At 67.0% G+C, this 56,448-nt stretch carries 55 protein-coding genes, 1 pseudogene and 1 riboswitch (2 of these 57 running past the window's edge); of the genes and pseudogenes, 33 read left to right on the top strand and 23 right to left on the bottom strand.

The window, feature by feature from the left end; genetic code table 11:
- Positions 1-2,522: the 3' portion of a bifunctional lysylphosphatidylglycerol flippase/synthetase MprF gene (mprF, locus tag AP428_RS19750; protein ID WP_041489388.1), read on the top strand. Its footprint begins 73 nt before the window's first position; the window shows 2,522 of its 2,595 coding nt (coding positions 74-2,595); the start codon falls outside the window, past its left edge; the stop codon is at positions 2,520-2,522.
- The gene (locus AP428_RS19755) at positions 2,519-3,802 is read left to right on the top strand and encodes a virulence factor family protein (protein ID WP_011547612.1); all 1,284 of its coding nucleotides are present in this window, start codon (positions 2,519-2,521) and stop codon (positions 3,800-3,802) included. Before mprF ends, AP428_RS19755 begins: the two co-directional genes overlap by 4 nt.
- Before the next feature lie 82 nt (positions 3,803-3,884).
- On the opposite strand, the pseudogene AP428_RS37800 reads toward AP428_RS19755, so the two are convergent.
- The 5 genes and pseudogenes from AP428_RS37800 to uxuA form a co-directional block, all read right to left on the bottom strand.
- Positions 3,885-4,043: pseudogene (locus AP428_RS37800) on the bottom strand (DUF934 domain-containing protein); the annotation flags it as partial.
- The gene (locus tag AP428_RS19760) at positions 4,040-4,429 is read right to left on the bottom strand and encodes a hypothetical protein (RefSeq protein ID WP_011547613.1); all 390 of its coding nucleotides are present in this window, start codon (positions 4,427-4,429) and stop codon (positions 4,040-4,042) included. The pseudogene AP428_RS37800 and the gene AP428_RS19760, both read right to left, overlap by 4 nt.
- Positions 4,430-4,535: 106 nt before the next feature.
- Positions 4,536-5,969 carry a PLP-dependent aminotransferase family protein gene (locus AP428_RS19765; protein WP_011547614.1) on the bottom strand — a complete coding sequence of 478 codons (1,434 nt, stop codon included), beginning with the start codon at positions 5,967-5,969 and terminating at the stop codon, positions 4,536-4,538.
- Positions 5,970-6,099: 130 nt separating this feature from the next.
- Entirely contained in the window at positions 6,100-7,410 is a 1,311-nt protein-coding gene (locus AP428_RS19770; RefSeq protein WP_011547615.1) for an MFS transporter, read from the bottom strand.
- Between the two features lie 72 nt (positions 7,411-7,482).
- Positions 7,483-8,544 carry a mannonate dehydratase gene (gene uxuA, locus AP428_RS19775; RefSeq protein ID WP_171984320.1) on the bottom strand — a complete coding sequence of 354 codons (1,062 nt, stop codon included), beginning with the start codon at positions 8,542-8,544 and terminating at the stop codon, positions 7,483-7,485.
- 269 nt (positions 8,545-8,813) lie between these two features.
- Between uxuA and AP428_RS19780 the strand changes: the two genes are divergently transcribed.
- From AP428_RS19780 to AP428_RS19790, 3 genes are all read left to right on the top strand, one after another.
- Positions 8,814-9,536 (top strand): FadR/GntR family transcriptional regulator, encoded by a 723-nt coding sequence (locus tag AP428_RS19780; RefSeq protein WP_011694757.1) that lies wholly within the window; start codon positions 8,814-8,816, stop codon positions 9,534-9,536.
- A gap of 190 nt (positions 9,537-9,726) precedes the next feature.
- On the top strand, positions 9,727-10,857 hold the full coding sequence (locus AP428_RS19785; protein ID WP_006478945.1) for a PotD/PotF family extracellular solute-binding protein: 1,131 nt from the start codon (positions 9,727-9,729) through the stop codon (positions 10,855-10,857).
- On the top strand, positions 10,854-12,626 hold the full coding sequence (locus AP428_RS19790) for a diguanylate cyclase domain-containing protein (protein WP_006478946.1): 1,773 nt from the start codon (positions 10,854-10,856) through the stop codon (positions 12,624-12,626). Before AP428_RS19785 ends, AP428_RS19790 begins: the two co-directional genes overlap by 4 nt.
- An 84-nt stretch (positions 12,627-12,710) precedes the next feature.
- Here the strand turns inward: AP428_RS19790 and AP428_RS19795 are convergent, their stop codons facing one another.
- From AP428_RS19795 to AP428_RS19805, 3 genes are all read right to left on the bottom strand, one after another.
- On the bottom strand, positions 12,711-13,010 hold the full coding sequence (locus AP428_RS19795; RefSeq protein ID WP_006478947.1) for a DUF4148 domain-containing protein: 300 nt from the start codon (positions 13,008-13,010) through the stop codon (positions 12,711-12,713).
- A gap of 286 nt (positions 13,011-13,296) precedes the next feature.
- Positions 13,297-13,554 carry a hypothetical protein gene (locus AP428_RS19800; RefSeq protein ID WP_006478949.1) on the bottom strand — a complete coding sequence of 86 codons (258 nt, stop codon included), beginning with the start codon at positions 13,552-13,554 and terminating at the stop codon, positions 13,297-13,299.
- 434 nt (positions 13,555-13,988) lie between these two features.
- The gene (locus AP428_RS19805) at positions 13,989-14,177 is read right to left on the bottom strand and encodes a hypothetical protein (protein ID WP_264168814.1); all 189 of its coding nucleotides are present in this window, start codon (positions 14,175-14,177) and stop codon (positions 13,989-13,991) included.
- 85 nt (positions 14,178-14,262) lie between these two features.
- Here AP428_RS19805 and AP428_RS19810 point away from each other — a divergent pair, with 85 nt between their 5' ends.
- Both AP428_RS19810 and AP428_RS19815 read left to right on the top strand, forming a co-directional pair.
- On the top strand, positions 14,263-15,159 hold the full coding sequence (locus AP428_RS19810; RefSeq protein ID WP_011547619.1) for a LysR family transcriptional regulator: 897 nt from the start codon (positions 14,263-14,265) through the stop codon (positions 15,157-15,159).
- Positions 15,160-15,277: 118 nt separating this feature from the next.
- On the top strand, positions 15,278-15,910 hold the full coding sequence (locus AP428_RS19815; RefSeq protein ID WP_171984321.1) for a LysE family translocator: 633 nt from the start codon (positions 15,278-15,280) through the stop codon (positions 15,908-15,910).
- A gap of 70 nt (positions 15,911-15,980) precedes the next feature.
- Here AP428_RS19815 and yddG read toward each other — a convergent pair whose 3' ends face one another.
- The 3 genes from yddG to AP428_RS19830 form a co-directional block, all read right to left on the bottom strand.
- Positions 15,981-16,925: an aromatic amino acid DMT transporter YddG gene (gene yddG, locus AP428_RS19820; RefSeq protein WP_041489389.1), complete on the bottom strand. Its 945-nt coding sequence runs from the start codon at positions 16,923-16,925 to the stop codon at positions 15,981-15,983.
- 184 nt (positions 16,926-17,109) lie between these two features.
- The gene (locus tag AP428_RS19825) at positions 17,110-17,391 is read right to left on the bottom strand and encodes a hypothetical protein (RefSeq protein WP_226292051.1); all 282 of its coding nucleotides are present in this window, start codon (positions 17,389-17,391) and stop codon (positions 17,110-17,112) included.
- A 106-nt stretch (positions 17,392-17,497) separates the two neighbouring features.
- Positions 17,498-19,183 carry a metallophosphoesterase family protein gene (locus tag AP428_RS19830; RefSeq protein ID WP_011694756.1) on the bottom strand — a complete coding sequence of 562 codons (1,686 nt, stop codon included), beginning with the start codon at positions 19,181-19,183 and terminating at the stop codon, positions 17,498-17,500.
- Between the two features lie 319 nt (positions 19,184-19,502).
- On the opposite strand from AP428_RS19830, the gene AP428_RS19835 reads away from it, so the two are divergent.
- The 7 genes from AP428_RS19835 to AP428_RS19865 all read left to right on the top strand — a co-directional run bounded on the left by AP428_RS19835 (position 19,503) and on the right by AP428_RS19865 (position 24,799).
- Positions 19,503-19,802, top strand: coding sequence for a YXWGXW repeat-containing protein (locus AP428_RS19835; RefSeq protein WP_011547624.1), 300 nt, complete (start codon positions 19,503-19,505; stop codon positions 19,800-19,802).
- Positions 19,803-20,028: 226 nt separating this feature from the next.
- A complete protein-coding gene (locus tag AP428_RS19840; protein WP_011694754.1) occupies positions 20,029-20,823 on the top strand; it encodes an RNA polymerase sigma factor in 795 nt (264 codons plus the stop codon).
- The gene (locus AP428_RS19845; RefSeq protein WP_011547626.1) at positions 20,820-21,239 is read left to right on the top strand and encodes a hypothetical protein; all 420 of its coding nucleotides are present in this window, start codon (positions 20,820-20,822) and stop codon (positions 21,237-21,239) included. Before AP428_RS19840 ends, AP428_RS19845 begins: the two co-directional genes overlap by 4 nt.
- The gene (locus tag AP428_RS19850) at positions 21,236-21,739 is read left to right on the top strand and encodes a periplasmic heavy metal sensor (RefSeq protein WP_054928350.1); all 504 of its coding nucleotides are present in this window, start codon (positions 21,236-21,238) and stop codon (positions 21,737-21,739) included. The genes AP428_RS19845 and AP428_RS19850 overlap by 4 nt, the downstream gene beginning before the upstream one ends.
- 228 nt (positions 21,740-21,967) lie before the next feature.
- Positions 21,968-23,362: a DUF1800 family protein gene (locus AP428_RS19855; RefSeq protein ID WP_011547628.1), complete on the top strand. Its 1,395-nt coding sequence runs from the start codon at positions 21,968-21,970 to the stop codon at positions 23,360-23,362.
- A 2-nt stretch (positions 23,363-23,364) separates the two neighbouring features.
- On the top strand, positions 23,365-24,522 hold the full coding sequence (locus AP428_RS19860; RefSeq protein WP_011547629.1) for a DUF1501 domain-containing protein: 1,158 nt from the start codon (positions 23,365-23,367) through the stop codon (positions 24,520-24,522).
- 58 nt (positions 24,523-24,580) lie between these two features.
- Positions 24,581-24,799, top strand: a complete 219-nt coding sequence (locus AP428_RS19865; RefSeq protein ID WP_011547630.1) for a YXWGXW repeat-containing protein — start codon at positions 24,581-24,583, stop codon at positions 24,797-24,799.
- 120 nt (positions 24,800-24,919) lie between these two features.
- Here the strand turns inward: AP428_RS19865 and AP428_RS19870 are convergent, their stop codons facing one another.
- Positions 24,920-26,116: a tyrosine-type recombinase/integrase gene (locus AP428_RS19870; protein ID WP_011547631.1), complete on the bottom strand. Its 1,197-nt coding sequence runs from the start codon at positions 26,114-26,116 to the stop codon at positions 24,920-24,922.
- 295 nt (positions 26,117-26,411) lie between these two features.
- Between AP428_RS19870 and AP428_RS19875 the strand changes: the two genes are divergently transcribed.
- Positions 26,412-26,792 (top strand): DUF4377 domain-containing protein, encoded by a 381-nt coding sequence (locus AP428_RS19875; RefSeq protein ID WP_011547632.1) that lies wholly within the window; start codon positions 26,412-26,414, stop codon positions 26,790-26,792.
- A gap of 9 nt (positions 26,793-26,801) precedes the next feature.
- On the opposite strand, the gene AP428_RS19880 is transcribed toward AP428_RS19875, so the two are convergent.
- Positions 26,802-28,190 carry a DHA2 family efflux MFS transporter permease subunit gene (locus AP428_RS19880; protein WP_006478963.1) on the bottom strand — a complete coding sequence of 463 codons (1,389 nt, stop codon included), beginning with the start codon at positions 28,188-28,190 and terminating at the stop codon, positions 26,802-26,804.
- Here AP428_RS19880 and AP428_RS36780 point away from each other — a divergent pair.
- Positions 28,132-28,452, top strand: a complete 321-nt coding sequence (locus AP428_RS36780) for a hypothetical protein (RefSeq protein WP_166488159.1) — start codon at positions 28,132-28,134, stop codon at positions 28,450-28,452. The genes AP428_RS19880 and AP428_RS36780 overlap by 59 nt on opposite strands.
- A gap of 109 nt (positions 28,453-28,561) precedes the next feature.
- Here AP428_RS36780 and AP428_RS35500 read toward each other — a convergent pair whose 3' ends face one another.
- Together AP428_RS35500 and AP428_RS36785 are read right to left on the bottom strand one after the other, a co-directional pair.
- The gene (locus tag AP428_RS35500; RefSeq protein ID WP_197285604.1) at positions 28,562-29,251 is read right to left on the bottom strand and encodes a hypothetical protein; all 690 of its coding nucleotides are present in this window, start codon (positions 29,249-29,251) and stop codon (positions 28,562-28,564) included.
- 569 nt (positions 29,252-29,820) lie between these two features.
- Positions 29,821-30,042 (bottom strand): hypothetical protein, encoded by a 222-nt coding sequence (locus AP428_RS36785; protein ID WP_027811879.1) that lies wholly within the window; start codon positions 30,040-30,042, stop codon positions 29,821-29,823.
- 358 nt (positions 30,043-30,400) lie between these two features.
- On the opposite strand from AP428_RS36785, the gene AP428_RS19890 reads away from it, so the two are divergent.
- Entirely contained in the window at positions 30,401-31,078 is a 678-nt protein-coding gene (locus tag AP428_RS19890) for a hypothetical protein (protein ID WP_012339913.1), read from the top strand.
- Between the two features lie 19 nt (positions 31,079-31,097).
- On the opposite strand, the gene AP428_RS19895 is transcribed toward AP428_RS19890, so the two are convergent.
- Positions 31,098-32,324, bottom strand: a complete 1,227-nt coding sequence (locus AP428_RS19895; protein WP_012339914.1) for an acyltransferase — start codon at positions 32,322-32,324, stop codon at positions 31,098-31,100.
- Between the two features lie 490 nt (positions 32,325-32,814).
- On the opposite strand from AP428_RS19895, the gene AP428_RS19900 reads away from it, so the two are divergent.
- From AP428_RS19900 to AP428_RS36790, 12 genes are all read left to right on the top strand, one after another.
- Positions 32,815-33,051 (top strand): DNA-binding protein, encoded by a 237-nt coding sequence (locus AP428_RS19900; RefSeq protein WP_011547638.1) that lies wholly within the window; start codon positions 32,815-32,817, stop codon positions 33,049-33,051.
- Positions 33,038-33,454 (top strand): type II toxin-antitoxin system VapC family toxin, encoded by a 417-nt coding sequence (locus AP428_RS19905; RefSeq protein WP_027807311.1) that lies wholly within the window; start codon positions 33,038-33,040, stop codon positions 33,452-33,454. The genes AP428_RS19900 and AP428_RS19905 overlap by 14 nt, the downstream gene beginning before the upstream one ends.
- 413 nt (positions 33,455-33,867) lie before the next feature.
- Complete coding sequence (locus AP428_RS19910) at positions 33,868-34,071, top strand: cold-shock protein (RefSeq protein ID WP_006483056.1); 204 nt, start codon at positions 33,868-33,870, stop codon at positions 34,069-34,071.
- A 466-nt stretch (positions 34,072-34,537) separates the two neighbouring features.
- Positions 34,538-34,801 (top strand): translation initiation factor IF-1, encoded by a 264-nt coding sequence (gene infA, locus AP428_RS19915; RefSeq protein ID WP_006483034.1) that lies wholly within the window; start codon positions 34,538-34,540, stop codon positions 34,799-34,801.
- 569 nt (positions 34,802-35,370) lie between these two features.
- On the top strand, positions 35,371-36,618 hold the full coding sequence (locus AP428_RS19920; RefSeq protein ID WP_011547640.1) for an alkaline phosphatase family protein: 1,248 nt from the start codon (positions 35,371-35,373) through the stop codon (positions 36,616-36,618).
- Entirely contained in the window at positions 36,615-36,863 is a 249-nt protein-coding gene (locus AP428_RS19925) for a hypothetical protein (RefSeq protein WP_011547641.1), read from the top strand. Before AP428_RS19920 ends, AP428_RS19925 begins: the two co-directional genes overlap by 4 nt.
- 449 nt (positions 36,864-37,312) lie before the next feature.
- A complete protein-coding gene (locus AP428_RS19930; protein ID WP_006478971.1) occupies positions 37,313-37,561 on the top strand; it encodes a hypothetical protein in 249 nt (82 codons plus the stop codon).
- Between the two features lie 211 nt (positions 37,562-37,772).
- Positions 37,773-38,072 carry a hypothetical protein gene (locus AP428_RS19935; RefSeq protein WP_011547642.1) on the top strand — a complete coding sequence of 100 codons (300 nt, stop codon included), beginning with the start codon at positions 37,773-37,775 and terminating at the stop codon, positions 38,070-38,072.
- Positions 38,073-38,239: 167 nt separating this feature from the next.
- The gene (locus AP428_RS19940; RefSeq protein ID WP_011694752.1) at positions 38,240-38,884 is read left to right on the top strand and encodes a DUF1326 domain-containing protein; all 645 of its coding nucleotides are present in this window, start codon (positions 38,240-38,242) and stop codon (positions 38,882-38,884) included.
- Entirely contained in the window at positions 38,881-39,672 is a 792-nt protein-coding gene (locus tag AP428_RS19945; protein ID WP_011547644.1) for a DUF2182 domain-containing protein, read from the top strand. Before AP428_RS19940 ends, AP428_RS19945 begins: the two co-directional genes overlap by 4 nt.
- Before the next feature lie 53 nt (positions 39,673-39,725).
- Positions 39,726-40,073 (top strand): copper-binding protein, encoded by a 348-nt coding sequence (locus tag AP428_RS19950; RefSeq protein WP_011547645.1) that lies wholly within the window; start codon positions 39,726-39,728, stop codon positions 40,071-40,073.
- A 264-nt stretch (positions 40,074-40,337) separates the two neighbouring features.
- Positions 40,338-41,699, top strand: coding sequence for a collagen-like triple helix repeat-containing protein (locus tag AP428_RS36790; RefSeq protein ID WP_156349338.1), 1,362 nt, complete (start codon positions 40,338-40,340; stop codon positions 41,697-41,699).
- 113 nt (positions 41,700-41,812) lie between these two features.
- On the opposite strand, the gene AP428_RS19960 is transcribed toward AP428_RS36790, so the two are convergent.
- The gene (locus AP428_RS19960; protein ID WP_012339921.1) at positions 41,813-42,274 is read right to left on the bottom strand and encodes an Lrp/AsnC family transcriptional regulator; all 462 of its coding nucleotides are present in this window, start codon (positions 42,272-42,274) and stop codon (positions 41,813-41,815) included.
- A gap of 116 nt (positions 42,275-42,390) precedes the next feature.
- Between AP428_RS19960 and AP428_RS19965 the strand changes: the two genes are divergently transcribed.
- Positions 42,391-43,023, top strand: a complete 633-nt coding sequence (locus tag AP428_RS19965; protein ID WP_011547648.1) for a LysE family translocator — start codon at positions 42,391-42,393, stop codon at positions 43,021-43,023.
- Positions 43,024-43,066: 43 nt separating this feature from the next.
- Here AP428_RS19965 and AP428_RS19970 read toward each other — a convergent pair whose 3' ends face one another.
- The 5 genes from AP428_RS19970 to AP428_RS19990 all read right to left on the bottom strand — a co-directional run bounded on the left by AP428_RS19970 (position 43,067) and on the right by AP428_RS19990 (position 48,250).
- Positions 43,067-44,995 (bottom strand): TonB-dependent receptor domain-containing protein, encoded by a 1,929-nt coding sequence (locus AP428_RS19970; RefSeq protein ID WP_011547649.1) that lies wholly within the window; start codon positions 44,993-44,995, stop codon positions 43,067-43,069.
- A 215-nt stretch (positions 44,996-45,210) separates the two neighbouring features.
- A riboswitch (cobalamin riboswitch) is annotated at positions 45,211-45,404 on the bottom strand.
- 284 nt (positions 45,405-45,688) lie between these two features.
- Entirely contained in the window at positions 45,689-45,937 is a 249-nt protein-coding gene (locus AP428_RS19975; protein ID WP_011547650.1) for a hypothetical protein, read from the bottom strand.
- A gap of 115 nt (positions 45,938-46,052) precedes the next feature.
- Complete coding sequence (locus AP428_RS19980; protein ID WP_011547651.1) at positions 46,053-47,027, bottom strand: threo-3-hydroxy-L-aspartate ammonia-lyase; 975 nt, start codon at positions 47,025-47,027, stop codon at positions 46,053-46,055.
- Between the two features lie 66 nt (positions 47,028-47,093).
- Entirely contained in the window at positions 47,094-47,732 is a 639-nt protein-coding gene (locus tag AP428_RS19985; protein ID WP_011547652.1) for a transcriptional regulator, read from the bottom strand.
- Positions 47,729-48,250 (bottom strand): YbaK/prolyl-tRNA synthetase associated domain-containing protein, encoded by a 522-nt coding sequence (locus AP428_RS19990; RefSeq protein ID WP_011694750.1) that lies wholly within the window; start codon positions 48,248-48,250, stop codon positions 47,729-47,731. Before AP428_RS19990 ends, AP428_RS19985 begins: the two co-directional genes overlap by 4 nt.
- 397 nt (positions 48,251-48,647) lie before the next feature.
- Between AP428_RS19990 and AP428_RS19995 the strand changes: the two genes are divergently transcribed.
- Positions 48,648-50,231 (top strand): isocitrate lyase, encoded by a 1,584-nt coding sequence (locus AP428_RS19995; RefSeq protein WP_011547654.1) that lies wholly within the window; start codon positions 48,648-48,650, stop codon positions 50,229-50,231.
- 609 nt (positions 50,232-50,840) lie between these two features.
- The gene (locus AP428_RS20000) at positions 50,841-52,706 is read left to right on the top strand and encodes a phosphoenolpyruvate carboxykinase (GTP) (protein WP_011547655.1); all 1,866 of its coding nucleotides are present in this window, start codon (positions 50,841-50,843) and stop codon (positions 52,704-52,706) included.
- A gap of 220 nt (positions 52,707-52,926) precedes the next feature.
- Here the strand turns inward: AP428_RS20000 and AP428_RS20005 are convergent, their stop codons facing one another.
- Positions 52,927-54,591: an acid phosphatase gene (locus AP428_RS20005; protein WP_011547656.1), complete on the bottom strand. Its 1,665-nt coding sequence runs from the start codon at positions 54,589-54,591 to the stop codon at positions 52,927-52,929.
- Positions 54,592-55,078: 487 nt separating this feature from the next.
- Here AP428_RS20005 and ftsH point away from each other — a divergent pair, with 487 nt between their 5' ends.
- Positions 55,079-56,448, top strand: partial view of an ATP-dependent zinc metalloprotease FtsH gene (ftsH, locus tag AP428_RS20010; RefSeq protein WP_011547657.1) — the 5' portion only. It continues 607 nt past the right edge of the window; the window shows 1,370 of its 1,977 coding nt (coding positions 1-1,370); its start codon is at positions 55,079-55,081; its stop codon lies beyond the right edge, outside the window.

A 56,448-nucleotide genomic window follows, 5' to 3' on the forward strand; every position in this document is an offset into this window, starting at 1 on the left:
ACGAGCGCGTACTGTCGCCGCTGCTCGCGCTCGGCATCGGCCTGCTGCTGATCGTGGTTTTCCAGCATCTGTCGGAATCCGTCGACTATCGGTCGGTGATTCGCCAGTTGCGTCACATGTCCGTCGGCGAGTGGGGCGCGTCGCTGGCCGCGACGGCCCTCAGCTATCTCGCGCTCGTCGCCCGCGATGCGGTCGGCCTGCGTTATGTCGCGGCCAGGGTGCCGCGCGTCGCGCTGTGGATCGGCGCGATTGCCGGTTCCGCGCTCGGCAACGCGACCGGCTTCGGCGCGCTGACGGGCGGCGCGGTGCGTGCTCGCGTGTACGGCGTGTCGGGCGTCACGCCCGCCCAGATCGGCCGGATGACGGTGTTCACGAGCGGCACGCTGGCGCTCGCGATGGTGTTGATGACGGCGGTCGGCATGGTCTGCGTGCCGGAGGCGCTCGCCGCGATGCTGCACGTCGCGCCCGGCGTGCTCACGTGGACGGGCGCGGCACTGCTCGTCGCGCTCGCCGCGCTGGTCGTGCTGTGCGGCAACACCGCGCGCCCGGTCGTCACGCGCTTCAAATGGCTGTCGTTCGACGTGCCGGCGCGGCGCGATCTCGTTGCACAGGTCGTCTATGCGGTGCTCGACGTCGTTGCCGCGGGCCTGACGCTGTGGGTGTTGCTGCCGGCGGCTCCCGTCGGCTTCCCGACCTTCATCACCGTTTATGCAGCCGCGTTGCTGCTCGGGATGATCGGCCATACGCCGGGCGGGATCGGCGTGTTCGAAGCGGCGATGGTCTTCACGCTGGGCCGCGAAGTGCCCGCGCACGCGATGGTCGCCGCGCTGATCGCGTATCGCGCGATCTATTTCGGCGTGCCGCTCGTGCTGTCGGCCGGCCTGCTGGCCGGCTTCGAGGGCCGCGCGCTGCGGCGCCGGCTCGTGACGCGGCAGGCCGTGCGCGTGTCGCAACTGGCGCCGGTGTTCCTGAGCCTCGTGACCTTCGCGGTCGGCGGGATGCTGGTGATCTCGAGTGCGACGCCCGCGTTCTGGCACCGGATCGCGATCCTGCGCCACATCGTGCCGCTGTGGGTGCTCGAAGGCTCGCAGGTGATCTGCAGCGTGCTCGGCGTCGCGCTGCTGTTCGTCGCGCGCGGGCTGCTGCGCCGGCTCGACGGCGCGTGGTGGATGACGTTCGCCTTGACGCTCGCGAGCCTCGCGCTGTCGCTGGCCAAGGGCCTCGCATTCGTCGAGGCAGGCGTGCTCGGCACGCTGCTCGTGCTGCTGCTCGTCAGCCGCCGCCGGTTCAACCGTCATTCGTCGCTGCTTGCCGAGCGCTTTACCGTGAGCTGGTTCGTGTCGGTGGCGATGGTGCTGATGCTGGCCGTGTGGGTGCTGTTCTTCGCGTTCCGCGACGTGCCTTACACGCGCGATCTGTGGTCGCATTTCTCGTTCGATGCGCGCGCGCCGCGAGCGCTGCGCGCGACGCTCGCCGCCGGCGTATTCGTCGCGCTGTTCGCGCTGTGGCAATTGCTGCGCCCGGCGCCCGGTCGTTTCGTGAAGCCCGCGCAGCAGGACCTCATCGACGCGGAGCAGATCATCCGCGCGCAGGAATGCAGCGACGCGGGCCTCGCGCTGATGGGCGACAAGTCGTTCCTGTTTTCCGAATCGCGCCGTGCGTTCCTGATGTACGCGAAGAACGGCCGCACGTGGGCCGCGCTGCACGACCCGGTCGGGCCGCGTGAAGAGTGGCCGGCGCTGATCAGCAAGTTCATCGCGCTTGCGCACGCGCACAGCGGCCGCGCGGCGTTCTACCAGGTGCGCGCGAACGCGTTGCCGCTGTATCTCGACGCGGGGCTCACGCTGATGAAGCTCGGCGAGGAAGCGCATATCGCGCTCGACCAGTTCGACCTGAAGGGTTCGAACCGTTCGCACCTGCGCTACGCGCTGCGTCGCGGCGACAAGGATGCGCTGACGGTCGAGGTGATCGCGCCGGGCGACGTGCCCGCCGCGCTGCCGGCGCTGCGCGACATCTCCGACGGCTGGCTCGACAGCCGCGATGCGCGCGAGAAAAGTTTCTCGGTGGCCGCGTTCCACGACGGCTATCTGTCGACGCAGTCGGTGATGCTGGTGCGGCAGGCCGACAAGCCGATCGCGTTCGTCACGTTCATGACGACCGACCTCAACACCGAGGCGACGGTCGGCGTGATGCGCCATCTGCCGGACGCATCGCCGTATGCGATGGAGTATCTGTTTACGCAGCTCGCGCTGCATCTGAAGGAAGCGGGGTTCCGCAAGCTGAGCCTGGGCATCGCGCCGTTCTCGGGAATGGGGGCGGCGAAGATGCCGTCGCCGTTCCACCGGCTCGGCCTGATGGTCTGGCGCTTCGGCGGCCGCTTCTACAACTTCCGCGGCTTGCGCGCTTTCAAGAGCAAGTTCGAACCGCACTGGGAGCCGCGTTATCTCGCGGCCTCGGGCTCGGTCGGCGTGTTCGTCACGCTGGCGGATCTGTCATTGCTGGCTGGAGGTCGGCGTTCATGATGTTGAAGAAGGTAAGCGCGCGGGCGGCAGCCGCCTGCGCGGGAATGATGCTGGCCGGCGCCGCGTGCGCCGCGCAGCCGGCCGACGTGAAAGCCGAAACCGTGTCCGGCGGCCGCTACGGGCCCGTGACCGTGACCAAGCCGAGCGGGCCGCTGCGCGGTTTCGTCGTGCTGTTCTCGCGTGAGGCCGGCTGGCATGTCGCCGATCAGCAGGCGGCCGACGCGCTCGCGAAAGCCGGTGCGATGACGGTCGGCGTCGATTCCGGGCGTTACGCGGCGAATCTCGCCGCGAAGCAGGAGACCTGCCATCACCTCGACGGCGACGCCGAGGCGGTCAGCCATCAGCTCGAACGTCTCGCGCAGTCGTCGCGCTATTTCACGCCGATCGTCGCGGGCGTGGGCCAGGGCGGCGCGATCGCGAAGCAGATTCTCGCGATGGCGCCGGAGAACACGATCGCCGGCGTCGTCGCGGTCGGTCCGGCCGCGAAGCTCGATCCGCGCTTCAAGCCGTGCCCGCCCGATCCGACGATCGTGCGCCGCGCGATGCCGGGCTTCGTCGAGACGGCGGCCGCGGGCGACACCGCGAAGCTCGTGTCGCTCGTCACGTCGCACCTGCGCGACACCAGCGGCAGCAGCGACGAGCTCGACGTGTCCGACCTGCCGCTCGTCGAGCTGCCGGCCAAGGGCGGCAGCGACCGGCTCGCGATCGTGATCTCGGGCGACGGCGGCTGGCGCGATCTCGACAAGACGATCGCCGAGGCGCTGCAGCGCGACGGCGTGTCGGTGGTCGGCATCGACAGCCTGCGTTATTTCTGGAGCGAGAAGCCGCCCGCCCAGGTGAGCCGCGACCTGGCCCGCGTGATGCGCACCTACATGGCGCGCTGGCATGCGAGCCGCGTGGCGCTGGTCGGCTACTCGTTCGGCGCCGACGTGATGCCGTTCGCGTACAACCGGCTGCCGGCCGACCTGCGCGACAAGGTCGCGGTGATGTCGCTGCTCGGCTTCGCGCCGTCGGCCGATTTCCAGATCCGCGTGACGGGCTGGCTTGGGATGCCCGCGAGCGACAAGGCGCTGAAGGTCGCGCCGGAAATCGCGAAGGTGCCGCCGACGCTCGTGCAGTGCTTCTATGGCGCGGAAGAGACGGACACGATGTGCCCGGCGCTCGCGAACACGGGCGCCGACGTGATCAAGACGCAGGGCGATCACCACTTCGGCCGCGATTACATCGCGCTCGAGAAGAAGATCCTCGGCGGGTTCGGCAAGCCGGTGGCGGCGCGCTGAATGCCGGGGGCGCCCGCATGATGGCGGGCGCCGGCCGGTTTGCTTCCGGTTCATCGTACGGGCGGCCAGCGAGCCGCCCGTTTCATTTTCCGGGCTGCGCTGCGGCGTCTTGCGGCGGCAGGGTCGTTCCCGCGTCGCGCTGATGGAAGCCCGGAAACCGAACGAGCTGCCGCCGCGCGGCCGCGAGATCGGTGTCGTCGCCGAGCACCGCGCTCGAAAACCCCGTGCGTTGCGCGATCACGCGTCGATGACGAGCGCCGGATCGAGCGCGCGGATGCGCTGGTCGATGAAGTAGCCGCCGCCTTCCTGGTAGCGCAGGAACAGGCGGCCGCACGTACTGCAGCGGCTGACGGTGCAGCGGTTGTACGGGAAATGGCGCGGCGCGATCGGCGCGTCGTCCGATGCATAGCGCGTGCCGGCCGGATGATATTCCGCGTAGGTCGGCTCGGGTTCGCCCGGCGGCGCGAGCGTGGCCACTTCGATCAGTTGCGTGTCCGGCAGCGACAGCGGCAGCGTGGTCCAGCCGGCGAGCGAGGTCTTCGTGCACGTGCACGGCTGCGTGACGTGCGCCGCTTCGGCCGTCAATGTCAGCAGCGCATCGTGATCGAGGTAGGGCAATGGGCTCATGGGCAATCGGGAAAGGGCGGGAGGACCTGCAATGTAACCCGCACGCGGAGCGGCTGCATGACCGTGACGCACGCAGCACGGCGCGGTGCGCTCGCCCAGGACGCGATCAGCCTGCCTTGCGGACCGACGGCTGCGCGACCAGTTCGCCGAGCACGCGGATCGCGCGCTCGATGTCGCGGCTCCACGGATGGCCGAAGTTCACGCGCACGCAGCGCTCGAAGCCGTGCGCGGCCGAAAACAGCGGCCCCGGCGCGAAGCTGATGCCGCGTTCGATCGCCTCGCGATGCAGTTCCATCGCGTCGATCGCATCGGGAAACGCGAGCCACAGGAAATACCCGCCGTCGGGCCGCACCCATTCGACGCCGGCCGGCAGCCAGCGCCGCAGCGCGTCGTCCATCCGGTCGAGCTGCGCGTGCAGCGCGCCGCGCAGCTTGCGCAGGTGCCGGTCGTAGCCGCCGTGCTCGAGATAGTTCGCGATGCCGGCCTGCGCGGGAATGCTGGCCGACAGCGTCGTCATCAGCTTGAGCCGCTGCACCTTCTCCGCGAACCGGCCGGCGGCGGCCCAGCCGATCCGGTAGCCGGGCGCGAGCGTTTTCGAGAACGAACTGCAGTGCATCACGAGGCCGTGACGGTCGAACGCGCGCGCGGGCAGCGGGTAGTCCGGGCCGAAATGCAGTTCGCCGTACACGTCGTCCTCGATCAGCGGCACGTTGCGCGCCGCGAGCAATTCGACGAGCGCGCGCTTCTTTTCGGCGGTCAGCGTGACGCCGGTCGGATTCTGGAAATTGGTCATGAACCAGCACGCGCGGATGGCGTGCCGGTCGAGCGCGTTCGCGAGCGCATCAAGATCGAGGCCGGTGCGCGGATCGACGGGAATCTCGACCGCGCGCAGGTCGAGCCGCTCGATCGCCTGCAGCGCCGCATAGAAGCCCGGTGCTTCGACGGCGACGACGTCGCCGGGCCGCGTCACCGCCATCAGGCACAGGTTCAGCGCTTCGAGTGCGCCGTTCGTGACGACGATTTCGTCGATCGGTTGCGAGATGCCGGTGGCGAGATAGCGCCGCGCGATCTGCTGACGCAGCGCTTCGTTGCCGGGTGGCAGGTCGACCACCGTGCTCCACGGGCTCACGAGTCGCGTGGCCTGCGCGAGCGACTTCGCCAGGCGCGGCAGCGGAAACAGCTGCGGCGCCGGGAACGCGGAACCGAGCGGCACGATGCCGGGCTGCGTGGCCGCATCGAGCACGGAGAACACGAGGTTGCTGATGTCGACCTTGCGCGTTGCACCCGCGCGGCTCGTCCGGCGTTTCGTCGCCGGGCTCGTGGCCGGCTGCGCGCCCGGCGCGACGTAGTAGCCCGAGCGTTCGCGCGCGCGGATCAGCCCCCACTGCTCGAGCAGGTAATACGCGCGAAACACCGTCGACTGGCTCACGCCATGTTGCGCGATGATCTGCCGCAGCGACGGCAGACGTGTACCGACCGCGAGGTTGCCGTTGCGGATGTCGTCGGCGATCGTATGGGCGAGGGTTTCGTAGCGTTTCATCGGCGTGGGCGGGGCGCTCCGCCGCCGCGCGCGGGCCGGGGCGGCACCGCGCCCGGCGGGCGCGGCTCATTGTCCGATGCGTGGCCCGAAAAGGAAAGCGTGGGCGTTTCGGTCGCGCCGTCCCGCTGCGTCAGGCCGCGTTCGGTTCGACATTCCGTGCGCTGCTGCCGCGCCGCAGCGGCGGCAACGGCTCGACCTTGCCGACCACGAACAGGTACGACAGCGCACCGACCACGCACAGCGCGCCGGCCACCGCGAGCGGCACCACGAACGAGCCTTTCGTGAGCGACAGCATCACGCCGGTGAAGGTCGTGATGAAGATGCCCGCGAGATTGCCCGCGAAGTTCTGGATGCCGCCGAGCGAGGCGACGTGCGCGGGCGTCGGCGCGACTTCGCCGACCAGCGTCCACACGTTGGCGCCGGCGAACGACAGGCTGGCATACGCGAGCGCGAACAGGCCGAGGCAGGCCCACACGTTTTCCACGAACGCGGACAGCGCGATCGACGACGACAGCAGCATGCCGAGCACGAGACAGGTCTTGCGCGCGGCGGTGGCGCTCCAGCCACGGCGGAACAGGCTGTCCGACACGTAGCCGCCGAGCCAGCCGCCGGGAATCGCGAGCAGCGCGGGCAGCATGCCCCACGTGCCGAGCGACGCGAGCGAGAAGCCGCGCGACTGCAGCAGGTAGCTCGGGAACCACGTGATGAAGAAGTAGATCGCGAAGTTCAGGCAGAACAGGCCGATCATCATCCCCCACACGGTGCGATAGCGGAACAGGTCCAGCCACGACACCTTCGGGCCGTCGGTTGCGGCCGCAACCGTCGGTGCGCCGCGTTGCGCGAGCAGCGCATCGACGGCGTCCGGCGCGATCGCGCGATAGCGTTCCGGGTCGCGATAGACGAACCACCACGCGAGCGCCCAGACGATGCCGATGCCGCCCGTGATCACGAACGACCCGCGCCAGCCGACGAGCGAGATCAGCCACGCGACGAGCGGCAGCGACAGCGCGGAGCCGACGCGCGAGCCGCTGTCGAAGATGCTGCTGGCCAGGCCGCGCTCGCTGCGCGGGAACCAGTTGAACGCGACCTTCGCGAACGACGGGATCGCGGCCGCTTCGCCGACGCCGAGCATCAGCCGCACGCCGACGAGTTGCGCGAGGCCGCGCGCGGCGCCCGTCGCGACGGTGAACACCGACCACCAGCCGACGGCCAGCGCGAGGCTCACGCGTACGCCGACCTTGTCGATGAACCAGCCGGCCGGTAATTGCAGGAACGCATAGGTCCAGAAGAACGCGCTCAGCACGAGCCCCATGCCGACCGCGTCGAGCCCGAGGTCGGCACGGATGCTGGGCGCCGCGATCGCGAGGTTCGCGCGATCGATGAAGTTGATGACGTTGGCCAGGAAGCACATCAGGATCATGGCCCATCGAATGCGTGGCATGGCGGTGTCTCCGCGCGGAATGTCGTGGCGGGCGACCGGCGATCCGCTGCGCCGGCCGCCTCGAAGGGCGGATTACCGCGACGCTTGCGGGGTGCGGTCGAACTTCGCCAGCGCTTCCCACAGGCCGTTCAGGTAGACGGCGCCGAGCGCGCGGTCGTAGAGGCCGTAGCCGGGCTTGCCCGTCTCGCCCCAGATCATGCGGCCGTGGTCGGGGCGCACGTAGCCGGTGAAGCCGGTGTCGTGGTACGCCTTCACGATCGCGGCGATGTCGAGCGAGCCGCAGCTCGACAGATGCGCGGTTTCCTCGAAATCGCCGTTCGCGTCGACCTTCACGTTGCGGATGTGCGCGAAATGGATGCGGCCCATCGCGCCGAACTCGCGCACGAGCGCTTCGACGTCGTTCTCGGGGCCCGCGCCGAGCGAGCCCGAGCACAGCGTCAGCCCGTTCGCGGGCGAGTCGACGATGCGCACGATCCGCGCGAGATCGTCGCGGTTCTTCACGATGCGCGGCAGCCCGAAGATCGGGCGCGGCGGATCGTCGGGATGGATCGCCATCTTCACGCCGGCTTCCTCGGCGACCGGAATGATCGCCTTCAGGAAGTATTCGAGATTGGCCCACAGCGCGTTCTCGTCGACGTCGCGGTAGTCGGCGAGCAGCGCCTGCAACTGTTCGGGCCGGTAGCTCGAATCCCAGCCGGGCAGCGCGATGCCGTCGTTCGGATCGATCCGGTCGACCGCGTCGGTGCTGAACGCGAGGCAGGTCGAGCCGTCGTCGAGCGTCTTCGACAGCTCGGTGCGGGTCCAGTCGAACACGGGCATGAAGTTGTAGCAGACGACGCGGATGCCGGCCGCGCCGAGATGGCGGATCGTCTGCCGGTAGTGGTCGATCAGGCGGTCGCGGGTTGGCTTGCCGAGCTTGATGTCCTCGTGCACCGGCACCGATTCGACGACGTCGAACCGCAGGCCGGCGCGCTCGATCGTCGCCTTCAGCGCGTCGATCTTGTGCGCGGGCCACACCTCGCCCACGGGTTCGTCGTAGATCGCGGACACGATATGCGTGACGCCGGGGATCTGGCGGATGTATTGCAGCGAGACCGGATCGGACTCGCCGTACCAACGGAAAGACATCTTCACTGGAAAGGCTCCTGGCTGTCGGTTCATGCGTCGGACGAGCGGGGCGGCGGCGTGCCGGGCCGTCGTCGGTGTGCGGATTATGATTGGTATGCCAGTTGCGTGGGATAGTGGTTTACCAGTTGTCAGGCAAGCGATCACGCGTGATGCATTTCTGGAAGTGGCAGGCATAGGCTGGCCGATCGGTCGAACCGGCGGCGCAGCCAAATTGGTGTACCATTTTGTCGATCCGACGCCGCAGCGGCGCCGGCCAGCCTGTTGCGAGCCTTTCGATGACCGACCTTTCCAGCCTGCCCGCCAGCCGCGACACCGATGCCGCGGACCGCTCCTATATCGGCCTTGCGCGGCAGATTCACGCGATGGTGGCCGCCGGCGCGTTCGAAGCCGGCGCGCGGCTGCCGTCGGAGCGCAGTCTGGCCGACCAGTTCGGCGTGAGCCGTACGCAAGTGCGCGAGGCGATCATCGCGCTCGAGGTGCAGGGGGTCGTCGAGGTGCGGATCGGCTCGGGCATCTACGTGTCGGCGGCCGACGCCGCGCGGCCGGTCACGTTCGAAGTACCGCGCGGCCCCGGGCCGATCGAGACGCTGCGCGCGCGCGGGCTGATCGAGGCGGAAGTCGCGGCGCTCGCGGCGACCGAGCGCAAGGATGGCGATCTCGACCGCCTGTTTTTCTCGCTGACGACGATGCGCGAACAGATGAACGACAAGGCCGCATACGACGCGGCCGATCGCCAATTCCACCTGCGCATCGCGGAATCGACCGGCAACACGGTGCTGCTGCACATGGTCACGGCGATGTGGGATTGCGCGCGCGCCGATCCGCTGTGGGACAAGATCGAGGAGCACTTTCACTCGCCCGCGCTGCGCGAGGCGTCGCAGGAGGATCACCAGCGGATCTTCGCGGCGATCATGGCGCGCGACGCGGCCGGTGCGCGCGACGCGATGCGCGCCCACCTGTCGCGCGTGATCGCCGAATTCACGCAGGCCTGGCGCTGACGTTCGTATTCGCGTCTCCGCGTATTCGCGTGTTCGTGTGTTCGCGGCCCGACGCGGGCTCGTGTAATTGGGTCGCATTCAGCCGTGAGGCCCGCGAATATGCGCGACGTGCGGCTTGTTCCGATTGCGTGACCCTGCGTTTTATGGTCTCGTTGCGGGATATCGCATCGACTCGAAAAAGGACAGTCGAATGCAGCCGGGCGATTCACGCGGGGTGCGATTGATCAGGGGAATCGGTGCACGCGCGCGCGCCCGCGGCGCCGTGCGCACGCTGCTTGTCATGCTGACGCTTGGCTTACTGGCGCCCGTTCCGCCGGCCGTCGCGGCCTCTCCCGAAACCGTCAACGACAACGTGCTGCGCGTGCTGGCCTGGCCCGGTTATGCGGACAGCGATATCGTCAGCGCATTCGAGGCGCAGTTTCATGTGCGTGTCGAGGTGACGCTGGTCGATTCCGACGAAGCGCTGTGGACGCGGTTGCACAGCGCGTCGCCGCCGCCGTACGACGTGCTGGCCGCGAACACGGCCGAGATCCAGCGCTATGCGCATGAACACCTGCTTGCGCCGATCGACCTGTCGCGCATCGCGAACCGGCGGCGGCAGTTGCCGAATTTCCAGCAGCTCGCGACGATCGGCGGCCTCGTGCAGGACGGCGCGTCCTACGCGATCCCGTTCACGTATTCGTCGATGGGGCTGATCTACGATCGCAAGCAGGTGCCGGCCGCGCCGCGCTCGATGCGCGAGCTGTGGAATCCTCGCTATCGCGGCAAGGTGCTCGACTTCAACAGCGCGCAGCACAACTTCTCGTTCACGGCGCTGGCGCTCGGCTATTCCGATCCGTTCCGCCTGTCGCCCGCGCAGACGCTTGCCGTGGCCCGCAAGCTGATCGACCTGCGCCGCAACCTGCTGACGTACTACACGCTTCCCGAAGAAGCGACCGCGCTGTTCGTCCAGCATCGCGCGGCGCTGATGTTCGGCAACTACGGCACGCAGCAGGTGGAGCAGTTGCGTCGCGCCGGCGCGGACGTCGGGTACGTGATCCCGGACGAAGGCGCGCTCGCGTGGCTCGACTGCTGGGCCGTCACGCGCGGCGCGCAACGTCCCGAGCTTGCCTTCGCGTGGATCAACTACATGCTCGAACCGGCGATCGGCGCGCTGCTGACCGAGCGTCAGGGGCTCGCGAACACGCTCGAGCCGCCGCGCGGCCTGGATACCGGACACCAGCATCTCGTGTGGCTTCAGCCCGTGGAGGACATCGCGCGCCGCGAATCGCTGTGGAGCCGCATCGTGTCGGGCGACCGGCCGGAGCGATTCGGAAAATGATCCGGCTCGGCCTCACGTCGAAGCTGTCGGTGCTGTTCGCGTGCATCGGCGTGATCGCGGCCGGCACGACCGGCTACTACGCGTATCGCGCCAACCGCGCGATGCTCGTGCAGGAAGCGCAGCACAGCCTGCTGATGTCGACGCAATTGCTCGGGCAGCGCTTCACCACCGCGCTTGCCGACGTGGCCGACGATGCGCTCGTGCTCGCGCAGTTGCCGTCGTCCGCGTCCGTCGCCGGCGGCGACAACCCGGACGCCGCGCGACGCATGCGGCTCGAGCAGGTGTACTACAGCTTCATGCGCAATCATGCGGAATACCTGCAGATTCGCCTGATCGCGAGCGGGCATTTCGGGATCGAACGCATTCGCCTCGATCGCGATGCGCGCGGCATCGTCGTGCTGCCCGAAAGCGCGTTCCAGGAGAAAGGGCAGTTCTCCTATGTATTCGATACGCTCGCGACGGCGCCCGGCCATATCTATCTGTCGCCGATCGTGGTCAATCACGAGACGGGATCGCATGCGGCGGAAGGGCTGCCGATCCTGCGCGTGGGCACGCCGGTGGTCGACGCGGCCGGCCAGACGGTCGGCGCGCTCGTCGTCGACGTCGAGCTGTCGCGCGTGTTAGACCGGCTCGAACGCGATCTTCCGGACGACTATGCGGTCTATCTCGCGAACGAGTGGGGCGATTTTCTCGTGCATCCCGATCCGGCGCAGACGTTCGGCTTCGATCGCGGCCGGCGCGTCCTGATGCAGGACCGCTTTGCCGTCACGCGCGCGCTGTTCGACAGCGCGCGCACGAACGTGACGCTCAATGGACTCGCGCAGCCCGACGAAGCACCGGGCCAGATGTTCGCGTTCGTGCGCACGCCGTTCGGGCAGGACGAGGGCAACCGCTTCGTCGTGCTCGGGATGGCGCGCCCGCTGGCCGACGTGCTCGCGCCGGCCGGCATGCTGGGCGAACGAATCGTCAGGATGGTGCTCGTATCGAGCGTGCTGGCGGTGATTCTCGCGATCCTGTTCGCGCGTGCGATCACGCGGCCGTTGCAGACCCTCGCGCGCGCCGCGACACACGTGTTCGACGACCCGGCCGCCGAACGGCTGCCGGTCGCGCGGGCCGACGAGATCGGCGTGCTCGCGCGCTGTTTCGACAGCATGCGCGTGGAGATCCGCACGCAGATGGCGATGCTGCGCGCGAAGCAGCTGGAACTGACGCACCTCGCCGGTCACGACCCGCTGACCGGCCTGCCGAACCGCCTGCTGTTCATGGAGCATCTCGAGGCCGCGATCCGGCATGCGGCCGCGGTGCGCGAGGGGTTGGCGGTGATGTTCGTCGATCTCGACCGCTTCAAGCAGATCAATGACCAGCACGGACACTCGGCGGGCGACCGCACGCTCGTCGCGGTCGCGAAGCGGCTGAGCCAGGTGCTGCGCGCCGGCGACATGGCGGCACGGCTCGGCGGCGACGAATTCATCGTGCTGATTTCGGACGTGAGTTCACCCGCGGTGATCGGCGATGTCGCGTCGCGCATCCAGATCGTGATGGCCGAGGAACTCGAGTTCGACGAAGGGCGCATGGCCGTCGGCGCGAGCATCGGCGTCAGCGAGTTTCCGGCGGATGGCGCGTCGGCCGAGGAGTTGCTCGTCAAGGCGGATGCGGCGATGTATGCGGCGAAGGCGTCCGCGCAGTGCGTGTGCGTGCGCTATCAGGATCTGGTCCGCGGCGGTACGCCGGACCAAACCGGTCGCGTCGCCTCGGACGGCACTCGCTGACGGCGGGCCGAAACGCAACGAGCCCGACGCGGGACGGGCTCGTTGCATCTGCGGGCCGCACGCGCGGGGCGTGCAGCGGCAGACTTAGTGGCCGAAGTAGACCGAGTCGCGCGGGTTCTGCGCGCGGACGACCGGTGCGCCGCTCTCGGCGGTCGCGGCCGGTTGCGAGCCGGAGCCGCTGTTGTCGACGCCGTGCACGCGGGCTTGCGCAGCCTGGATGTCGGCGGGGTAATGCGGGCTCGACTGGCTGGGCTTGTAGCCGGCGTTTTCGAGCTGGACCAGTTCCTCGCGCACCTGGGCGCGCGTCACGGTGCTTTGTGCGAATGCGCCGAACGAGGCGGACAGGGCGACTGCGGCGGCGACTGCGGAAACGAGCGATTTCATGATGACCTCCGATGTTTATTTGGCTTTCCGCGTTCGACACCATGTCGTAAGCGGTTGATTACATCGTAGGCGTCGCGTGATCTAGGGTAAACGTGGGTTTGAGTGAAAGATCGTTGCGCTCGAGGTAATAATTTCGAGACAAACGTCTTCCGTCCCCATGCGGTGTTGCCGGGATTGCAAGGGACAGCGGGGGCGTGAACAGAAGGGATGCGCGCACGGGGGACGCCCTGCGGGAAGGAGGGGGCGAACAACGTGCAACGGATCGCGAGACGGCACGGTGGCTGGATCAGACCCCGTCGTCGTCGATTTCCTTGCGCTCGCGGCGTTCCTCGTTGCCGCGACGCGCGCGCAGACGCTGGCGCGACAGGACCGCGATCACCTGCTGGGTCGGCGCGCCGGACGGCAACTCGTTGCGGATGCGATCGGGCACCATCGGCAGGCCCGCACGCTGGCGGCGCAGTGCCTTGGCGATTGCCCGGCGGCATTCGTCGCCGTGGCAATCCCATTCATCGCGGATTCTCTGGCAATAACGGCATTGTTCCATCCGAATAGTCTAACGCGTCTTCGGGAATGGAGCAGGGCGCGGTGCCGGACATGTCGCGTGCCGGGCGGCAGCGGCGACCGACCGTTCAGGGGCGGGCGGGCGATGTCAGGCTGAATCGGACTGCGAATCAAGTCGAATGGAACCGTTCACCGACACTACGGTTTCCCGTCCGTCTCCCTACGGAATCCTTGCGCGCGGACGGGGCCGGTGCGCGTCATCGGAGCGACCAGATGCCCCAGATCGCGATCAACAAGCCAAGGCCCAATCCGCAGCCCAGCAACACATAGGTTTCCATTTCGTGCCTTTGAAAACGTGGCAACGCCGACGTCAGCATCAGCGTACGCGCAGCAAAGCCGGTCGCGTATCGTCCGCGCTGTCGGTCGGAGCGGGTCGGAGCGATACGCCGGGTCTGCGAATACTACGCGTTGCAGCTTTCAGAACGCATGCGCGATCGATGGCTTGATTGCGTGCACGCTGCCCGTGCGGGCGGCAGACGATCCGCCGTGCCGAAATGCGCCCGACTTCCAGATCATCCGCGACGCTGCGATGAGCACGAACTGCAGGGCGATCATCCTGAAAATCCCGGGCGATATCTTGTCCCGCAGCGGGCGAACCAGCCCCATGCCGGCACTCGCCGGCAGTTCAATATAATTCAAGTCGATTAGCCACCTCATGCGTGGCATACATACCCCCGAACAAGGAAACCCGATGACGCTTGCGCAGTTGCAGGCCCTGGCCGCCGTGGTCGAACTCGGCTCGCTGACGGCCGCGGCAGACCGGCTCAGCCGCAGTCAATCCGCGATCAGCCATGCGCTGACGGAGCTGGAAGACATCACGCAGGTCAAGCTGCTCTGGCGCGACCGGCAGCCGGTCGTCCTGACGGCGGCCGGCGAACGCCTGTGGCCGTATGTCCAGAGCGTGGTGCGGGAAGCGCAGATGCTGCGCCAGCAGTTCGGCCTGTCGCGCGGCAAGCTTGAAGGGAAGCTGGTGGTCGCGTCGCTGCCGAGCGTGTCGCTGGCGTTCGTCGTTCCCGCGCTCGAGGCGTTGAAGGAAATGCACCAGGGCGTGTCGGCGGTGCTGCTCGAAGGCACGGACAGCGAAGTCGAAGGGTGGATCGACGACGGGACGGCCGACGTCGGCGTGGTGGCCGGCACGAAGACGTTTGCGCACAACCTGCCGCTCCTCGACGAGGATTTTGTCGCGGTAGCGGCCGACGACATGTTCGCCGGCCGCAAGAGCGTGTCGGCCAGGCAGTTGGCCGCGGCGCCGTTTATCTTCTCGAAGGCGGGGTGCGGGCCGGTGATTACGGATTACTTCGCGCGCGGCGGCGTGCCGCTTCGCGCGGCGTTCAACGTCGTCGAGATGCGCACCATCCTGTCGATGGCGGAGGCCGGCATGGGCGTGTCGATCGTGCCGCGCATCACGCTCACGTACACGCCGTTTGGCGGCCGTGTGCTGGAATTGTCGCCGCGGCTGCATCGCTCCGTGCGACTGGCGTGGAATACCGCCGGCAATGCGGTCACCGACGAATTCGTGCGGCTCGTCGATGCGCAACGTGCGAAGGCTGGGAATACGACCCGGACGCGCGCGAAAAAGAGCAGGTAGCAACCGGTAGGCACGATGCACGACGCTCATGGGGCACTTGCGGTTTATTCATGCCGACGATGATTGAGATGCAATATATTGTTCGGACATCGTTGTCGTTGCCATGAAGGAGTGTTCCGTGCCGGCCTTGCCCACCCTGTTTGCGTTCGGACTCGTGTCGCTCGGCATGGTGCTGACGCCTGGACCGAACATGATTTATCTGGTTTCGCGCTCGATCTGCCAGGGCCGCCGCGCCGGGCTGATATCGCTCGGCGGCGTCGCACTGGGATTCGTGTTCTACATGGTGTGTGCGGCAGTGGGCATCACCGCGCTGGTGATGACCGTGCCGTACGCATACGATGCGCTGCGCTTTGCCGGCGCGCTGTATCTGGCGTACCTGGCGTGGCAGGCGCTGAAGCCGGGCGGGCGCTCCGCGTTCCAGGTCCGGCAGTTGCCGCACGACAGCCGTGTCAGGCTGTTCACGATGGGCTTCGTCACGAACCTCGCGAACCCGAAGATCGCGGTGATGTATCTGTCGTTGCTGCCGCAGTTCATCGTGCCGGGGCACGGCAGCGTGCTCGCGCAGTCGCTGGCGCTCGGCTGTGTGCAGATCGTGGTGAGCGTCAGCGTCAACGCGCTGATCGCCTGCGCGGCCGGTTCGATCGCAGGCTTTCTCGCGGGGCGGCCGCTGTGGGCGGCGGTTCAGCGCTGGTTGATGGGGACGGTGCTGGCCGGGCTGGCCGTGCGGATCGCGCTGGAATCGCAGAGGTAGCCCGGCGGCCGCAGTTCGGGGCATGGCCGACCGCTGCGTTCGAGCCCTCCGTCGACGGCGCCGGGCATCGTTATCCGTGGCAGTTACCTTCGGTTTCCTTACCGATCGGCACGGGCTCGGCCTCGTCACGACGCCGGCTGCGCGTCGCGAGCCAGCACAGGATCGAGCCGCCGCACACCATCGATGCGCCTTGCCAGAATTCGATCGACAGCGGCGCATGCAGCAGCGTGGCGGCGAGGGCGGCGGCGAGCACCGGCGTGAAGTACGATGCGCCGACGATGACCGTCACGTTGCCGTGCATGATGCCGGTGTTCCAGGCTGCGTAGCCGAAGCCGAGCGCCGACGCCGCCAGCACGAGATACACGATCGCGCGAAAACTGAACGTCATGCCGCCGCCGCCTTCGATCGCGAACTTGATCCAGAGCACCGCGGCGACCAGCATGAAGAACGGCGTGACGCCGTTCTTGCCGTTGGCGATGCGCGCGGTCACCGTGCAATAGGCAGCCCAGATCAGCGCGCCGAACAATGCCAGGCCGTAGCTCAGCGGATTGTCCGCGACGTTGCGCAGCATGCCGGCGGGATCGAGCCCCTGGTCGCCGCCGAGCACCCAGCAGATGCCGAGCATCGACAGCAGGACGCCCGGCACGACCAGCAGGTTCGCACGCTGCCGGTTGAACACGATGGCGGCGACCAACGTAAGGCTCGGCCACAGATAGTTGACCATCGCGACTTCGATCGCTTGCCGACCGTTGCTCGCATAGCCGATCGACAGCGCCAGGCACAGCTCGTACGACACGAACAGCAGCCCGCCCCAGAGCAGATAGCTTTTCGGGAAGCGGCTCAGGTCGGGGAAGCCGATCGAGAACAGCAGCAGCACGGACGCCACCGTATAGATCATCGCCGCGCCGCCGGTCGCGCCGAGGCTTTCGCTGACGCCGCGCACGAGCGCGACCACCGACGCCCATAACAGCACCGCGCCGAGCCCGACGAGCGTTGCCTTGTTCTTGCGTTTCATGCTTGCTGCCTGTTTCAACATGCCAGTTCGATTTCGGATGATTCGGCTCGGCTCGCGCGTGCCGTCAGCGCGTGCCGCGATACAAAGGGAAGATTTCGCCGGAAACGCGCATTTTACGGGGACGCGGCCGTTGCAGCGACGCAGCCGGACTGGCGTGCACGATCGACTCAGGCGCGCGAGCCGATCACGCGTCGTCGATACGCCACGGTGCGTCGATTCCCGACAGCGCACGCCCGATCGCGTCGAGCATCGCGTTTCGCGTCGGGCCCAGCGTCGTGACAAGGCGGAAAACGGCTGCTTCGATCGACAGATCGATCAGCGGCGAGCCGCTGGCCGCATCGAGAATTTCAAGCCGCCGTTCATGGGGATCGACGTCGATGTCGCAATGCGCTTGCCGCAGCACGTTGGCGACGGCGTCGAATGGGGCGGCCGAAGATGGCGTGTAAATGCGGTATTCGAAACTCATCTGCATGGGCCGGAGTGCGACGCGGGCAGTCTGACCCGCGCCGCGCGTTCCGGCCGTCGACGGCCGCGCATCGGGCGCTCGTCGCAGCGGGCGCCCGATGCGTCGATCACCGCTCGCGCCGCTTCTTGCTCAACTCGATCGTCTCGAACAGCTCGTACTGCGCGGTCGGATGCTGGTCGGCGCCCGGCGCGTGGTAGTAGCGCATCGTGATCGTCGTTTGGCCGCCCGGCTTGCCCGGATCGTGGTCGAACACCGCGATCCCGTAGCCGGTGCCCGTATCGCGACGCGCGGACCAGATCGCATCCTCGAGCGCATCGGCCGGCTGACGCACGAACGTGTTCGGCGCGGTGCCCGGCACCGGCCGGTTCGGCTTCGTGAACACCTTCGCCTGCGCAAAGCCGGTCGACGGGTTTTCGCCGTACACGTCGAGCGGCGCGCTGGTGCCGCCGCCGCCGAGGATCAGGTGGATCGTGCCGTGGCTCGTATCGAACTTCGTGCGATCCGGATCGTTCGAGCCGACCGGGCGCGGCTGCAGCGTTTCGACCACTTCACCGGTTTTCGCATCGACGCCCGCCCGGTGATTGCAACCGCGCACCGGGTAGCTGCGCTCGTAGTCGTGATCGTGGCCGCACAGCACGAGGTCGACGCCGTAACGGTCGAACAGCGGCAGCCACGCTTCGCGAATGCCCTTGTCGGAGCCGTTGCCCGTTTTCGACGAACTGAGCGCGTCCTGATGCATCTGCACGACGATCCAGTCGATGTCGTCGTCGTGCGCGGCGTGACGCAGCGTGCGTTCGAGCCAGCGCGTCTGCTCGCCGTTGCTGTAGCCGCGCACGTAGAACGACGTGCCGGGCTCGATCGGCGGGCGGCCGGTGCTCGCGGCCGGCACGAGCGGCGCCGGGCCGCCGACGAACGCGGCGGCATCCTGGTACACGACGTCGTCGGCGTCGAGCGACACGAACAGCACGGAGCTCACGCGGAAGCTGTACCAGCGGCCCGGGAAATGCGTGCCGTTCTCGGGCAGCGTATAGCGTGCGAGGTACGAGTCGAGCCCCTGCGGACCGTTGTTGAATTCGATCTCGTGATTACCGGGGCACGGCATCCACGGGCGGTTCGCAGCCGACGTCTGGTTGTTGTTGCCGAAATCGCGCCACACCTCGGGCTGGTGCGCCGGGTTCAGGTTCGCATAGCAGAGGTCGCCGTTCAGCAGGTGAAACAGCGGCTGGAACTGTTCGACGGCCTGCACCGCGAAGCGGCTCTGCGGCGACGACAGCACCCACGCGCCGTTCGGCGTCGCGAGATCGCCGTAGCTCGTGAAACGGAACGGCGCCCGGCCGCGCGGCGCAGTCGAGAAATTCGCGGAGAACGGCTGCGCGGCGTTGCTGTCGTTGTCGGCCGTGATCTCGTAGCGGTAGCGCGTATCCGGCTTCAGTCCGTGCACGCGCGCGTGGTACGCGAATACGGTCTCGCCGTTCAGGCCGTCCGTGTACAGGCGCTGGACGCCGTGCACGGTGCGCGCAGGCTCGCCGTCGGCGACGATGCGCGCGCGCGGATTGACGGCCGGGGCGAGCGACGCCCACGAGATCACGACTTCGGACGTCGGGTCGTTGCCCCACGTCAGGTGAACTTGCTCGGGCGTGCCGTCCGGATTCGACGCGGCGGCGCGGGCGGCCGCAAGCCCGCCGGCAGCAGTGGCGAGGCTGGAGACGCCGGCGAGTTTCAGGAAGCCGCGACGCGACACGGAGGCGGCCGGCTCGTTCGGCTGGTCAGGGAAAGTGTCCTGGTTCGACATGGTCGGTGTATTCGTTTGATGGGGCGCGAGGGGAACCGCGCGGCCATGCGCAAGCACGGCCGGGGCGTGGGCCGGAAACGAGCGGGGTCCCGGTCGCCTGCATTGTCGAAGGGCAGTTTTGCCGCGTTGTGACAGTACCGCAACCCCGCATGCATGGCGGCCGATACGTACGATCGCGCGGCGCGCGCCGCCAGTCGACATCGACGCCGCGGCGGCCCCCGAAATTTATTCGCCGGTATCGCGACGGATTTCTTCCGCCTGCTCCGTTTAATGCATGAACGACCGCCACCGGTCGATGCCCGTTATTTCGGAGTCTTTCATGAAACTTTCTGTTTCATTGCGATTGGCCGCCGCAGGCATGGCTGCGCTCGCGACGTCCGCCGCATTCGCGCAGGCCGTGATCGTCGCGCCTTATGCACCGCCGCCGCCGCGCGTCGAAGTGATGCCGGCGGCCCGTGCGGGTTACGTATGGGATCAGGGGCACTGGCACTGGCGGCAGGGTCGCTACGTATGGATTCCGGGCCACTGGCAGGTCGTGCGCGTCGGTTACCACTGGGTGCCCGGGCATTGGGACGCGCGCGGCCCGGCCTGGCGCTGGGTACCGGGCCACTGGGCCTGACGTGCACGCCGCCGCGCGGCACGCGAGACCGGCGCGGCGGATTTTTCATGCAACATCATGAGTCGAAGCGATGCCCTTTCGAACCATCGTGATACTGGCGGCCGCAGCCATCGTGCTGGCCGGCTGCGTCGTGGTGCCGGCCCGTCCGGTGTATTACCGGCCCGCGCCGGTCGTCGTATATTGAGCGCGCCGGCCGACGGTGGCGCGGTTGGCAGACAGGGTCGACATGCGGCACGAACCGGATGTCGATGAAACCGACACGGCCGACACCGTGTGCGATGCCGGGCGCGACGCGCGCGGCGATGCCGAACCGTCGGAACCGCCGGCATGGCGCCGTCCGGTGATGGCCCGACGCATGCAAGGAGAGCACGACGATGAGCTTCAGCCGGGCGGTGGGGATACCTGCCGTAACAGGGCGGCGCCCGCGCGCCGCACGACGGAGCAGGCGGCGTTGAACGATCGCGGCGACCGCGATCCGGACGCGGAACTCGTCGCGCGCGTCGGCGCGCGCGATGCGTCGGCGGTGCGCGTGCTTGTCGCGCGCAAGCTGCCGCGGCTGCTCGCATTGGCGACGCGCATGCTCGGCGACCGGAACGAAGCCGAGGACGTCGCGCAGGAGACCTTCTTGCGAATCTGGAACCAGGCGCCGCGCTGGCGCGAAGGCGAAGCCCGCTTCGACACGTGGCTGCATCGCGTCGTGCTGAACCTGTGCTACGACCGGTTGCGCGGCCGGCGCGAGGAGCCCGTCGACACGCTGCCCGACGTGCCGGATACGCAGCCGGAGCCGGCCGCGCATGCGGAACTGCGTTCGCGCGACGCACGCGTGCGGCAGGCGCTGGCCGCGTTGCCGCCGCGGCAGCGGGAAGCGCTGGTGCTCCAGTACTATCAGGAAATGTCGAACGTGGAAGCGGCCAACCTGATGGGCATCACCGTCGATGCGCTGGAAAGCCTGCTCGCCCGTGCGCGGCGCAACCTGCGCGCGCAACTGGCCGGCGATCCACCTAGCGAGGACAAGCGATGACACCCGAACGATTCCGTACCATCGTCGCCGCGTACGGCTCGGACGCGCGGCGCTGGCCGCAAGCCGAGCGCGCGGCGGCCGAAGCGTGGGCGCAAGCACATCCGCGCGACGCATTGGAAGCGCTCGACGAGGCGGCCGAGCTTGATGCGTGGCTGATGCAGGACACGGTCGCGCCGCCCGCGCCGGCGCTGGTCGAACGTATCGTCGCCACGGCGCCTGCGCCGCAACGCGCGCGAAGCCGCGGCAGAGTGTGGTGGTCGGGCGCCGCGTTCGCGGGCGTCGGGCTGGCCGGCGCGCTTGCCGGTGCGGTCGCCGTGTCGATGCTGATGCTCGGCAGCGCACCGATCGCGCAACACGAACCAGGCTACCTGACGACGACCTTCGGCGGCCCGAGCATCGACGGAGCCGACGAATGAGCGAACGCAGCTGGAAATTCATTCTCGTCGGCTCGGTCGTGTTGAATGTGTTCATGCTCGGCGCGATCGGCGGCGGCGCGTATCAGTGGTTCTCGACTCACCGCGACCTGCATGCGGCGGGCACGCCCGCATCGCGCACCGCGTTGCGTTTCGCCGCCGACGAATTGCCCGATGAGCGGCAGCGCGAGTTCGCCGCCGCGCTGAAGGCGGCGCGCAAGAGCGGCCGCGATTTCGCGCGGGAAGGGCGCGACGGCCGGATCACCGTGCTCGACCTGCTCGCCGCGCCGCAACTCGATCGCGCGGCGATCGATGCGGCGCTCGACCGCACGCGCGCGGCCGACACCGCGATGCGGGCACAGGTCGAGCGCAGCGTCGTCGATTTCGCGGCGACGCTGACACCCGACGAGCGCGCGAAGTTCGTCGACGGGTTGCAGCGCAGCGGCAACTGGCGTCTGCCGCCGAAGCTGCAGAAGAAGCCGGACGCATCGGCGAGCGAGTAAACCGGCTAAACCACGCGGGCGGCATGCGATCCGCATGTCGCTCGCGCGTCATGCGTTTGCCGGTTCCGGCGAATCGCGCGGTCGTTCTCCATTGACGATGCCTGCCGCCGCGCGGCGAGAAACTTCCGCCCGGCGTTCCCTCGATCAAAAAGAATATTTTCCCTTCCCGCGACGGATTTCCCGGTGTGCTTGCGTTGAACGTGAGTACGCACCGCAAGAGAGCCCGTCATGGACCACCCGAACGACTCCACGCCGGCCGCAATCGCGCTGAACCGCTTCGGTCTCGGCGCACGCGCCGACGAAGCGCCGCCCGCCGATCCGAAAGCGGCACTCGTCGCGCAATTCGACCGTTACGACGCACGACCCGCCGCATGGGCCGGCGAACCGGACGCAATCACGCTCGCCACGCGCTTTGCCGATGCACGCAACGCGATGAAGAGCGACGACCCCGCCGCGAAGCGCGCGACCGAGCAATCGATCCGCCGCGACGGCTACGACGCGTATCGCAGCGCCGTCGCCGCGCGCATGAACAGCGCATTGACCACGCCCGCGCCGTTCGTCGAACGTCTCGTGCATTTCTGGGCGAACCATTTCGCGGTATCGGTCGACAAGGGGCAGGTGGCCGCGTACGCGGGCGCATTCGAACGCGACGCGATCCGCCCGCACGTGCTCGGTCGTTTCGAGGACATGCTCGTCGCCGTCGAGCAGCATCCCGCGATGCAGGTGTTCCTCGACCAGGCGCGTTCGGTCGGCCCCGACAGTCCGGCCGCGCTGCATGCGCAGGCACGCAATCCGGCGGCGAAGCGCGGGCTCAACGAGAACCTCGCGCGCGAAATCATGGAACTGCATACGCTCGGCGTGCGCACCGGCTACACGCAAGCCGACGTGACGGAATTCGCGCGCGCATTGACCGGCTGGAGCATCGCCGGCGGGCGCGGGCCGCAACCGGGCGATGCGGCGCCCGGTGCATTCGTGTTCCGCCCGAACCTGCACGAACCCGGCACGCGCACGGTAATGGGCCGCACCTACGATCAACCGGGCGAAGCGCAGGCGCGCGCGATCCTGCACGACCTCGCGCGATCGGAGGCGACGGGCCGGCACGTCGCGTTTCAGCTCGCCCGTCATTTCGTCGCCGACAACCCGCCGCCCGCGCTGACCGACCGGCTCGCGCGCGCGTTCGACACGAGCGGTGGCGATCTGCCGACCGTCTATCGCGCGCTCGTCGATGCGCCGGACGCGTGGTCGCCGGTCGACCGCAAGTTCAAGACACCGTGGGAGTGGGCCGTATCGTCGCTGCGCGGGCTCGGCTGGCGCGACACCGGTGATCTCAAGGCCGCGCCGCTGCTCGCGCAGCTCGGCCAGCCGGTGTGGCGGCCGGGCTCGCCGGCCGGCTACGACGACGTCGCCGCGAGCTGGGCGGCGCCGGACGCGCTCGTACGCCGCGTCGAGATTGCGCAGCGCCTGGCCGCGCGCACGGGCGACCGGCTCGACCCGCGCACGCTCGGCAACACGCTGCTCGCCGGTTCGCTGAGCGCGCCGACCGCGACCGCGCTCGCGCGCGCCGAAAGCGCGACGACGTCGCTCGCGCTGCTGCTTGTCTCGCCCGATTTCCAACGGAGATGACCATGGCACTGTCCCGCCGACAATTCCTCAGCGTCGCCGCCGCCGGCGCGGGCGCGATCCTCGTCGCGCCACGCATCGTATTCGCGAACGTCGAGACCGACCGGCGCTTCGTGTTCGTGATCCAGCGCGGCGCGGCCGACGGCCTGAACATCGTCGTCCCGTATGCGGAGCCCGCGTATGCGTCGCTGCGCGGCCCGCTCGCGATCGACACGGCGGCGGCAACGCGGCTCGACGGCACGTTCGCGCTGCATCCGTCGCTCGCGCAGACCGCGCAGTTGTATCGCGACGGTCAGGCGCTGTTCGTCCATGCGATCGCGTCGCCGTATCGCGACCGCTCGCATTTCGACGGCCAGAACGTGCTCGAAACGGGCGGCCGTGCGCCGTACCAGGTGAAGGACGGCTGGCTGAACCGGCTCGCCGCGCTGCTGCCGGCGACGCGCGACAACGCGATCGCATTCGCGCCGACCGTGCCGCTCGCGCTGCGCGGCACGGTGCAGGCCGCGTCGTATGCGCCGTCCGGCTCGCCCGCCGCGCCGGACGATCTGCTCACGCGCGTGTCGGCGCTCTACGAAGCCGACGCGCAGCTCGGCCCGTTGTGGCAATCCGCGATGGAAGCACGCGGTCTCGCCGGCGATGCGCATGCACGGCAGGACCCGGCCGGCGTCGGCAAGCTCGCCGCGACGTTTCTCGCGCGTGACGACGGTCCGCGGATCGCGATGATCGAGACGGGCGGCTGGGATACCCATAGCGCGCAGAACGCGCGGCTCGCGAATCAGTTGAAGGCGCTCGACACGATGCTCGCCGCATTGCGCGACGGCCTCGGGCCCGCGTGGCAGCAGACCACGGTGCTGGTCGCGACCGAGTTCGGCCGCACGGCCGCGGTGAACGGCACGGGCGGCACCGATCACGGGCAGGCATCGGTCGCGATGCTGGCGGGCGGCGCGGTCGCGGGCGGGCGCGTGATCGCCGACTGGCCGGGGCTGCGCCCCGGCGATCTGTACGAAGGGCGCGACTTGAAGCCGACCGCATCGCTCGACGCGCTGATCGCTGGCGCGGCCGCCGACAGCCTGCGGCTCGACCCGCGCCGCACCGCGTCCGCATTGTTCGCGGAAAGCGGCCCGGCGCGGCCGATGAGCGGCCTGATTCATGGGGTCGCGTGATGCGGCGCAAGCCCGCGCTCGGCCCGCTCAACTCATTACACAACAGGGAGAATCGACAATGAAGATCCGATCCGTTTCGCTCGCCGTATTGGTGAGCGCGAGTGCCGTGCTGATGTCCGCCTGCGTGGTCGAGCCCGTGCGGCCGCCGCAGCCGGCGCCCGTCGTCGAGGTGGCGCCGCCACCGCCCGCGCCCGGCTATCGCTGGGCGAAGGGGCATTACCGGTGGGCCGGCAATCACTGGGCGTGGGTGCCGGGGCACTGGGTTGGCGTGTACTGACACGGCAAGCGTACCGACGTGCTGCTATGCGGCTAAATCAACCTGCCGGTGGCAAGCGACCGTGCTAAATGCCGCAGCAACGGCGGCCTCTACCTCGCACGCTGAGCGGCGCAACGCAGCCTAGTCCCACCCGATCCGGTGCTTCTCCTCCGTCTCGCGATGGCGCCAGTCGTCGTCCGCATGAAGATACTGACTCGTCGTCGTGAGCGATACATGGCCGAGGTTGTCGCGCACGAGCCGCAGGTCGACGCGGCCGTCGGCCATGTGCGAGCCCGCGCTGTGGCGCAGCCAGTGCGCGGACGCCTGTTCGAGCACGCGCGCCGCCTGCTCGCCGGTTTCGCCGTTCGCGCGCAGCCGGCCGGCCGCGTGCCGGAACACCTGCTTCACGATGCGGTGCAGCGCCGCGCGCGTGAGCGGCTTGCGCGCCTGACCGAACGGCAGCACGAGCGGGGTCGGCTCGCCGTCGAGCGGTAGCGCGGGCAGGCCGTGCGTGCGCCGGTAGCGCGTCAGCTCGGCCATCATCTCGTCGGTGGCCGGCACGAGCCGCTGCCGGCCGCCTTTGCCCGTCACGTCGAGCCACCAGCGCTCGTGCCCGTTCGCATCGCGCCGGCAGAAGAATTGCCCCATCGTCGTATCGGCCGCCTCGGTGATGCGCAGCCCGCCGAGATACAGCAGCGTGAAGAGCCAGCGCGCGCGATCAGCATGGAAGCACGCGCGCGCATCGTCGCGCGGCATCGCGGCGATCGCGTCCTTCACCGATTGCCACAGCGGCTGCCCGAGATGGCGCGTGACGCGCGGGGCGGGCCGGCGCTGCCGCTGTCGCGACAACGCGAGCGGGTTGCCGGCCAGATAGCCGGCCTGCACGAGCCACGAGAACATCACGTTCAGGATCACCAGCGCCTGCCGCTGGCTGGCTGCCGACAGCGGCCCGTAGAACGGCCGCCAGCGCGGATCGTCGCGCGGATGCTTGCGGCCGCCGTTCGCGCACCACAGCTCGGCCGGCGCGGGCGCGAGCAGGAATTGCCGGTAGACGACGAGATCCTCGTGCGTGAGCGACGACAGCGGCTTGCCGCACGCGATCACGGCCCACAGCAGCAGGCGCTCGGCTTCCTTGCGGTAGTTCTGGAACGTGGTCGGCGTATCGACGAAGCGCGCGAGCCACGCGCGCACCGCGTCGAGGTCGTTGGTCGCGGCGATCTGCGGATGCGCGCTGCCCGAGCGATTGGTGCCCGTGCGTCCGTCGAGCACGGCCGGCACGACGAGCGTATCGATCGGCAGCGGGCGCAGCGCGGTGTCGGACGAGGCGGATGAGGTCATGCGAGGGAAACGCGCTGCGCGAACCGCGCGGGCGTGGCCGGGGAACGAAGGCAGTGCGTCGAAGCGTATCGGGAAGCGCAGATGGTACACGATCGCCGCACGGTGATGCCGCCGTCGATGGCGATCGACTGGCCGGTGACGAAGCGCGCGGCGGAACTGGAACACGCTAACGTATCGGCTCGCGCGCGACATCACTTGAGTGAGAGTGGTCGAACGCATCCTGTAAGGTGTTTGTGAACTTTCTCGCGGGGCAGTTCGTCTAATCGGCCCTCCAACGCTCCCAGAGGAACATCAGATGATTCGTCACTCCAGAACGCTGCTCGGCGCGGCCGTCATTGCCGGCAGCATGCTCGTCGCCGGATGCCAGACTGATGCGGCGGCCACCGCGCCGAATGCCACGCGTCCGGCCGACGGCAAGCCCGTGACCAAAACCGTCTACGTCGCGCCGCAGTCCGCGCGCTGCACGGGCGTCGCGCCGATGGAGTGCCTGCAGGTGCGCAGCAGCCCGGGCGAGCCGTGGAGCCTGTGGTACGCGGGCATCGAAGGGTTTGCGTACCAGCCTGGCTACCTGTACACGCTCGAAGTCGACGAGTACCGCGTCGCGCAGCCGCCGGCCGACGGTTCGTCGATCCGCTGGGTGCTCAAGCGCGTCGTCGAGCGCCGGCAGGTGAACTGACGGGCGCGATCACGCGGAAGGTCGCGCCGTCGCCTTGACCGGCGGCGCGGCCGTATCGATCCGCCGGAACACGACGGACGACAGCAGCGTCACCACGCCCATGCACGCGAACGACAGCATGAACCCGTGCGCCATCGAGCCCCGATAGGCGGCGAACAGGTTGACGAGCCCGCCGCCGATCGAGACGCCCAGCCCCATCGCCAGCATCTGCATCATCGTGAACAGGCTGTTGCCGCTGCCGGCGTCGGCATGCGACAGCCCCTTGAGCGTCACGCCGTTCATCGCCGCGAACTGCATCGAATTCGCCGCGCCGAACACGATCAGCAGCACACCTTCCAGCACCGGCGCGGGCCGCGCCGACACCAGCGCGAACCCCGCGATCGCGCAGCCGACGATTCCCGTATTCACGACCAGAAACGCCGCATAGCCGAAGCGCTTCACGAGCGGCGCGATCCACCGTTTCGCGATGACGCCCGCGATCGCGGCCGGCAGCATCATCAACCCCGATCGCAGCGGCGTATAGCCGAGCTGCACCTGCATCAGCAGCGGCAGCATGAACGGCACCGAACTCGTGCCGATCCGGCACAGCAGGTTGCCGAGCAGCCCCGAGCCGAAGTTCGGCTCGCGGAACAACCCGAGCCGGAACAGCGGCTGCGTGCGTCGCCGCGCATGGGGCAGGTACGCGAGCGCGCTCGCGAGGCCGAGCCCGGCGAGCGCGGCCGACCACGCGGCGCGGTGCGTGGACATCGGCGGGTCGATCGCGAGCGACAGCGCGATCATCGCGGCCGACAGCAACGCACAGCCGACGAAGTCGAATGGCGGCGGTTGCGTCGCCTGGTCGTGCGGCAGGTAGCGCTGCACGGCGATGAAGCCGACCACGCCGACCGGCACGTTGACGATGAACACCCAGTGCCACGAAATCGCCTGGGTGAGCCAGCCGCCGAGCGTCGGCCCGACGATCGGGCCGAGCTGGCCGGCGATCGACACGAACGCGATCGCCGCGACGTACTGTTCGCCCGGCACGCGGCGCAGCACGGCGAGCCGCCCGATCGGCAGCAGCATCGAGCCGCCGATGCCCTGCACGGCGCGCGCGACGACGAGCTGGCCGAGCGTATGCGACGCCGCGCAGCCGATCGACGCGAGCACGAACACGAGGATCGCGACCGAGAACACGCGGCGCGTGCCGAACCGGTCGGCGAGCCAGCCGGAGGCCGGCGTGAGCATCGCCATCGTCAGCGTGTAGACGACCACGACGGGCTGCATCGCAAGCGGCGACGCATGCAGGCTTTGGGCGATGGAGGGCAGCGCGGTGTTGACGATCGTCGTATCGAGCGACTGCATGAAGAACGCAGCGGCGACGATCCAGAGCAGCACGGAATGTGTGGGTTCCCGGGACATGGCGAAATGGGTGGTGCGAAAAGCCCGGCGCGTGCCGGACTTCGAGCGCTCGATGGTACCGATTCCGGTGGTCATCGGGAAGTCGCGCGACGGCATTGACTGTCACAAAGTGGCGATGACAATTATCCGTGACCCGCCGCAATTCGTCCTTATCGTGCGGCCGGCCTGCGCGACGCCGATTCGTCCAACAGACGGCGCGAGGGCGATCAAGGGTGTTCAAGGAGACGATCGAACAGGCAGCCGTGTTTCTGGCGTCGGATAGGGCTGGTTACATCACGAGGCAGCAACTGAACGTGTCTTGATGGTGCCGGCAGTAGTAAGCACGAAAAAGCCCACTCAGGCGAGCGGGCTTCGGATTCACTTAGGGTGCGTCAGTTGTCTTGAGCAGTGACATCACCAGTTTGTGCAATCTTTGCCAGTATGCGTTTCTGGTATGCATACCACGATGTCAGACATTCCTTGTCGCGACAATTTTTTTCTCGGAAATTCCACTGTTTGCGCGTTCGCTCAACAAACGCAGTTTTGTCGATGACGGCATCTTTGGCTTGTTGGTAAGTCGTTGCGAGATCCCGGTCCGCAGCGGCAAGATCTGCATCGTGACAGATCAAAAATTCGGGAATGGACTTCGCTTTGGTGCAGTCGAAGCTCGTTTGTTGCAGCGGGGATGTCGTCGCATCGCTTGCGGGCTGGTTGGCGGGCGATTGAGCCACGGGCAAAGTCGATGGGGTCAACGCGGACGTACGTTGACCATAGGGAGTCAGTTGTTCGGACATCGCGTCTTCGATCATCGCGCCGATAAGCGAATTAGGTACAACGCGCAGTGTTTCAGTTTTCAGAATCGAGTCGCCTGCCATGGTTTGCGATTTGGCGAAATTGCACGGAGCTTGGCACGTGATGCGGTTCGAAATATTTGGGTTGTCCTCGTCGACCAGCAGCAGAATATAACTACCGTCCCTCACGCCGACATAGCGCATCATGACAAGCGCCTTTGTCGCTTTTCCCGCTCTCACGTCGTCTTCACTGAGCGCGGGCTCGTAACCATACGTGCCGTCCTGACTCATCGCGTAATGGTGTGAAGGGGGTGGAGGCGCAGGCGCGACGACTACTGGCGGTGACGGTTGTTGTGCCGGGGTGCTGTCGCTAGACGCGCTGGGACTCGCCGCGGACGATTGAATGTTGTCCGACTGTTTCGAATTACAACCTGCTACCACGGTTGCAGCCAACAAAAGAAGTGCAAATCGATTCACAATTTCCCCCGCTATTCGATTGGTCTAATTAATTGCCGCTGGCATCCCCGAATTACTAGAGACTCGCTGCCTCGCCAGCGGTTTTCTAGCGGTCAGGCTGTTTGCCAAATCGGCTTGCTCTTGGTCGACGGATTGTACCAAGACACCCCGGCTCACGTGTCGCCACGGGGAGTTCGTAAATCCGTGCATCGTGATTCGGTTTGCTTTACGGTGGAGCACGCAATGAGACACGGAAATTGCACTCGTCAATAAGGTTAAAAGTGCCGCTGTCCGGTCATCTAGTAATCGATGTGCCCGTCGGTCCATTGCCGTCGTTTCGAATCATGTATTGATCCATCGACGGACAAGATGCTTGCGCACGCATCGGTATTCACCCTGTCTCGTTACGCGGGATAGCGCATCGGCGTCGCGTGCGACCGGTACGAGGTCGCACTTTTGCAACGCTTTTTCAACGTATCCATCGGCGCACGCTTGATCGCAACGGCGACCGCCCTGCGCTGACGGCCGTCCAGCCTCTTTCCACCTGCATTCTGCGATCGACGCCAGATGCCGACGATCGCGTGTTTCGGCGTCGCGTGCCGAATACGGATACGTTCCTGAAACATTTCCCGTCGATTGCGATTCCCGCCACGACCCGTCCCGACGGATGGCGCTTTTTCCGCCTCGGTCAGCGCCGCATGGCACGCGCTTTGCGGTTCACCCGATGCCGCCGGCGCAGACGAATTTCGCCAGAACGATCCGCGCCTCCGCGGCATGTAACGACATCGAAACAAACGGGGAATCGGATCGGGTCGCGCGCGCCGTGTGCCACGGTGCATGCGCAGCGCATGTCGTATCGGTCATGCGCACCGCGCAACGCGTCCCCGGTCCGTCGAACAGCAAGCGTGCTTGCAAGGTGTCGTGCCGGGGTTCGCATCGCGCATCGCGACGAAGGTCGCATGTACGTGGCGTCGCGCCCGGCACATGTCGGGGGAGGCGCCCGTGAAAACGATAGTGAATCAATGGGCAGCGGTCGCGGTGGTGTTCGCCGCGAGCGCGCACGCGCAGGAAATCTACCTGCAGGGCGGCACGCAGGGCGTCGGCATCGGAGCGGCCGTGAGCTTCAATTCGATGCTGGGCGCGCACGCGGATTTCAACGCGATCAATCTGACGCATGATTTCACGGTGGCCGGCAACCGCTATCAGGACGACCTGAAGCTGCGCCAGGGCGGCATCTATGCCGACATCTTCCCGTGGCGAGGCAGCGGCTTCCGCGCGACGCTGGGGCTGCGCTTCAACGACGACGAACTTCACGGCGTGTCGGTGCCGACCAACGGAACCTACGTGTTCGGCGGCAAGCGCTATCCGGCGCTGCCGGGTATGTATGCGGTCGCGGAAGCGCGCTATCCGACCGTGATGCCGTATGTCGGAATCGGCTACGGACATCGACCGGCGTCGAAAGGGCTCGGGTTCGTCGCCGATATCGGCGTCGCGTACGGGATGCCGAAATGTTCGTACACGCTGTCGCCGGAACTCGCCGCGGCGGCCGGACCGGCGAAGAGCCAGGTACTGGTCGCAAGCGGGCTCGATTCGCTGCGGCAAATGATGTCGCGCTATCGGTGGTATCCGGTCCTGCAGATCGGCATCTCGTATCGCTTCTGAGCCTTGAACCGAAGGTGGGTCACAGCGTGACGGTTTGGCGCTCGCGAGCGGGCTCGGCCGCTCGGCGTGCCGGGCGTGCGTCGTTGCGTCTTGCGATGAACGGATGCTCGACGTAGCGGTAAGTCAGCAGCGCGCACAAGACGGCAACCAGCGCGCACGCCAGCGCGAGCGCCCAGATGCCTGAATCGCCGACGGAATTGATCGGGAAAACGAACTTGTCGACTGCGTGGACGATCATGTACACGATCACCATGTGGATCATGTAGATGCTGAAGCTGGCGGTGCCGAGCAACGCGAGCGGCCGGGTTCTCAGTACACCGTAGAACGTATTCCCGCATGCAATGCAGAGAAACACCGGAAGCAGCGGCAGCGCGCCTTCGATCGAATAGCGTTCGGTCGGGGACGGAGACAGCGCGAGAATCAGCAGCGCGACGGTCGCCGCCGGTTTCGTGGCGAGCCGCGCGCAGATCGCGGGGTGCCGCGACACCTCGTAGGCCACGGCGCCGAACGCGAACAGCAGTGCCATGCCGCCGGGCGGCCCGAACAACGCGGCACAGGCCGAGACGATCGCGAGCGCGAGCAGCTTGCGCCACGCACGTGTGGCGACGAACCACGCGAGAAAGGGGACGGCGACGTAGAACCGCCATTCGTACGCGAGGGTCCACCAGACGCCGCTCAGATAGGGCGTCCGCTCCGCTCCGTTGATCGGGAACGCGCCGAACCAGCCGAGCGAAACGGCCTTGAGCAGGTCGGCCAGCAACTGCGTTGGTGCGCCGACGGCGTTGCCGGGAAACCAGTAAAGCGTGCAGGCGACGATGACGGCCGCGTAGAACAGATAGAGCGGCGCGAGGCGTCGCACGCGCCCGACGAAGAAGGTCCGCACGTCGAGCGTGCCTCTGCATGCGCGTTCCCAGAACAGCAGCCCGGTGACCATGAAGAACATCGCGACCGGAATCGTCCCGAGATTGCGCAGGAAATCGGTGCCGGCCCCCCAGACGCCGGTCGACAGCAACGCCTGGTTGCACGCGAAGTGATGGAAGACCACGGAGGTGGCGAGGATGCCGCGGAAACCGTCGAGATTGCGATAGCGCATCGACAGCGACTTGTCGACGGCCGACCGATAGAACGGCACGTGTCGGGCGACGAGCCACGCGATGATCGCCACGGCCGCAAGGCATGCCGGGAAGTAGAGTTTGTCGGGTGTCGGGGAGAACAGGGTTTGCAGAGCTGGCGTAACAAAGTCCACTGAAGAGCGTCTCGTGTCTTGGATCGGGATTTCAGGCACGGATGGTCCGCGTCGATGCAAGGTCTTCTGCGCGCTTCGCACGGCGTTCGATCGCCGGTCTTGTGATTCGATGGTATCAAACGATCGCGACGGCCGCGGCCCGGTGTGCAACACGATGTTTCAGCGTGAATCGGTGCGATGTCCGTGCTCGCAGCCCATGTCGCCAACGGCGCCTGCGCCGCAAATCCCGTTCCTCGCCGGCCGGACATGCGTCGTGATCGATGCGCTCGACTGGCCATCCGGCCGGCTTCCCCATCGTCCCGCGCCGGCTTACCTTGAGCGACAGCAGTTCGATGCGTCGGGCCAGCGGCGGGACGGGGATGGATTCATGCCGTCCGCTGCGGCTGGCTCACGCCGACTCCAGGGTCCGTCCGGTCACGAAGATGATAGCAATGCTTGCAATTTGCCTTCGTGATGCTATCATTGATAGCAAATCTGGATGGAGGTACTCATGGCAAATCTTCTGGTGCGTAACGTGGATGACACTATCGTTCAAAGCCTGCGTGAGCAGGCGGCGGCCAATGGCAGGAGCGCCGAGGCCGAACATCGAGCCATTCTGGCCGAAGCGCTCGGCCGGCCGAAGCGGCGGACATTTGCTCAAGTGCTGCTGAGCATGCCGGAGGTGGGCGAGGACGCGGATTTCCAACGTGTTCAGGATTCAGGCGAGGTCAGGCGTGTTTTTGATTGATACGAACGTCATCAGCGAAATCAGGAAGGGCAGGCGAACCAATCGCGGCGTGCGGGCGTTCTTCAGGCAGGCCGAAGCCGACGCGAGCCCGCTTTACCTGTCCGTCGTGACGGTGGCCGAGTTGCGGCGCGGCGTCGACCTGATCCGTCATCGCGGCGATCATAGCCAGGCGTCGGCGCTCGAGGCCTGGATCGCGATGATCCTGTCGGGCTATGCGCCGAACATCCTGCCGGTCGATATCGAGACCAGCCAGATGTGGGGGCATTTGCGGGTGCCCGATCCGACGCACGAACTCGACAAGCTGATCGCGGCCACCGCGCTGATCAACGATCTGACGGTCGTCACGCGCAACGTCGACGATTTCGCTCGCACTGGCGTCCGGTTGCTGAATCCGTTCGACTAGCGGCGCGGCAGCGGCTGGCCATCGCGCGAGGTCAGGGGAGGCAGGTTGGCGAGCGACGTATGGCTCCCGTAGGCAACTCGGCGCGACCGCCACAATTCATGCTCGGTACCGAATGCATCAGAGCCGCAGTAAAAACGCGCAAGCCGGCGGAAAATCAGGGGCATATCGAGACAGGCTCCATTGGCCGGCAACACTTGCCGCAGAAGGCGCAGGAGCATTTGCGCTTGTGCGCCGCATCAAAATAACTTGACGAAACGGCCGCTACCGCGTAGTGTCCGAGACCGAAGTCGTCAAGAAGTTCGATTGCTCATCATTGGCCGCACACCGTGCGGCAGTCGTTGGTCTCTCCCTCTTTGATTCTTTCTGTGCCCGTCGCGGGCGCATGTTCAATTATTTGTATTAAGGAAGTATTTGTGGATACCGGTACCGTCAAGTGGTTCAACGAAACCAAGGGCTTTGGTTTCATTTCCCCGGACAACGGCGGCGACGATCTGTTCGCCCATTTCTCGGAAATTCGCGGCACGGGCTTCAAGACCCTGGCCGAAGGCCAGAAGGTCAGCTTCGAAGTGAAGCGTGGCCCGAAGGGTCTGCAAGCGTCGAACATCACGCCGCAGTAAGCCGCATCGGCATCGGTCGCCAAGCGGCGGCCGCTGCCGGATGGAGTATCGCGCGGGGCGCCGCTTCACGGCGGCCGGCGCGTTCCGATGCGCACGACCGATGCATCGCGACATTCACGATGCATCGGTCGTGACGCCTCCCTCATCGCATGCCTGAACCGCATGCGACGCAACGCCCTCGTGACACGCACGTCGTTTCGCGAGCGCATCACCGCTTCAACGCATCAACCCGAGCAGACCGCCGCCATGCTTCAGCTGGCGCGGTCCCGACTTGCGCGGCGCTGCTGGCGCCGCAGCCACTGACCGCCCGAACGCCGCAACGCGCCGGGCTCCGATCGCAAGACAGGCCCGAGGCCCGTCTGAACGAACCGATCCCGGCTGCCTGCCGGCCGCCGTCCCGTTTGCGGGAGCCGGCGCCGGGCAGTCGCCGCGGCCGCGGTCAATCACCTTGTCTGGAGGAATTGGTTTGGCAAAAGAAGAACTGCTGGAACTGGACGGAATCGTCGACGAAGTGCTGCCGGACAGCAAATATCGTGTCACGCTGGAAAACGGCGTCGTGGTTGGCGCGTACGCGTCGGGCCGCATGCGCAAGAACCACATCCGCATTCTCGCGGGCGATCGCGTGACGCTGGAACTGTCGGTGTACGACCTCACCAAGGGCCGCATCAACTTCCGGCACAAGGACGCGAATTCCCCGCGTCCGCCGCGAAGCGGGCAGCCGCGCCGCTAAGCGGCCACGACCGGTGCGCCTCAGCGCGTACCGATCGACACCTGTCCGGCCCATGGCCGGACGAACCGATGAGCCGGCGCATGGTGTGTCGTTCATCGGTCGCCGGCGGCGCCATCGCGCCGCGGCGGCTTCTTCTGCTTCTCCCGCCTTTACCGGCGCCGCGCGGGTACCACGCTGAGGCGGCCGCGTCCTGCGAAAAATCCTCGATCACCATCGCGAAATACGACAGGCATTCCTGCGTCGGGTAGTGCCCGCAATTCGGTATCGTCACAAGCCGCGCGTTCGGATGTCATGCGCTCGCGGTTTTGCCGCAACTTGGCATTGGCCCAGCGCGCCGACAGGCCCCGTCACGAGCCGCACACGCGGCGAAGCGCATCGTCGTCCGCACCGGCCAGCGACTGAGCGCATGCGCTACGACGCCGTCAGCCTGCGGCTTTACGCACGAGCTGGCGCGGCCGTACACTCGTCGGCAATTCACGGCCCGTGCGTGGTTTTCAATCCATTCAGTGCTTTCAGCGGGCCAACGGTCGTGCCAGCCCGACGTTCGTCGCGCGACGCCAGGAGGCGCCATGAGTGCAGACGCAGCCCCCGCATCCTCGCCGGTTCAGGATCGCATCCAGCACGTGTTCGTGCTGATGCTCGAGAACCGTTCGTTCGATCACCTGTTCGCGCTGTCGGGCATCGCCGACATCGTCGCCGCGTCGCCCGGCAACAGCAACGCGTACGGCGGCACGGTCTATCCGTTCGGCGGCGGCGCGCCTGACCGGATGCCGACCGATCCGTGCCACGAATTCACCGACGTGCTCGAACAGCTCTGCGGCGCGGGCAGGCCGTTCGTGAAAGGGCAGCCCTATCCGAACATCGACAACTCGGGGTTCGTGTCGAACTACGCGACGTCGCATTCCGAGGGCGCACCGCCGCAGCCGGCCGACGCGGCCAAGATCATGCAGGGCGTTGATGCCGCGGCGCAAGTCCCGTCGTTGTACGCGCTCGCGAATGCGTTCGTGCTGTGCGACGCGTGGCATGCGTCGATGCCGGGGCCGACCTGGCCGAACCGCTTTTTCCTGCATGGCGCGTCGTCGGCCGGGCTCGACCATTCGCCGACCAAGGAGGAAATGGCCGGATGGGATACGCTCGACGGCTTCCACTATCCGAAGGGTTCGATCTTCGATTCGCTCGGCGACGACAACTGGCGCATCTACCAGGACCAGTCCGGCGACCCGCTCGGCCACGTGCCGCAGGTCGCATCGCTGAAGGGCATCAGCTTCTTCGACGTCGATGATCTCGCGCATTTCGAAGCCGATCTCGCGGCCGGCTACACCGCGCGCTACACGTTCATCGAGCCTGGTTATGGCGACATCGTGCACGGCACTTACCGGAACGGCAGCTCGCAGCACCCGATGGACGGGCTGGCCGGCGGCGACCAGCTTGCCGCGCGCGTGTACAACGCGATCCGCAACTCGCCGGTATGGAACAGCAGCCTGTTCGTGATCCTCTACGACGAGCACGGCGGCTTCTACGATTCGGTCAGGCCGGGCGTCGCGCCGCCGCCCAACGATGGCGCACCCGCGACGCTGAACGCGAGCGGCTTCGGCTTCGACGTGTACGGCGTGCGGGTGCCGGCGATCGTGATTTCGCCGTGGGTCGCGGCCGGGCAGGTCGATCACACGCCGTATGACCACGCGTCGGTGGCCGCGACGCTCGAGCGGCTGTTCGGCCTCGCACCGCTGACCGACCGCGATCGTCTCGCCAACGACCTGCTCGCGCTCGTCACGGCGACGTGCCGGACGGATTGTCCGCAAAGGATTGGAACATGAGTACCGCCCCGACTCCGGACCCGCGTGATGCGCTGCCCGTACGCGACGGCACGAGCCTGATCGCTTATCTGCACATCCTGAGGAAAGCGCATGCGGCGCTCGTCGGCCAGGACAGGGCGCATCAGCGCTTCAGCGAGATCGTCACACGCGGGCAGGCGCGGCAGTACATCGAGGAACTGATGCCGGTGCTGTTGCACAAGCGCGCCGAGCATCGGGCGCGCAAGCATGGCGGGAAGCATCGCTGAATGAAGGGGCGCCGTGCATGCCTGGCACGGATGGGGCGCGTCATGCCGCCCGCCGCACGCTGACTGCCGATACCACTGCGCCCGTCAATTGAACCGCCGCGCCGGCGAACATCGCCACGCGCAGGCCGACGGCGCGTGCGGCGATCAGCACCGACACCGACGTACCGCGCGGCGTGCTGCTTGCGCGGGCATGCCGGCACGTGTCGTGAGGCAACCGAGCGACGCGACGTATGCCGTGCGTGCGCGGCGATGTCGCGAATCCGCTCGCCGCTGTCGGGATCGACGATCAGTGCGATCGTGTCTTGTTTCGTCATGGTGGTCCGCGTTGCCGCTGCGAGATCGATGTCCTTTTACGCGTGCCGGTCGATCGGCTCGATACCGGATCGATTGCGTCACGCATCGCCATTGGCTTAAGATCGCCGGGAGATCATCCCACGCCTTCAGCGTCAATGAAAAAGAGCATAAGCCTGCGGGTCGCCGTCATCGCTTCGGCCGTTGCCGTGTACAGCGTCTACATGCACATCCAGCAACTGATCAGCGGCTGCATGTGGGTCAGGGGCCATCAGCGCTGCAGTTTCGAAAACAGTACGAATTTCCAGGGACTGATGGATCTGGACCTGATGATCACCTGTTGCTGGGTCGCCGCGGCGGTGGTCGGATGGATTTCCGTTGCGCAGGGCACGAAAAAGCCGGGTTGACGGCGTCACGCGCGTCCTCTTGGACGAGTACGACATGACCGCTCGATCAGGCTGACTCTGTCAATCCGTGACAACGCGCATTCGCTGAGGAGCGGAGACGATGCGCTCGATGCATTCGCGCCCGAATGCCCGACTTCGTTGCCGGCGGACGAGATGATGTTGATCTTCGGCGAGAGGCGTTGCATCGCGCGCCGCGCGAAGGGAGGTTCCCGTGCAATTTCCGACAGGATCGGTGGTCGCGCTCAGTTCGGCCGCGGCGACGATGTTCTCGATGGGCATGCTGTTTCTCGGCTACTGGGGGTTGCACGAGGCGCTGCCTTGGCGATTCGGCGACTACGTCGTGATCGTGCCGGCGCTGGCGGGGTTCGCATGCCTGGCCAGCGTGCCGTTTCTCGCGACGTCGCCGATGAAAACACCTGACGACGAATCGCGAATGTTCGTCGCACGGCGCGTGTTTCTGTGCGGTGCAGGCGCGGTGTGGTGTGCGATCGTCGCATCGCTGATCGTGTGAGAACACGCTGGCGGGACGGTTTCGGGAACAGCCCCGGGAACGCATCCCGAAACGTCTTACGTGAGGCCGCAACGCGCGGTTTTCACGCCGCCATTCCCGCTTTGCTTTCCCTCACCCCGTGCACTAGATTCGAAGCGTTCGTCCGTTTCAGCGCGCGAGGTGGAGCCATGACGCCGTGGGAAATTCAGGGAACCGAAATGATCAGCTGCAATTGCTCATACGGTTGCCCTTGTCAGTTCAATGCGCTGCCGACCAACGGCAACTGCGAAGCGATGGGGGCGATTTCGATCGACAGCGGCCACTACGGCGACGTGGTGCTCGACGGCGTCAGGATCGCGGTGGTGTTCCAGTGGCCGGGCGCCGTGCACGAAGGCAAGGGAAAGTGCCAGCCGATCGTCGACGAGCGTGCCAGTCCGGCGCAGCGCGATGCCGTGCTGAAGATCATGACCGGTCAGGACACCGATCCATTCGCGACGATGTTCTCGGTGTATGCGTCGACGCTCGAGCACGCGTTCGATCCGATCTTCACGAAGATCGATTTCGACGTCGATGTCGATGCGCGGCGCGGCCGGATTCACGTCGACGGTGTGTTCGATGCGGCCGGCGAACCCATCCGCAATCCGGTGACGGGGGCCGAGCATCGCGTGCGGATCGACCTGCCGCACGGTTTCGAATACGAGCTGGCCGAGATCGGTTCGGGCACGGGGCGCTCGCAGGGCAACATCGCGCTGAATCTCGACGGAACCTATGCGCAGTTCGCGCGGCTGCATCTGAACAATCACGGGCTGATCCGGCATCGCGCCGCGGCATGACGCCGTTCGACTCCTGGTTCGCGCGCGAGCGGGCCGTCACGCTGCTCGGCATGGCCGCGCTCGTGGGGCTGTGCTGGTTCTATCTGTGGACGGGTGCGGGAACTGGCATGTCGGCGCGGGAGATGACGACCGTCGCGCTGTTTCCGCATCGGCTGGCGGACGGCATGGGCAGCATGGACCCGTCTCTGCCGACCGTGATCGCGATGTGGTGGGTGATGATGATCGCGATGATGACGCCCGGCGCGGCGCCGCTCGTGATGCTGTACCGGCGCGTGCTGCGGCAGCACGGCGACGGGGCGGCGGGATCGGCGTTCACGTCGGTCGCGCTGCTGGCCGGCTATCTGACGACATGGCTGGCGTTCTCGATCGGCGCGGCGTTGCTTCAGGCGCTGCTGCAGCCGGCCGGGCTGATCTCCGCGATGATGCTGTGGTCGAAGAGTGCGCTTCTTTCCGCGATCGTGCTGGCGCTGGCCGGACTCTACCAATTCTCGCCGCTGAAACGTGCGTGCCTGCGGCAATGCCGTGCGCCGGCGGCATTCCTGGTCGCGCACTGGCGTCCGGGCGTTGCCGGCAGTTTCCTGCTGGGTGCGCGGCACGGCATGGTTTGCGTGGGCTGCTGCTGGTTGCTGATGGCGCTGCTGTTCGTCGGCGGCGTGATGAACGTCGTATGGATCGTCGCGTTGTCGCTGTTCGTGTTCGTGGAAAAGGTGCTGCCCGGCGGCGACCGTATCGGCCGTGTGCTGGGTGCCGTGCTGATCGCATGGGCCGGTGTGACGTTGATCGTGTGATGCGTAGCGCCGACTGGCGGGGGAAACGCGCCGGGCCCGACGGGAGACGCTCGATGAAAACCTGTTTTCACGCCGTCGTCGTGTCGTGCGCGACGGCGATCGTTGCGACGTCGACGCTCGCGAGTGGCGACATGTCCGGCATGAGGTCAGCCGACACGACCATGTCGGTGCCGGATACGAAGCTGACCGATGCCGAAGTCAAGGAAATCGACGCCGGCCGCCAGCTCGTGACGCTGAAGCACGGCGCCCTCGACAACATCGGAATGCCGCCGATGACGATGGCGTTCAAGGCCGGCGACGCGGCGATGATCCCGTCGCTGCATGTGGGCGACAGGGTCCGGGTTCGAGTGGAAAACGTCAACGGCACACTGACGATCGTGAAACTGGTGAAGCGACCGTGACGACTATGTGGCCCGTGTACGGATGGACGACGTCGGTTTTTCCTGGTTCGTGCTACGTAACGCAGGGCCGGTGTTACGTCGGCGTTATCGGAATGCCAGGGCGGACCGCGCCGCGAGGCACGATCCGCACGTGATGCGCCATGCCGCGCAGTGCGGCGCGGACGGCTATCGCAGGGTGATTGTGAAATTGTGAAGGAGGCCGTTGGAAATGGCACGGTAGATGCTTGTTGGGGTGATCGCGCTGAATAGCGAACGGGGGCTTCCATGCAAGATCACTTCATCAAGGCGAACGTTGCGTTCGCCGCCATTGCCGCGGCGTGCGCGCTCGCGGCATGCGGCGGCGGCGACATTACGGCACCGACGCTGGCCGGTAACAACATCGGGACGAGTACGAGCGGGACGAACGGGACCAGCGGTACTAGTGGCGCGAGTGGATCAAGTGGCACGAGTGGAAGCAGCGGCACGAGTGGATCAAGTGGCACGAGCGGTACCAGCGGAACTAGCGGAACTAGCGGAACTAGCGGAACTAGCGGAACTAGCGGAACTAGCGGAACTAGCGGAACTAGCGGAACTAGCGGAACTAGCGGAACTAGCGGAACTAGCGGAACTAGCGGAACTAGCGGAACTAGCGGAACTAGCGGAACTAGCGGAACTAGCGGAACTAGCGGAACTAGCGGAACTAGCGGAACCAGCGGAACCAGCGGAACCAGTGGCACGAGTGGAACCAGCGGCACAGGCGGCACGAGCGGAACCAGCGGCACACCCGGCACCAACGGCATCATCAGTTCCGTCGGCGCAGTCGTGCTGGCTGCGGGCGCGACGCTCGGCGACGTGACGCTGCCGGGCGTCGGCAAGGCGGTGACGGCCGGGCCGGCCGACACGGTCACCGGCGTCGGCACGATCATCCGCGATACGACGAACGCCGTGAGCAACGGTATCGGTCAGATCGGCTTTACGCCGAACCCGGTCGGCAGGACGGTAACGGGCCTTGGCACCCTCGTCGGCTCGACCAGCAACCCGGTCAACGGCCTCAGCGAAACGGTGAAGGCGCTCGGCTCTGGCCCGCTGTCACCGCTCGCGCCGATCACGACGCCCGTCGGTGGCCTGCTCGACACGGTGGCCGGCGGCCTGAAGTCGGGCGGCACCATGCTCGGCGCGACTCTCGCGTCGGCCCCGGTCCAGCAGGCGACGCAGGCGATCAGCACCGCGATCACGCCGCTCGTGACGACGGCGGGCCAGCTCACGCAGCAGGTCGGCACCGCAACCGGCCTCGGGCAGCCGGTCGCGGGCCTGCTCGGGCAGGTCGGCGGCGCGATCACGTCGGCCGGATGGAAGGTGACGTCCACGTCGCCGCAGCCGATCGTCGGCGCGGTCGGCGGCCTCGTTCGGGCAGTCGGCAACACGGTGACCAATGCGGGCGGTCTCGTGAACCCGAGCGGCCCGAACGGTGCGGTGCCGGTTGCCGGTCTGGTGACGAGCGTGGTCGGCGGCATCCCGGCGACCGTGCACGATGGCTCGGCGACCGGTACGAGCGGGGGCGGCTCGCCGCTGGGCGGTCTCGCCAATCCGCTTGCGCCGGTGACGTCGCTGGTGGGTGGCCTGCTCGGCGGTGCGGTCGGCAAATAGTCAGCCCGTACCGATCGTCATGCGAGGGGAACGCGATGCATGACGGGGGCCGGCGACCATCGGTCGTCGCCGGTTCGGCCGGTCGCGTGGGACGGTCCCGAAACCGCGGCCCGCTATCGACGCGTGTCGCCGGGCTTCGACGGCGGCCGCGCCATCCCGCGCGCCGGCAACGGCGTCGACATCACGATCGACGTGCGCGTTTCGCCGTACAGGTTGACCCGTTCGATCAGTTGTTCGAGATGGGCCATGCTGACGGCGACGAACCGCATCACGTACGAATCCGCGCCCGTCACGTGATGGCATTCGACGACTTCGGGAATCGTCTCCAGCAGCTTGAGGAACTTCGCTTTCGCCGGTTGCGGCACCGTGATGCCGATCAGCGCGCTCACTGGATAGCCGGCCGCGGACGGATTGATCCGGGCGGTGTAGCCGTCGATCACACCGGCCGCTTCAAGACGCTTCACGCGCTCCGTCACCGCCGGCACCGACAGGTGAACCTGGCGCGCGAGCTCCGTATAGCTGATGCGCCCGTTGTCCTGCAACAGCGCCAGCACCTTCCAGTCCAGATCGTCCATTGCGGTTGGAGTTTTTAAGGGAGAGTGGCCATTTTTCCTTAAAAACCGCATTCAGCGGGGGCCGGACTTTCCCTACGATGCCTGTTCGAGCCACTGGATGTTGCAAGGAGCAGGCGATGTTGTTCATCAAATCCGTCGTGATGGGGCTGTCGATCGCGGTGCCGGTCGGCCCGATCGGCATGCTGTGCATTCAGCGCAGCCTGAGCCGCGGCTTCCAGGCGGGCTTCGCGACGGGCATCGGCGCCGCGTGCGCCGATGCGATTTACGGCCTGCTCGGCGCGCTGGGTGTCGCGGGCATCGTCACCGCGTTCCCGATGCTGACCGTCGGCCTGAAAATCGGCGGCGGCGCGTTTCTCGTCTGGCTCGCATGGACCATCGCACGCCAGGCGCCGGCCGCGCCGGCGGGGCAACGCGACCTGCCGCGGTCGACCGTCCTGCGCGATTTCCTGACGACGTTCGGCCTCACGCTGTCGAACCCGATGACGATCGTGTCGTTCGTCGGGATCTTCGCGGCGCTCGGCCCGTTGCCGAGGGCGCGGGAAGGCGCGATGTGGGCGACCGTGGGGTGGATGGTGGCCGGCGTGTTCGTCGGTTCGGCCACGTGGTGGCTGTGCCTGAGCGGCGCGAGCGCCGCGCTGCGCACGAAGCTGTCGTTCGCGTTCATGCACGCGCTGTCGCGCGGGTCGGCGGCCGTCGTCGCGGTATTCGGCGCGATCCAGCTGGTCGCGGGCGTGCGCGGGTTGATCTAGGCGCGCGTGCCGGTGGGGTTCCTTGCGCCGATGTGCGTGGCCGTCAGAACGTATAGCTGACCTTGCCGAACGCGGTGCGCCCGAGCGTGTTGTAGCCGTACGCGGTCATGTATTGCCGGTCGAACAGGTTCGACAGCGACGCCGACACGGTCAGGTGTGCATTGATCCGGTACGACGCGCGCAGGCTCACCGTCAGGTACGACGCCAGGTACTGCCGGTTGGCCGGATCGTCGAACGTCGAGCCGCCGTACAGCAGCGACGCGCCCGTGCTCAGCGCGTGCAGCTTCAGTTCGTCCCACGTGTGGTCGACGTTCAGGCTGACCGTCTGGCGCGGCCGGCGGCTGAGCCAGGTCTGGTTGGTCTCGTCCTGCGGATTCAGGATGCCGACCGCGACGCTCACCGGCGTCGAACGGCCGATCGTCCCCTTGTACGACAGGTCGATGCCGCGAATGTGCGAACGGCCGATGTTCATCGGCGAGAACGTTGCCGGGTTGTACGCGATCAGGTTGCTGACGCGCGTGTCGTAGATCGCCGCGGTGAACGTGCCGTACGCCGTGTTCGCGTCGAGCGCGGCCTCGACCGACGTGCTGCGTTCCGGGCTGAGGTTCGGATTGCCGTAGCCGGGGTAGTACAGGTCGTTGAAGGTCGGCAGGCGGAACGCATTGCCGTACGACACCCGCGCCGTGTAGACCGGCGTGATCGCCCACGACAGCGCGGCGTTGCCGGTGTTCACCGCTTGCCCGGCGATGATCTCGTGACGGCCGGCCACGAACATCGTCACGCGGCCGAGCGTCGCCGACTGGTGCAGCGAGAACGCGGAATCGTTGCGCGTCGGCACGCCGCCGGGAATGTCGACCGGCAGGAACGCCTGCTCGCGCGTGAAGTCGTACGCGAGCTTCGATTCGCCCGACAGCGGCAGGCCGAACAGGTGAAACCCGTGCTCCTGATGGGTCAGCGACGTCGACGTGCTGATGCGCTGCGAATTGATCTGATCCGTCGCGAGGGCCGGGTTGTCCGCGTAGATGAACTGGCGGTCGTTCGCATAACCGAACGACTGGTCGAACTGCGTATCGGGCGTGATGTCGAGATGGAACGCGACGCCGGTCGTCAACTGGTGATCGAGCTCCCGATTCGCGTAGCCGCTGTTGTCGTAGGACAGATCGGAGCGGTGGTACAGCGCGAACGTCGAGATCGACCAGTTGTCGCGCGCATAGCCGAGCCGTGCGTCGAGGTCCTGCGCATGATACGGATTGCGGCCGTCTTCGTGGCCGTAGAAGAACGGCCGCGTCGCATCGATGCCGGCCGTGTTGTAGTCGTGCAGCCCGAGCGAGTAGGTGAGCCCGCCGAGCGCGGCCATCGGCCCCGTCGACGGCACCGTGCCCGACGTGCGGAACTGCGTGTCGAACGTCTTGTTCGAGCCGCCGCCGAACGACACGGTGGTCTGGTTCGGCTGGTGGGCGGCGCGGCGCGTGAAGAGTTGAACGACGCCCCCCATTGCGTTGTTGCCGAACGACGCGGCGGCCGGCCCGGAGATCACTTCGACGCGCTCGAACGCTTCGGTCGGCAGGTCGGCCCACGGCGCGATGCCGGTGGTCGGCGAGCCGATCCGGATGCCGTCGATGAACACGGCGACCTGGCTCGCCGACGAGCCGCGGATGCTGACCGACGCGGACGAGCCGGGCCCGCCGTTCTGCGCGACGGTCACGCCCGGCAGCGTCGCGAGCGCCTGCGTGATGCTAGGGTCGGCGGGCGACAGCCGGTCGAGATCCTCGCGCGTGAGCACCTGCGTCGACGCATAGCGGCGGTCGAACGATTCGGGCAGATGCCGCGTGTCGGTCACGCTGATCGTCGGCAGGTCCGCGCCTGACGCAGGCGCGGCGGGCTGCGCCTGCGCCATGTCGCCGGCCGCATGGGCGAGCGGGGAAAGCAGCGCGGTGGCGGCGGATGTGGCAAGCAGGTGACGAATATTCATGAGACAGCGGGACCAAGCGTGTGGCGTGTACGGCGATCGTGAGCCGAAGGCGGACGAGGAGCGCATGCCGACGGCGTGTCGGTGCGACGCTTCCGGTCGGGAAGCGGATTCGGGAACGATGGACATCTGACGGATCCTGAGGTCGGGTCGTCCATGCAACGGGCGGCCGCCGGGGGCGGCGCCTGGCGCATCGGGACACCCCGCCCGGTGCGGCTGCTGGACCTCGGGTCGATGGCAGGTCTCCTGGCTCGCGGGTCGTCGTCCGTGCGGGCCTTCCCGGTTTCCCAGTGGCATGCGGTGGCACGGATTCGCCGCTCACAGTTGCGGGGGCAGCCGCAGCTTCGAGGCGTTGCCTCACCTGCGTTCCCTTTTGATCCCGTCTCCGGGAACCATCAGCGCGCAAGGGTAATGGCGCGCCCTCCGGCGCGTCAATCGTGCGGCCGGGTGGGGATGCAAAAAAACGTCATTGTCCTGCGGCGGAGTGCCGGATTCGCTCGTGTTCTCCCGACGGTACCGCGTTTCACGTCTGATGAAATTGGCGGGGTCGAGCGCGTGACTTCGCGCCGGGCACGACTGGCTGATTGCTCAACCGGGGACGACCGACAGCGCGCGGCAGCGGCGCACCGACGATCTCCACGGCACCCGTGGTCCGTCGCTGCCGACGTTCCGAATGCCGATGGCCGGCGCGTATCGTTACATATGCGTGCCGCCGTGCGCGCGGCCGGCCGGGTCGCCCCCGCGATCGGGCGGCGTATTGTTCTGATCGATCTTCGCGAACACGAAGCCGGCGGGCGGCAACGCGGCGGGCGAACGGTGCATTGCTTGCCCGGCTGCAGGACGAGGCGCGGCGGCGGGAAAACCGGATGACGTCACGCCCGGTTGAGCGAACGCCGACAGGGAAGCGGCCGCCAGGGCGGCGGCGACGATCGCGTGCGTATTCATGGCGACTCCTTCACGACTGAATTCAGGACGACGTAATCAGTCTAGGGCGCGAAACTTAACGCGCCGTGAAGGGGCGGCGGCACGCATGACAGGATCTTCATGCGCGCCGCGACGGTCAGGCGGGCGCCGACACCAGCGCGCAGAAGTTCTCGAGATCGACGTTGCCGCCGCTGATCACCACGCCGACGCGCTTGCCCTGCAGCGCATCCTTCATCCGCCGCACGGCGGCGAACGACAGGCAGCCGGTCGGCTCGACGACGATCTTCATCCGTGTGGCGAAGAAACGCATGGACTCGATCAGTTCTGCGTCCGTCGCGGTCAGGATGTCGTCGACGTCGCGGCGCAGGATCGGGAACGTCAGGTTGCCGAGGTGCTGCGTCTGCGCGCCGTCGGCGATCGTGCGCGGTGTGTCGATATGCACGATCGTGCCGGACCGGAACGATTGCTGGGCGTCGTTGCCGGCTTCCGGCTCGACGCCGTACAGCTTCGCGTGCGGCGACAGCGCGCGCGTGGCGAGCGCGGTGCCCGACAGCAACCCGCCACCGCCGAGCGGCGTGAACACCGCGTCGAGCGGGCCGACTTCGTCGAACAGTTCCTTGGCCGCGGTGCCCTGGCCGGCGATCACGTCCGGGTGATCGTAGGGCGGGACCAGCGTGAGCCCATGCTTCTCCGCGAGATCGCGCCCGATCTGCTCGCGATCCTCGGTATAGCGGTCGTAGGTCACGACGTTGCCGCCGTAGCCGCGCGTCGCGGCCATCTTCGCGGCCGGCGCGTCCTGCGGCATCACGATCGTCGCGGGAATGCCGAGAATGCGCGCCGACAGCGCGACCGCCTGCGCATGGTTGCCCGACGAGAACGCGACGACGCCGTGGCGGCGCTGTTCCGCGTTGAAGCGCGACAGTGCGTTGAACGCGCCGCGGAACTTGAAGGCGCCCATGCGCTGCAGGTTCTCGCATTTGAAGAACACCTGCGCGCCGAGCGCGTCGTCGATCGTCCGCGACGTCATCACCGGCGTGCGGTGCGCGTGGCCTTCGAGCCGGGCCGCGGCGGCGACGACGTCGTCGTACGTAGGGAGAGTCGGAGAATTCATGGTCGCTCGAGAGTCGGAAAGGTCAGTCAACGGGAAACTCAAAACGGCAAAGCCGGGCGCGCGGCGTCACTTCGCGTCGTTGTAGACGGTCGCGCGCGACACGCCGAGATGCTGCGACACGATCTCCATCGCGCGGCGCACCTCGAGGAAGCCGTCGGCCTTCAGCGTCTGCATCAGTTCACGGCGCTGGTCGGTCTTCAGCTCGCGCGGCGTCGTCGCGAGGCGCGTCGCGAATGCGTCGATGCGCTGCCGGATCGCGTCCGCGCCGGCCGGGTCCAGCGTCTCGACGACGGTCTCGCCATCGGTGCGGCAGAACTGGTTCAGCATGCCCTGGAAGCCGCGGAACAGCGTGACGTCGGCGTTCAGGCACAGCGCGGCGACGTAGCGCCCGGTCGAATCCTTGATGCCGATCGACGTGCTTTTCGCGGTGCGGCCGTCGGCGAAGCGGTTCGGGTAGTTCGCGAGCACCTGCGGGAAATCGTCGTCGGCGATGCGGGCGAGGCCGAGTTCGGTCGCGGGATCGCCGACCGCGCGGCCGGACAGGTTGTTGTGGATCGCGAGGATCGCGTGCTCCGGCGTGCGGAGGTCGTGCACGACGACCTCGGTGAACGGCGCGAACATCTCGCCGAGTCCTTCGGCGATGCGCTGTACCTGTTCGATCAGCGACGCCTGCTCCGACGGCAGCGGTTTGCGGTTCGTGCTCATGCGTGGTCCTGGGGGGCGGGTGTGTCGGTCGTCTCGGGCCGCGTGATGTCGACCAGCAGCGGGCGCGCGATCCGGACATAGTCGGCCGCGTCGAGCACGACCGAGCGGTCGAGGCGGCCGGCGTTGAACGCGATCTCGGTGTTGCGCTCGACCAGCGCGGGATCGACCACGAGCGTCACGTTCGCATCGAATACGAACGGCGGCACGGCACCCATCACGCAGCGCGTGACGGCGGCCGCGACGTCAGGCGACGCGAGCGTCGCCTTGCGCCGGCCCACCGCATCGGCGACCTTGCGGAAGTCGATTTTCAGGTGCCCGGGAATCACCGCGAGCGCGGTGGTGTCGCCGCCATCCTTGAACGTGCAGAGCATTGCCTTCGCGCCCTGTTCGGGGCGGGTGCCGCGCAGTGCGGCGATCGCGTCGGATTTGCCTTCCGCCGGATGCTCGAGCACGCGGAAACGCGCGCCGGATGTATTCAGCAGTTCGCACAGCGTGTCGAAAACGGAAGAGTCGTTCATGTCGCTCCGGGCCGGCAGGCCAATGCGTCGATATACACGGATCAAATAATCGTCCAAGTATAGACGTTTTGTCCTAACTATGGGGAGTGGCCGTCGTTGCCCCGCCTTGTCGACGCATGCCCATTCTTCAGCAGCCGAAAGGGCATTTCATATTGCGGAAGTCGCGCGAAATTCCTGTCGTCACGTTTTACCGCCGCTTGAAACCGTGTTTTGCATCGCAAAAACACGTGACTATCTCATTGAAAAATAACGAAAATTTATATCTTATGTCTTATATAAGACTTGACCGAAATTTCGCTGGGCGGGATTACTATTGAGTCCATGCAGTTCGCTTCGTCACGCGCGGCGGGCACGCTGAAACCTTTACTCAAATGCGCTTCGTTCCCAGGAGATAGACATGTCCCAATATCAAGACGACATCAAGGCAGTGGCTGGCTTGAAGGAAAACCACGGCAGCGCGTGGAACGCCATCAGCCCCGAGTATGCGGCCCGCATGCGTGCCCAGAACAAGTTCAAGACCGGCCTGGACATCGCGAAGTACACCGCGAAGATCATGCGCGCCGACATGGCCGCGTACGATGCCGATCCGTCCAAGTACACGCAGTCGCTGGGTTGCTGGCACGGCTTCATCGGCCAGCAGAAGATGATTTCCATCAAGAAGCACTTCAACAGCACCGAACGTCGCTACCTGTACCTGTCGGGCTGGATGGTCGCCGCGCTGCGTTCGGAATTCGGCCCGCTGCCGGACCAGTCGATGCACGAAAAGACCTCGGTCAGCGCGCTGATCCGCGAGCTGTACACGTTCCTGCGCCAGGCTGACGCCCGTGAGCTGGGCGGCCTGTTCCGCGAGCTGGATGCCGCGAAGGACGCGACCGCCAAGGCCGCGATCCAGCAAAAGATCGACAACCACGTCACGCACGTCGTGCCGATCATCGCCGACATCGACGCCGGCTTCGGCAACGCGGAAGCGACCTACCTGCTGGCCAAGCAGTTCATCGAAGCGGGCGCGTGCTGCATCCAGATCGAAAACCAGGTGTCGGACGAGAAGCAGTGCGGCCACCAGGACGGCAAGGTCACGGTGCCGCACGAGGACTTCCTCGCGAAGATCCGCGCGATCCGCTACGCATTCCTGGAGCTGGGCGTGGACGACGGCATCATCGTCGCCCGTACCGATTCGCTGGGCGCTGGCCTGACCAAGCAGATCGCCGTGACGAACCAGCCGGGCGACCTGGGCGATCAATACAACGCGTTCCTCGATTGCGAAGAACTGTCGGCCGACCAACTGGGCAACGGTGACGTCGTCATCAAGCGCGACGGCAAGCTGCTGCGCCCGAAGCGCCTGCCGAGCAACCTGTTCCAGTTCCGCGCCGGCACGGGCGAAGCGCGTTGCGTGCTCGACTGCATCACGTCGCTGCAGAACGGCGCCGACCTGCTGTGGATCGAAACCGAAAAACCGCATATCGCACAGATCGGCGGCATGGTCAGCGAGATCCGCAAGGTGATCCCGAACGCGAAGCTGGTGTACAACAACAGCCCGTCGTTCAACTGGACGCTGAACTTCCGCCAGCAGGCGTACGACGCGATGAAGGCCGAAGGCAAGGACGTGTCGGCTTACGACCGTGCGCAGCTGATGAGCGTCGAATACGACGAAACCGAACTGGCCAAGCTCGCCGACGAGAAGATCCGTACGTTCCAGGCCGATGCATCGCGTGAAGCAGGCATCTTCCACCACCTGATCACGCTGCCGACGTACCACACGGCAGCGCTGTCGACCGACAACCTGGCCAAGGAATACTTCGGCGACCAGGGCATGCTCGGCTACGTGGCAGGCGTGCAGCGCAAGGAAATCCGCCAGGGCATCGCGTGCGTGAAGCACCAGAACATGTCGGGTTCGGACATCGGCGACGACCACAAGGAATACTTCAGCGGCGAAGCGGCGCTGAAGGCAGCGGGCAAGGACAACACGATGAATCAGTTCTGATCGTCGTCGGACCCGCAACACGACGCCAGCCCCGCGGGGCTGGCGTTTTTTTGTCTGCTCGAACCTGGCGCGTTATCCGCGCACGACTTTTACGACGTACGGGCATTCGGACAGGATGTTTGTGTACACAACCTAATTCAGGGTTTGCCTGAGTAGCGAAAACGCGAATTCGTGCGACCCGCGTTAGCGTTGTGCATACGGACGAGTGGCAGGTTGAAATTGCCGCTCGAGCGAAACCCTTGCGGGGCGGTCGTCGCGCTCGTTTCGTCCCCAAAGCGGGCACAACGTCGCCGTAAAACGCAGCTGTCTGCAACGCGCATGCCGGCGCGCAGTCACAGTTGTTTCTTGTTGCAACGCAACGCCCGCCCAATAACGGCGATGGTATGCTGGCCGGCATGGAGTTGTATGGCAGGTTGCTTGCATGGCGAAACTCGCGTTCGCACCCTCTAACGAGACTTCACCTTCTCTCGCACGCATCGCGGCATCGACGCGCGCTCCGCTCGCGCGTCCCGTCCTCGCGCCGCATCTTCCTGCGCTCCGCACGCATTCCCCATCTCGCGGGCTCGCCCCGCATCCCCATCCCCGCCCAATAAATCTGGAGACATCCCCATGTCGCAAAACACTTTGGCCGAAGCAACGCACGGCCCGCTGATTGCTCCGCCGGTTTTCGTCAAACATCGCAAGCTGATCGACTGGGTGTCGCGCATCGCGGCACTGACGGAGCCCGAGCGCGTCGTGTGGTGTGACGGTTCGCAGGAAGAATACGATGCGCTGTGCCAGGCGATGGTCGATCAGGGCACGCTGACGCGCCTGAATCCGGCGAAGCGCCCGAACTCGTATCTCGCGCAATCCGATCCGTCGGACGTCGCGCGCGTCGAGGATCGCACGTTCATCTGCGCGGCCTCGCGTGACGACGTCGGCCCGACCAACAACTGGATCGAACCGGCCGAAATGCGCGAGACGTTGAACGGGCTGTTCCGCGGCTCGATGCGCGGCCGCACGCTGTACGTCGTGCCGTTCTCGATGGGCCCGCTCGGCTCGCCGATCGCGCACGTCGGCGTCGAGTTGTCGGACAGCCCGTACGTCGCGGTGAACATGCGGATCATGACGCGCATGGGGCGCGACGTGTACGACGTGCTCGGCGAGGATGGCGACTTCGTGCCGTGCGTGCACAGCGTCGGCCATCCGCTCGAAGCCGGCCAGCAGGACGTGCCGTGGCCGTGCAATCCGGTCAAGTACATCGTGCACTTTCCGGAAACGCGCGAGATCTGGAGCTTCGGCTCGGGCTACGGCGGCAACGCGCTGCTCGGCAAGAAGTGCTTCGCACTGCGCATCGCGTCGACGATGGGCCGCGATCAGGGCTGGCTCGCCGAACACATGCTGATCCTCGGCGTGACGTCGCCGGCCGGCAAGAAGTATCACGTCGCGGCCGCGTTCCCGTCCGCGTGCGGCAAGACCAATTTCGCGATGCTGATTCCGCCGCAGGGCTTCGACGGCTGGAAGGTCACGACGATCGGCGACGACATCGCGTGGCTGAAGCCCGGCCGCGACGGCCGCCTGTATGCGATCAACCCGGAAGCCGGTTTCTTCGGCGTCGCGCCGGGCACGGGCGTGAAGACCAACCCGAACGCGATCGCCACGCTGAAGGAAAACGTGATCTTCACGAACGTCGCGCTGACGGAAGACGGCGACGTGTGGTGGGAAGGGCTGACCGACACGCCGCCCGCGAAGCTGACCGACTGGCAGGGCAATCCGTGGACGCCGGAGATCGGCAAGGAAACCGGCCGCAAGGCCGCGCACCCGAACTCGCGCTTCACCGCGCCGGCCGCGCAGTGCCCGTCGATCGACGACGACTGGGAAAACCCGGCCGGCGTGCCGATCGACGCGTTCATCTTCGGCGGCCGCCGCTCGACGACGGTGCCGCTCGTGACCGAGGCGCGCGACTGGGTCGAAGGCGTGTACATGGCAGCGACGATGGGCTCCGAGACGACCGCGGCAGCCGTCGGCCAGCAGGGCGTCGTGCGCCGCGATCCGTTCGCGATGCTGCCGTTCTGCGGCTACAACGTCAGCGATTATTTCGCGCACTGGCTCGACATCGGTAAGCAGCTCGAAGCCGCCGGCGCGAAGCTGCCGAAGATCTACTGCGTGAACTGGTTCCGCAAGGATGCGAACGGCAAGTTCGTGTGGCCGGGCTTCGGCGAGAACATGCGCGTGCTGAAGTGGATGCTCGATCGGCTGGAAGGTACGGGCGGCGGCGGCGAGCATGCGTTCGGCGTGTCGCCTGCGTATGAAGACCTGCACTGGGACGGCCTCGATTTCACGCGCGATCAGTTCGATGCGATGACGTCGATGAACGCCGACGAATGGCGCGAGGAGCTGAAGCTGCACGCGGCGTTGTTCGATACGTTGAAGCTGCGCCTGCCGGCTGAAATGACCGGCACGATGAAGAAGATCGAGCAGCGTATCGGCGGTTGACGGTACGCAGCGTCATCGTCTTTGGCGTCCCGTCGCCGCCATTGCTTGTCGGCGGCGGGACGTTTTCATTTGGGCGTCGCGCGCGCCGCTATTTACTCACTGAGCACCGCAATGCGCGACGCATAGCGCCGCGTAGCCTCGCCGGCCGTGAAACGAACGACGCCCCGAGCCATCGATCGCATGGCCCGGCGCGTCGTCGTTTCCCGCAGTCAACTGGTCGTCAGCCGAGCTCGAGCGCGTTCGTCAGGTCGCCCGGCGGCGTCTCGCCACGCGCGGCGAACGCGTTGTTGCGCAGCACCACGCCGTCGAGCGGCGCGAGGCCGTGCACGCGGCTGATGAAGCGCAGGATCGAGTTCGTGTCGTACAGCGTGTGATCGACGAAGCCCTTTTTCGCGAACGGCGAGATCACGAGTGCCGGAATCCGCGAGCCGGGGCCCCAGCGGTCGCCGACCGGCGGCGCGACGTGATCCCACCAGCCGCCGTTCTCGTCGTGGGTCATCACGATCACGGTGTTCTCCCATTGCGGCCCGCGCCGGATATGGTCGATCACGGTCGCGATGTGACGGTCGCCCGATTCGATGTCCGCATAACCCGCGTGCATGTTCAGGTTGCCCTGCGGCTTGTAGAACGTGACGGCCGGCAGGCGGCCCGCGTCGATGTCGGCGATGAAATGGTTGGTCGACGGCTCGTCGCCGAGCCCCGCGTCGCGCAGGTGCTTGCGGCGTGCTTCGGTGCCCGGCGCGTAGTTCACGAAGTAGTTGAACGGCTGGTGGTGGTACTGGAAATCGGGCACCGTGCCGGTGTCGCGATGCTCGAGCGCGTACTGCCACGCACCGCTGTACCACGCCCAGTCGATGTTCTTTTCCGACAGGCGGTCGCCGATCGTCGCGTAGCCCTGCGGCGGCATCACGCGATGGTCGGCCGGGTCCGCATACGCGGCGTTGCCCGGATCGGGCGGCGGCACGTAGCTCGGCTGGTACGGCGGCGCCATCGTGTTGACGCCGTAGCCGTCCGGCGTCAGCGGACCGTCGACCGCGAATTTCGGCGGGCCGTCCAGCGCGGACGCGGGCGAATCGTCGGCGAGCTTAAGGCGCGTGCCGGCCGGATCGTCGCCCTCGACCTTCGACAGCAGCTTCGCCGCATGCGGATGCTTGTGCGCGTCCGGATACAGCGGCGGCTGCGCGGAGATCAGGAACATGTGGTTCATCCACGAACCGCCGAAGGCCGCCATGAAGAAGTTGTCGCACAGCGTGTATTGCCGCGCGAGATTCCACAGCCGCAGCGTGTCGGCCGAATTGCGGTAATGGCCCATCACGAGGCCGCCCGAATCGGCCCATGCGGCGAACTGGTTGTTGCGGCCGCCCGCGATCTGCATCTGGTTCTGGTAGAAGCGGTGCCACAGGTCGCGCGTGATCACGCCGTTCGGCAGCGGCTGGCCCTGCGCGTCGGTAATCCGGAACGGCGCATTCGGCAGCTTGTCGATGTCGCGCTCGGCGATCGCGTAGCGCTTGCCGTCCACTTCCTGCGCCTGCGGCACGAGCCCGCCCCAGATCTTCGGCAGCACCGGCAGCGGCGTCTTGCCGTCGCGATCGAGCTGCTGCGCATGCTCGGGCCGCACTTCACTCAGCGGATGAAGCACGCCCGGGAAATCGCCGTACAGGTTCGCGAAGCTGCGGTTTTCCGCATAAATCACGACGATGTGGCGCACGCGCTGGCGCAACGCTTCGTCGATGCGCAGGTCGGCGGCCGAGCGCGGCGTGTTGCCCGCGGTGGTTTCGCAGCCGGCGAGCGCGACACCGGCACCGAGCGCGGCGAGGCCGCCGAGCACACGGCGGCGGTCGGGATCGGCGGGAAGGTCGTCGGGGCGATCGGGGGTGTCGTTCACGTCGTGAGCTCCTCGAATGGGCGGGTGGGCGTTGTCGTTCGATGCGCGCCGGCGCCGCGCGGGCGGCCGCGACGCAGGGCGGAATGCAACGGCCGGTATTGCGCGCGGCGGCGCGATGCGGCTGTCACGAAAATGTCATGAACGCGACTATAACGCGGCAAGGGGGGCGGATGAAAGCCGTTCGTCGGACGATTCGACGCTTGCACGGCGAGCGGTGCGCGACGCCCGCACGCGAACTAGACTGGAATCAGGGGTGGCGCGCGACGGCGTGCTGCCCGGGCGAGGATCGCCCCCGCGACGCCGGCCGACGGTGTTGCCGGGGCGGTATCGATGCGACGAACGACGCGAGACAGCGAGGCGACGATGGCGTGGATGCATGCCGTTTTCGGCTGGTCGCCGCGGCCGCAGCCGCGTACCCGTTGCGCGGGTTGCGCGCGCGTGCCGGCGTGAGCGCACGTCGCGCAGCAGATACGGCCGGCCCGATGCCATGGACAGGAAATTCGACTACCCGGGATTGTTGATCGCCGCGGGCTTCTTCGTGCTGTTCGCCGCGCAGTTGCTGATGCTGCACCCGACGTCGACGCCGATTGCGTACAGCGACTTTCACCGGCTCGTCGCCGCGCGGCTCGTCGACGATCTCGAGATCGGGCCGGCGTCGATCTCGGGCGCGTTGAAGATGCCGCAGGCCGGCACGATGCTGCCGGCGTCCGACGCCGCGGTCGTGCGGCAAGCCGGCACGCCGTGGCGCTTCACGACCAGCCGCGTGACCGACGAACACCTGATCGACACGCTGACCGCCGCCGGCATCCACTATCACGGCACGCCCGATACCGGCTGGATCACGTCGCTCGCGTCGTGGCTGCTACCGCTCGTGCTGCTCGTGTTCGTGTGGAACATGATGCTGCGCAAGCGCGGCGGGCTGCAGGACTTCACCGGGATGGGCAAGAGCCGCGCACGCGTGTACGTGCAGCAGGAAACCGGCATCACGTTCGACGACATCGCGGGCATCGACGAAGCGAAGGCCGAACTGCAGCAGCTCGTCGCGTTCCTGCGCAACCCCGATCGCTACCAGCGGCTCGGCGGCAAGATTCCGAAAGGCGTGCTCGTCGTCGGCGCGCCGGGCACGGGCAAGACGCTGCTCGCGCGTGCGGTGGCCGGCGAGGCGGCCGTGCCGTTCTTCTCGATCAGCGGCTCGGCGTTCGTCGAGATGTTCGTCGGCGTGGGCGCCGCGCGCGTGCGCGACCTGTTCGAGCAGGCGCAGCAGAAGGCGCCGTGCATCGTGTTCGTCGACGAGCTCGATGCGCTCGGCAAGGTGCGAGGCGTCGGCCCGATGTCGGGCAACGACGAGCGCGAACAGACGCTCAACCAGTTGCTGGTCGAGATGGACGGCTTCCAGGCCGGCTCCGGCGTGATCATCATGGCCGCGACGAACCGGCCCGAGATTCTCGATCCCGCATTGCTGCGGCCGGGCCGCTTCGATCGTCACATCGCGATCGACCGGCCCGACGTGAACGGCCGCCGCCAGATCCTCGGCGTGCACGTGAAGCGCGTGAAGCTCGCGGCCGACGTTGATCTCGGCGAGCTTGCATCGCGCACGCCGGGCTTCGTCGGCGCCGATCTCGCGAACGTCGTCAACGAGGCCGCGCTGCATGCGGCCGAACTCGGCAAGCCGGCGATCGGCATGGCGGACTTCGACGAGGCGATCGACCGCGCGCTGACGGGCCTCGAGCGCAAGAGCCGCGTGATGAACGAGCAGGAGAAGCTGACGATCGCGTATCACGAAGCCGGCCATGCGCTCGTCGCGGAAAGTCGCGTGCATTGCGACCCGGTGAAGAAGGTGTCGATCATTCCGCGCGG

It is taken from the genome of Burkholderia sp. E168m22, from assembly GCF_001319805.1.
GTDB classification, from domain to species: Bacteria; Pseudomonadota; Gammaproteobacteria; order Burkholderiales; family Burkholderiaceae; genus Burkholderia; species Burkholderia orbicola.

Coding starts and splice junctions, on each gene's coding strand:
- AP428_RS19855 (WP_011547628.1), top strand. CDS start 21,968: ATGGACCACCCGAACGACTCCACGCCGGCCGCAATCGCGCTGAACCGC.
- AP428_RS19830 (WP_011694756.1), bottom strand. CDS start 19,183: ATGTCGAACCAGGACACTTTCCCTGACCAGCCGAACGAGCCGGCCGCC.
- AP428_RS19860 (WP_011547629.1), top strand. CDS start 23,365: ATGGCACTGTCCCGCCGACAATTCCTCAGCGTCGCCGCCGCCGGCGCG.
- AP428_RS19940 (WP_011694752.1), top strand. CDS start 38,240: ATGACGCCGTGGGAAATTCAGGGAACCGAAATGATCAGCTGCAATTGC.
- AP428_RS19800 (WP_006478949.1), bottom strand. CDS start 13,554: ATGGAACAATGCCGTTATTGCCAGAGAATCCGCGATGAATGGGATTGC.
- AP428_RS36780 (WP_166488159.1), top strand. CDS start 28,132: ATGAAGAACGCAGCGGCGACGATCCAGAGCAGCACGGAATGTGTGGGT.
- AP428_RS19780 (WP_011694757.1), top strand. CDS start 8,814: ATGACCGACCTTTCCAGCCTGCCCGCCAGCCGCGACACCGATGCCGCG.
- AP428_RS19980 (WP_011547651.1), bottom strand. CDS start 47,027: ATGAATTCTCCGACTCTCCCTACGTACGACGACGTCGTCGCCGCCGCG.
- AP428_RS19805 (WP_264168814.1), bottom strand. CDS start 14,177: ATGGGGCTGGTTCGCCCGCTGCGGGACAAGATATCGCCCGGGATTTTC.
- AP428_RS19765 (WP_011547614.1), bottom strand. CDS start 5,969: ATGAAACGCTACGAAACCCTCGCCCATACGATCGCCGACGACATCCGC.
- AP428_RS19880 (WP_006478963.1), bottom strand. CDS start 28,190: ATGTCCCGGGAACCCACACATTCCGTGCTGCTCTGGATCGTCGCCGCT.
- AP428_RS19825 (WP_226292051.1), bottom strand. CDS start 17,391: ATGAGTTTCGAATACCGCATTTACACGCCATCTTCGGCCGCCCCATTC.
- AP428_RS19840 (WP_011694754.1), top strand. CDS start 20,029: ATGCGGCACGAACCGGATGTCGATGAAACCGACACGGCCGACACCGTG.
- AP428_RS19845 (WP_011547626.1), top strand. CDS start 20,820: ATGACACCCGAACGATTCCGTACCATCGTCGCCGCGTACGGCTCGGAC.
- AP428_RS36790 (WP_156349338.1), top strand. CDS start 40,338: ATGCAAGATCACTTCATCAAGGCGAACGTTGCGTTCGCCGCCATTGCC.
- AP428_RS19770 (WP_011547615.1), bottom strand. CDS start 7,410: ATGCCACGCATTCGATGGGCCATGATCCTGATGTGCTTCCTGGCCAAC.
- AP428_RS19760 (WP_011547613.1), bottom strand. CDS start 4,429: ATGAGCCCATTGCCCTACCTCGATCACGATGCGCTGCTGACATTGACG.
- AP428_RS19870 (WP_011547631.1), bottom strand. CDS start 26,116: ATGACCTCATCCGCCTCGTCCGACACCGCGCTGCGCCCGCTGCCGATC.
- AP428_RS19835 (WP_011547624.1), top strand. CDS start 19,503: ATGAAACTTTCTGTTTCATTGCGATTGGCCGCCGCAGGCATGGCTGCG.
- AP428_RS36785 (WP_027811879.1), bottom strand. CDS start 30,042: ATGTTTCAGGAACGTATCCGTATTCGGCACGCGACGCCGAAACACGCG.
- AP428_RS19790 (WP_006478946.1), top strand. CDS start 10,854: ATGATCCGGCTCGGCCTCACGTCGAAGCTGTCGGTGCTGTTCGCGTGC.
- AP428_RS19920 (WP_011547640.1), top strand. CDS start 35,371: ATGAGTGCAGACGCAGCCCCCGCATCCTCGCCGGTTCAGGATCGCATC.
- AP428_RS20000 (WP_011547655.1), top strand. CDS start 50,841: ATGTCGCAAAACACTTTGGCCGAAGCAACGCACGGCCCGCTGATTGCT.
- AP428_RS19995 (WP_011547654.1), top strand. CDS start 48,648: ATGTCCCAATATCAAGACGACATCAAGGCAGTGGCTGGCTTGAAGGAA.
- AP428_RS19990 (WP_011694750.1), bottom strand. CDS start 48,250: ATGAACGACTCTTCCGTTTTCGACACGCTGTGCGAACTGCTGAATACA.
- AP428_RS19890 (WP_012339913.1), top strand. CDS start 30,401: ATGTCGGGGGAGGCGCCCGTGAAAACGATAGTGAATCAATGGGCAGCG.
- AP428_RS19795 (WP_006478947.1), bottom strand. CDS start 13,010: ATGAAATCGCTCGTTTCCGCAGTCGCCGCCGCAGTCGCCCTGTCCGCC.
- AP428_RS19925 (WP_011547641.1), top strand. CDS start 36,615: ATGAGTACCGCCCCGACTCCGGACCCGCGTGATGCGCTGCCCGTACGC.
- AP428_RS19960 (WP_012339921.1), bottom strand. CDS start 42,274: ATGGACGATCTGGACTGGAAGGTGCTGGCGCTGTTGCAGGACAACGGG.
- AP428_RS19975 (WP_011547650.1), bottom strand. CDS start 45,937: ATGAATACGCACGCGATCGTCGCCGCCGCCCTGGCGGCCGCTTCCCTG.
- AP428_RS19875 (WP_011547632.1), top strand. CDS start 26,412: ATGATTCGTCACTCCAGAACGCTGCTCGGCGCGGCCGTCATTGCCGGC.
- AP428_RS19755 (WP_011547612.1), top strand. CDS start 2,519: ATGATGTTGAAGAAGGTAAGCGCGCGGGCGGCAGCCGCCTGCGCGGGA.
- AP428_RS19865 (WP_011547630.1), top strand. CDS start 24,581: ATGAAGATCCGATCCGTTTCGCTCGCCGTATTGGTGAGCGCGAGTGCC.
- AP428_RS19950 (WP_011547645.1), top strand. CDS start 39,726: ATGAAAACCTGTTTTCACGCCGTCGTCGTGTCGTGCGCGACGGCGATC.
- yddG (WP_041489389.1), bottom strand. CDS start 16,925: ATGAAACGCAAGAACAAGGCAACGCTCGTCGGGCTCGGCGCGGTGCTG.
- AP428_RS19945 (WP_011547644.1), top strand. CDS start 38,881: ATGACGCCGTTCGACTCCTGGTTCGCGCGCGAGCGGGCCGTCACGCTG.
- AP428_RS19785 (WP_006478945.1), top strand. CDS start 9,727: ATGCAGCCGGGCGATTCACGCGGGGTGCGATTGATCAGGGGAATCGGT.
- AP428_RS19970 (WP_011547649.1), bottom strand. CDS start 44,995: ATGAATATTCGTCACCTGCTTGCCACATCCGCCGCCACCGCGCTGCTT.
- AP428_RS19930 (WP_006478971.1), top strand. CDS start 37,313: ATGAAAAAGAGCATAAGCCTGCGGGTCGCCGTCATCGCTTCGGCCGTT.
- AP428_RS35500 (WP_197285604.1), bottom strand. CDS start 29,251: ATGAGTCAGGACGGCACGTATGGTTACGAGCCCGCGCTCAGTGAAGAC.
- AP428_RS19810 (WP_011547619.1), top strand. CDS start 14,263: ATGACGCTTGCGCAGTTGCAGGCCCTGGCCGCCGTGGTCGAACTCGGC.
- AP428_RS19985 (WP_011547652.1), bottom strand. CDS start 47,732: ATGAGCACGAACCGCAAACCGCTGCCGTCGGAGCAGGCGTCGCTGATC.
- AP428_RS19900 (WP_011547638.1), top strand. CDS start 32,815: ATGGCAAATCTTCTGGTGCGTAACGTGGATGACACTATCGTTCAAAGC.
- AP428_RS19850 (WP_054928350.1), top strand. CDS start 21,236: ATGAGCGAACGCAGCTGGAAATTCATTCTCGTCGGCTCGGTCGTGTTG.
- AP428_RS19965 (WP_011547648.1), top strand. CDS start 42,391: ATGTTGTTCATCAAATCCGTCGTGATGGGGCTGTCGATCGCGGTGCCG.